49 protein-coding genes and 2 pseudogenes (1 of these 51 only partly in view) are annotated in these 55992 nt (G+C 62.0%); 28 read left to right on the forward strand and 23 right to left on the reverse strand.

Annotation, left to right across the window (positions count from 1 at the left end; genetic code table 11):
- Nucleotides 1–97: 97 nt before the first annotated feature.
- The 3 genes from yghX to ACM6IP_RS12045 all read right to left on the reverse strand — a co-directional run bounded on the left by yghX (nt 98) and on the right by ACM6IP_RS12045 (nt 2059).
- On the reverse strand, nt 98–985 hold the full coding sequence (gene yghX, locus ACM6IP_RS12035; RefSeq protein ID WP_095169065.1) for a YghX family hydrolase: 888 nt from the start codon (nt 983–985) through the stop codon (nt 98–100).
- Nucleotides 986–1047: 62 nt separating this feature from the next.
- Nucleotides 1048–1557 carry a MaoC family dehydratase gene (locus ACM6IP_RS12040; protein ID WP_414861558.1) on the reverse strand — a complete coding sequence of 170 codons (510 nt, stop codon included), beginning with the start codon at nt 1555–1557 and terminating at the stop codon, nt 1048–1050.
- A gap of 166 nt (nt 1558–1723) precedes the next feature.
- Nucleotides 1724–2059 (reverse strand): Imm51 family immunity protein, encoded by a 336-nt coding sequence (locus ACM6IP_RS12045; protein WP_414861559.1) that lies wholly within the window; start codon nt 2057–2059, stop codon nt 1724–1726.
- Nucleotides 2060–2232: 173 nt separating this feature from the next.
- Between ACM6IP_RS12045 and ACM6IP_RS12050 the strand changes: the two genes are divergently transcribed.
- The 4 genes from ACM6IP_RS12050 (at nt 2233) to ACM6IP_RS12065 (ending at nt 10394) form a co-directional block, all read left to right on the forward strand.
- Nucleotides 2233–3456: an EAL domain-containing protein gene (locus tag ACM6IP_RS12050; RefSeq protein ID WP_401127496.1), complete on the forward strand. Its 1224-nt coding sequence runs from the start codon at nt 2233–2235 to the stop codon at nt 3454–3456.
- 88 nt (nt 3457–3544) lie between these two features.
- On the forward strand, nt 3545–6463 hold the full coding sequence (locus tag ACM6IP_RS12055) for an ATP-binding protein (protein WP_414861560.1): 2919 nt from the start codon (nt 3545–3547) through the stop codon (nt 6461–6463).
- Nucleotides 6464–6477: 14 nt separating this feature from the next.
- Nucleotides 6478–9747, forward strand: a complete 3270-nt coding sequence (locus ACM6IP_RS12060; protein ID WP_414861561.1) for an ATP-binding protein — start codon at nt 6478–6480, stop codon at nt 9745–9747.
- Nucleotides 9744–10394 carry a response regulator gene (locus tag ACM6IP_RS12065; RefSeq protein ID WP_414861562.1) on the forward strand — a complete coding sequence of 217 codons (651 nt, stop codon included), beginning with the start codon at nt 9744–9746 and terminating at the stop codon, nt 10392–10394. The genes ACM6IP_RS12060 and ACM6IP_RS12065 overlap by 4 nt, the downstream gene beginning before the upstream one ends.
- Before the next feature lie 116 nt (nt 10395–10510).
- On the opposite strand, the gene ACM6IP_RS12070 is transcribed toward ACM6IP_RS12065, so the two are convergent.
- From ACM6IP_RS12070 to ACM6IP_RS12095, 6 genes are all read right to left on the reverse strand, one after another.
- A complete protein-coding gene (locus ACM6IP_RS12070) occupies nt 10511–12952 on the reverse strand; it encodes a TonB-dependent siderophore receptor (RefSeq protein ID WP_414861563.1) in 2442 nt (813 codons plus the stop codon).
- Between the two features lie 102 nt (nt 12953–13054).
- The gene (locus tag ACM6IP_RS12075) at nt 13055–14023 is read right to left on the reverse strand and encodes a FecR family protein (protein WP_414861564.1); all 969 of its coding nucleotides are present in this window, start codon (nt 14021–14023) and stop codon (nt 13055–13057) included.
- Nucleotides 14020–14526 carry a sigma-70 family RNA polymerase sigma factor gene (locus ACM6IP_RS12080; protein WP_095169074.1) on the reverse strand — a complete coding sequence of 169 codons (507 nt, stop codon included), beginning with the start codon at nt 14524–14526 and terminating at the stop codon, nt 14020–14022. The genes ACM6IP_RS12075 and ACM6IP_RS12080 overlap by 4 nt, the downstream gene beginning before the upstream one ends.
- Before the next feature lie 95 nt (nt 14527–14621).
- Nucleotides 14622–15092, reverse strand: a complete 471-nt coding sequence (locus ACM6IP_RS12085; RefSeq protein ID WP_414861565.1) for a copper chaperone PCu(A)C — start codon at nt 15090–15092, stop codon at nt 14622–14624.
- Nucleotides 15092–15697: an SCO family protein gene (locus tag ACM6IP_RS12090; RefSeq protein ID WP_159996503.1), complete on the reverse strand. Its 606-nt coding sequence runs from the start codon at nt 15695–15697 to the stop codon at nt 15092–15094. Before ACM6IP_RS12090 ends, ACM6IP_RS12085 begins: the two co-directional genes overlap by 1 nt.
- A gap of 136 nt (nt 15698–15833) precedes the next feature.
- On the reverse strand, nt 15834–16622 hold the full coding sequence (locus ACM6IP_RS12095; RefSeq protein WP_414861566.1) for an AraC family transcriptional regulator: 789 nt from the start codon (nt 16620–16622) through the stop codon (nt 15834–15836).
- An 83-nt stretch (nt 16623–16705) separates the two neighbouring features.
- On the opposite strand from ACM6IP_RS12095, the gene ACM6IP_RS12100 reads away from it, so the two are divergent.
- Entirely contained in the window at nt 16706–17704 is a 999-nt protein-coding gene (locus ACM6IP_RS12100) for a bile acid:sodium symporter family protein (protein ID WP_159996501.1), read from the forward strand.
- Nucleotides 17705–17719: 15 nt separating this feature from the next.
- Here the strand turns inward: ACM6IP_RS12100 and ACM6IP_RS12105 are convergent, their stop codons facing one another.
- Nucleotides 17720–18766: an ornithine cyclodeaminase gene (locus ACM6IP_RS12105; protein ID WP_095169079.1), complete on the reverse strand. Its 1047-nt coding sequence runs from the start codon at nt 18764–18766 to the stop codon at nt 17720–17722.
- Between the two features lie 400 nt (nt 18767–19166).
- Between ACM6IP_RS12105 and ACM6IP_RS12110 the strand changes: the two genes are divergently transcribed.
- From ACM6IP_RS12110 to ACM6IP_RS12135, 6 genes are all read left to right on the forward strand, one after another.
- On the forward strand, nt 19167–19928 hold the full coding sequence (locus ACM6IP_RS12110; protein ID WP_143501217.1) for an ATP-binding cassette domain-containing protein: 762 nt from the start codon (nt 19167–19169) through the stop codon (nt 19926–19928).
- A 27-nt stretch (nt 19929–19955) separates the two neighbouring features.
- On the forward strand, nt 19956–20738 hold the full coding sequence (locus ACM6IP_RS12115) for a transporter substrate-binding domain-containing protein (protein WP_095169080.1): 783 nt from the start codon (nt 19956–19958) through the stop codon (nt 20736–20738).
- A gap of 287 nt (nt 20739–21025) precedes the next feature.
- Nucleotides 21026–21739 carry an ABC transporter permease gene (locus tag ACM6IP_RS12120; protein WP_095169082.1) on the forward strand — a complete coding sequence of 238 codons (714 nt, stop codon included), beginning with the start codon at nt 21026–21028 and terminating at the stop codon, nt 21737–21739.
- Between the two features lie 5 nt (nt 21740–21744).
- Nucleotides 21745–22443 carry an ABC transporter permease gene (locus tag ACM6IP_RS12125; RefSeq protein WP_159998848.1) on the forward strand — a complete coding sequence of 233 codons (699 nt, stop codon included), beginning with the start codon at nt 21745–21747 and terminating at the stop codon, nt 22441–22443.
- Complete coding sequence (locus ACM6IP_RS12130) at nt 22443–23414, forward strand: DMT family transporter (protein WP_414861567.1); 972 nt, start codon at nt 22443–22445, stop codon at nt 23412–23414. The genes ACM6IP_RS12125 and ACM6IP_RS12130 overlap by 1 nt, the downstream gene beginning before the upstream one ends.
- 18 nt (nt 23415–23432) lie before the next feature.
- Nucleotides 23433–24449 carry a succinylglutamate desuccinylase/aspartoacylase family protein gene (locus ACM6IP_RS12135; RefSeq protein ID WP_414861568.1) on the forward strand — a complete coding sequence of 339 codons (1017 nt, stop codon included), beginning with the start codon at nt 23433–23435 and terminating at the stop codon, nt 24447–24449.
- A 207-nt stretch (nt 24450–24656) separates the two neighbouring features.
- Here ACM6IP_RS12135 and ACM6IP_RS12140 read toward each other — a convergent pair whose 3' ends face one another.
- The 3 genes from ACM6IP_RS12140 to ACM6IP_RS12150 are packed head-to-tail and all read right to left on the reverse strand — an operon-like array spanning nt 24657 to nt 29741.
- Nucleotides 24657–25790 carry a branched-chain amino acid ABC transporter substrate-binding protein gene (locus tag ACM6IP_RS12140; protein ID WP_095169085.1) on the reverse strand — a complete coding sequence of 378 codons (1134 nt, stop codon included), beginning with the start codon at nt 25788–25790 and terminating at the stop codon, nt 24657–24659.
- A gap of 48 nt (nt 25791–25838) precedes the next feature.
- Nucleotides 25839–28529, reverse strand: coding sequence for an alpha-ketoglutarate dehydrogenase (gene mdeB, locus ACM6IP_RS12145; RefSeq protein ID WP_414861569.1), 2691 nt, complete (start codon nt 28527–28529; stop codon nt 25839–25841).
- 12 nt (nt 28530–28541) lie between these two features.
- On the reverse strand, nt 28542–29741 hold the full coding sequence (locus ACM6IP_RS12150) for a methionine gamma-lyase (protein ID WP_095169087.1): 1200 nt from the start codon (nt 29739–29741) through the stop codon (nt 28542–28544).
- A gap of 124 nt (nt 29742–29865) precedes the next feature.
- Here ACM6IP_RS12150 and ACM6IP_RS12155 point away from each other — a divergent pair, with 124 nt between their 5' ends.
- Both ACM6IP_RS12155 and ACM6IP_RS12160 read left to right on the forward strand, forming a co-directional pair.
- Complete coding sequence (locus ACM6IP_RS12155; protein WP_320332436.1) at nt 29866–30336, forward strand: Lrp/AsnC family transcriptional regulator; 471 nt, start codon at nt 29866–29868, stop codon at nt 30334–30336.
- Between the two features lie 103 nt (nt 30337–30439).
- Complete coding sequence (locus ACM6IP_RS12160; RefSeq protein WP_095169089.1) at nt 30440–30832, forward strand: GFA family protein; 393 nt, start codon at nt 30440–30442, stop codon at nt 30830–30832.
- Between the two features lie 91 nt (nt 30833–30923).
- On the opposite strand, the gene ACM6IP_RS12165 is transcribed toward ACM6IP_RS12160, so the two are convergent.
- The gene (locus tag ACM6IP_RS12165; RefSeq protein ID WP_414861570.1) at nt 30924–31787 is read right to left on the reverse strand and encodes a LysR substrate-binding domain-containing protein; all 864 of its coding nucleotides are present in this window, start codon (nt 31785–31787) and stop codon (nt 30924–30926) included.
- Nucleotides 31788–31921: 134 nt separating this feature from the next.
- On the opposite strand from ACM6IP_RS12165, the gene ACM6IP_RS12170 reads away from it, so the two are divergent.
- From ACM6IP_RS12170 to ACM6IP_RS12195, 6 genes and pseudogenes are all read left to right on the forward strand, one after another.
- Nucleotides 31922–32986 (forward strand): agmatine deiminase family protein, encoded by a 1065-nt coding sequence (locus ACM6IP_RS12170; RefSeq protein ID WP_414861571.1) that lies wholly within the window; start codon nt 31922–31924, stop codon nt 32984–32986.
- Nucleotides 32973–33128: pseudogene (locus ACM6IP_RS12175) on the forward strand (N-carbamoylputrescine amidase); the annotation flags it as partial. The gene ACM6IP_RS12170 and the pseudogene ACM6IP_RS12175, both read left to right, overlap by 14 nt.
- A complete protein-coding gene (locus ACM6IP_RS12180; protein WP_414861572.1) occupies nt 33125–34228 on the forward strand; it encodes an extracellular solute-binding protein in 1104 nt (367 codons plus the stop codon). The pseudogene ACM6IP_RS12175 and the gene ACM6IP_RS12180, both read left to right, overlap by 4 nt.
- A 29-nt stretch (nt 34229–34257) precedes the next feature.
- Complete coding sequence (locus ACM6IP_RS12185; protein ID WP_414861573.1) at nt 34258–35382, forward strand: agmatine deiminase family protein; 1125 nt, start codon at nt 34258–34260, stop codon at nt 35380–35382.
- Between the two features lie 236 nt (nt 35383–35618).
- Nucleotides 35619–36719, forward strand: a complete 1101-nt coding sequence (locus tag ACM6IP_RS12190; protein WP_095169097.1) for a polyamine ABC transporter substrate-binding protein — start codon at nt 35619–35621, stop codon at nt 36717–36719.
- Nucleotides 36720–36964: 245 nt separating this feature from the next.
- Entirely contained in the window at nt 36965–39124 is a 2160-nt protein-coding gene (locus ACM6IP_RS12195; RefSeq protein ID WP_414861574.1) for a TonB-dependent siderophore receptor, read from the forward strand.
- 960 nt (nt 39125–40084) lie between these two features.
- On the opposite strand, the gene ACM6IP_RS12200 is transcribed toward ACM6IP_RS12195, so the two are convergent.
- The 5 genes from ACM6IP_RS12200 to ACM6IP_RS12220 form a co-directional block, all read right to left on the reverse strand.
- Entirely contained in the window at nt 40085–40489 is a 405-nt protein-coding gene (locus ACM6IP_RS12200) for a DUF6463 family protein (RefSeq protein ID WP_414861575.1), read from the reverse strand.
- A complete protein-coding gene (locus tag ACM6IP_RS12205) occupies nt 40482–41834 on the reverse strand; it encodes an ABC1 kinase family protein (protein ID WP_414861576.1) in 1353 nt (450 codons plus the stop codon). The genes ACM6IP_RS12200 and ACM6IP_RS12205 overlap by 8 nt, the downstream gene beginning before the upstream one ends.
- A 45-nt stretch (nt 41835–41879) precedes the next feature.
- Nucleotides 41880–42326: a hypothetical protein gene (locus tag ACM6IP_RS12210; RefSeq protein ID WP_414861577.1), complete on the reverse strand. Its 447-nt coding sequence runs from the start codon at nt 42324–42326 to the stop codon at nt 41880–41882.
- Nucleotides 42327–42331: 5 nt separating this feature from the next.
- A complete protein-coding gene (locus tag ACM6IP_RS12215) occupies nt 42332–43048 on the reverse strand; it encodes a TetR family transcriptional regulator (RefSeq protein WP_414861578.1) in 717 nt (238 codons plus the stop codon).
- Between the two features lie 416 nt (nt 43049–43464).
- On the reverse strand, nt 43465–44286 hold the full coding sequence (locus ACM6IP_RS12220) for a helix-turn-helix domain-containing protein (RefSeq protein WP_414861579.1): 822 nt from the start codon (nt 44284–44286) through the stop codon (nt 43465–43467).
- Between the two features lie 115 nt (nt 44287–44401).
- On the opposite strand from ACM6IP_RS12220, the gene ACM6IP_RS12225 reads away from it, so the two are divergent.
- The 4 genes from ACM6IP_RS12225 (at nt 44402) to ACM6IP_RS12240 (ending at nt 46731) form a co-directional block, all read left to right on the forward strand.
- Nucleotides 44402–44728, forward strand: a complete 327-nt coding sequence (locus ACM6IP_RS12225; protein ID WP_414861580.1) for a DUF2834 domain-containing protein — start codon at nt 44402–44404, stop codon at nt 44726–44728.
- Nucleotides 44725–45177: an MAPEG family protein gene (locus ACM6IP_RS12230; RefSeq protein ID WP_414861581.1), complete on the forward strand. Its 453-nt coding sequence runs from the start codon at nt 44725–44727 to the stop codon at nt 45175–45177. The genes ACM6IP_RS12225 and ACM6IP_RS12230 overlap by 4 nt, the downstream gene beginning before the upstream one ends.
- A gap of 69 nt (nt 45178–45246) precedes the next feature.
- The gene (locus tag ACM6IP_RS12235) at nt 45247–46083 is read left to right on the forward strand and encodes an AraC family transcriptional regulator (RefSeq protein ID WP_401127529.1); all 837 of its coding nucleotides are present in this window, start codon (nt 45247–45249) and stop codon (nt 46081–46083) included.
- 51 nt (nt 46084–46134) lie between these two features.
- Entirely contained in the window at nt 46135–46731 is a 597-nt protein-coding gene (locus ACM6IP_RS12240; RefSeq protein WP_414861582.1) for a LysE family translocator, read from the forward strand.
- A 122-nt stretch (nt 46732–46853) separates the two neighbouring features.
- Here the strand turns inward: ACM6IP_RS12240 and ACM6IP_RS12245 are convergent, their stop codons facing one another.
- Nucleotides 46854–47495, reverse strand: coding sequence for an alanyl-tRNA editing protein (locus ACM6IP_RS12245; protein WP_095169103.1), 642 nt, complete (start codon nt 47493–47495; stop codon nt 46854–46856).
- Nucleotides 47496–47551: 56 nt separating this feature from the next.
- Nucleotides 47552–48484, reverse strand: coding sequence for a LysR family transcriptional regulator (locus tag ACM6IP_RS12250; RefSeq protein WP_414861583.1), 933 nt, complete (start codon nt 48482–48484; stop codon nt 47552–47554).
- A 129-nt stretch (nt 48485–48613) separates the two neighbouring features.
- Between ACM6IP_RS12250 and ACM6IP_RS12255 the strand changes: the two genes are divergently transcribed.
- The 3 genes from ACM6IP_RS12255 (at nt 48614) to ACM6IP_RS12265 (ending at nt 52148) form a co-directional block, all read left to right on the forward strand.
- Nucleotides 48614–50017: an MFS transporter gene (locus ACM6IP_RS12255; protein ID WP_414861584.1), complete on the forward strand. Its 1404-nt coding sequence runs from the start codon at nt 48614–48616 to the stop codon at nt 50015–50017.
- A 2-nt stretch (nt 50018–50019) separates the two neighbouring features.
- Nucleotides 50020–50256: a hypothetical protein gene (locus tag ACM6IP_RS12260; protein ID WP_414861585.1), complete on the forward strand. Its 237-nt coding sequence runs from the start codon at nt 50020–50022 to the stop codon at nt 50254–50256.
- A 335-nt stretch (nt 50257–50591) separates the two neighbouring features.
- Nucleotides 50592–52148 carry a TerC family protein gene (locus ACM6IP_RS12265; RefSeq protein WP_414861586.1) on the forward strand — a complete coding sequence of 519 codons (1557 nt, stop codon included), beginning with the start codon at nt 50592–50594 and terminating at the stop codon, nt 52146–52148.
- A gap of 30 nt (nt 52149–52178) precedes the next feature.
- Here the strand turns inward: ACM6IP_RS12265 and ACM6IP_RS12270 are convergent, their stop codons facing one another.
- Complete coding sequence (locus tag ACM6IP_RS12270) at nt 52179–52943, reverse strand: alpha/beta hydrolase (protein ID WP_414861587.1); 765 nt, start codon at nt 52941–52943, stop codon at nt 52179–52181.
- Between the two features lie 30 nt (nt 52944–52973).
- Between ACM6IP_RS12270 and ACM6IP_RS12275 the strand changes: the two are divergent.
- Nucleotides 52974–53804 (forward strand): annotated as a pseudogene (locus ACM6IP_RS12275) (aldo/keto reductase); the annotation flags it as partial.
- 106 nt (nt 53805–53910) lie between these two features.
- On the forward strand, nt 53911–54918 hold the full coding sequence (locus tag ACM6IP_RS12280) for an Ldh family oxidoreductase (RefSeq protein WP_414861588.1): 1008 nt from the start codon (nt 53911–53913) through the stop codon (nt 54916–54918).
- Nucleotides 54919–55131: 213 nt separating this feature from the next.
- On the opposite strand, the gene ACM6IP_RS12285 is transcribed toward ACM6IP_RS12280, so the two are convergent.
- A protein-coding gene (locus tag ACM6IP_RS12285; protein ID WP_414861589.1) for an aldehyde dehydrogenase (NADP(+)) crosses the window boundary here: on the reverse strand, nt 55132–55992 show its 3' portion. The gene runs 726 nt beyond the window's last position; 861 of the gene's 1587 nt are visible here — the last part of the coding sequence; the start codon falls outside the window, past its right edge; it ends in the stop codon at nt 55132–55134.

The raw sequence follows: 55992 nt of genomic DNA on the forward strand, positions 1-55992 counted from the left end.
AGCGCCCTCAGGCTTTTCGCGAGCAGGGCTCGCTCCCACAGGTTGAGTGGGTACATGCAAAATCTGCGAACAACTTGGTCCTTTGTCAGGGCAGCTTCTAGACCAGGTATCGATTGAACCAGGCCAGGGTTCTGCTCCAGGCCAGTTCAGCGGCTTGCTGGTCGTAGCGCGGGGTCGAGTCGTTGTGGAAGCCGTGGTTGGCGCCGGGGTAGATGTAGGCTTCATAGGTCTTGCCATTGGCCTTCAGGGCCTGCTCATAGGCTGGCCAGCCTTCGTTGATTGCCTTGTCCAGCTCGCCGTAGTGCAACAGCAGCGGCGCCTTGATCCGTGGTACATCCTTGGCGTCCGGCTGGCGGCCATAAAAGGGCACGGCCGCGGCCAGTTCCGGGTAGGCCACCGCGGCGGCATTGGACACCCCACCGCCATAACAGAAGCCGGTCATCCCGACTTTGCCGTTGCTGGCGTCGTGTTTCATCAGCCACTCGATAGCGGCGAAAAAATCGTTCATCAGCTTGGCCGGGTCGACCTTCGCCTGCAACTCGCGACCCTTGTCATCGTTGCCCGGATAACCGCCCACCGAACTCAGGCCGTCGGGTGCCAGGGCGAGGAAGCCGGCCTTGCCCAGGCGCCGTGCGACATCCTCGATATAGGGGTTGAGCCCGCGATTCTCATGCACCACCACCACGCTTGGCAGCTTGCCGCTGGCCTTGGCCGGGCGCACCAGGTAGCCGCGAACTTCGCCATGGCCCTTGGGCGAGGGGTAAGTGACGTACTCGGCGAGAATCTGCGGGTCGGTAAAGGCCACCTGTTCGGCCAGCGCATAGTTGGGGCTCAGGGCGGCGAGCAGGGCACTGGCGTTCATGCCGGCGAAGGTGAACAACGCCGCTCGATCGAGGAACTGGCGGCGGTTGATTCGCCCATGGGCGTAGTAGTCGTAGAGTTCCAGCAGTTCAGGGGCAAAGTCTTTCGCAGTGAGACGGTTCATCTGTGCGCTCCCGTGAAAATCGTTGACGGACCCCAGCAGCAGGGGATCTCGGCGTCGCGGTGTCAGAGCAGCATAGCAGGCGTCGCCAGGGCGCAGGCTTCACGGGCGCCGTTGCTGGGGTCGCCTTCGGCCAGCATTCGGCTGAGGATTTGCCGTTCTTCTGCCCTCGGTACGATGCCGCTGGTATGGGCCTGCAACACCACAACGGCGTCTTCGTTGGTCATGGTTACTACCGCCTTGGCCCGGGCGTTGTCGGTGATTTCAGTGATGACCCAGTGGCAGGTGATGCGGTCGCCGGCATACACCGGCTTCTTGAATTCGAATGTCATGCCAGCCGCCAACCAGCCAATCTGTCCACCGATTTCGGTGAGCAGGCTGGCCGTCAGCAGGCCGTGGGACACCGGCGCCCGAAAGCCCCGCGCCTCGGCGAAGCGGGCATCACAATGCACCGGGTTGTAGTCACGGGAAATTTTCGCGAAGTCCTGGATGTCGGCCTCGCTGAAGTGGCGGCTGAGGGTGAAGCTGTCGCCCACCTTCAGGCCCTGGGCGGCACGCTGTCTGAGGCTGGTCAATGAGTCGTCCTTTTATTGTAGTGATCGGCGGGGCCTATCAATAAGCGGCGGGTGGTCCTGCGTCAATGAGCAATTTCATCACCCGCACAGGTACAAGCCAGGTCGGCAGCTGCCTGCGTAGACTGCGCCAACACAAGCACCGGATCCTTGTCTGAATGCCTGGCGCTTACTTGAAAATGCGAGCAATTGCCTGGCGCACGCAGGTCCCCCAGAAACACAGTCGTGCGACCACTCCGGGCATCAGGCAGTCGGCGCGTGACAGCAGGTCTTCAAGCGCAGCGTCGTCATGAAAGACTGCGCTCATCGCCTCGCCCAGGCGTTCAAGCGCCCAATGCGGGCCGTATGCGGCAAACATACGGTTGTCGGGGGTAAACGACAGCAGGCCCTGCACGCCTGGCAGGCGCTTCTTTATCAGCATCTGGGCGATGGCGCTCCAATCGTAGCCATTGCCGCTCCAGTCCCCGCATTGAAGGCTCTTGAACACGTGGGTCTTGGCTTCCATCGAACTTTCTCAAAGGTGTCGATGCTGCCTGGTTTTGTAAGTGCGGAATCGATTGATCAATATTGCGAATCGTCTCATTTTCACTGAGAAACCCCAGGTATAGGCTCGCCGTTTTTAGACGAATAAAACCGCCTATGGACGATCTATATCGGTGTAATGCAAGGGGGAGCTAGATGAGCCATCACATAATAATGAGCCTTGGCCGTGCGGCTGATTCATTTACCGTGCTATTGGTCGAAGACCATGATTTTCAACGCGAGTATGTCGCCCAGCAACTGCGTTCCGATCTGGGGGTGAACGTCGACAGTACGTCGGATGGGGCCCTGGCCCTGGAGATGCTTCAGTCGAAAGCCTATGACCTGGTCATTTGTGATCTGGCGATGCCTGCCATGGATGGCATTGTATTTATCAAGCGCCTGGGGGATCTGGCCTGCAAACCCAACCTGATCGTGCTGTCTTCCCAGCCTGTTTCTCTGATGCAACTGGTTGAGCGCCTGGCGTTGTCACTGGGCTTTGATAATTTCCGGACATTATCCAAGCCCTTTGTCCTGGCTGAGTTTGTTTCGGTGATCCAGGGCTTTGGCCTGGGGTGCGCCGGTGCACAGGTCGAGGCGTTATCCAGTGTGCAACTCAACGACAATTCGGCCTCGATCCTGGAGGGGTTGATCCGCAAGCAATTCATACCCTGGTACCAACCCCAATATGACACCCAGACCGGGCGGGTGGTGGGGCTGGAAGTGCTTGCGCGCTGGGATCATCCGGTGCGGGGCATGCTTGCGCCCGCGGTGTTCATCGATACCATCGTTAAATCAAGCTGGGTCAATCACCTTAATTCGATGCTCCTGGAAAGTGCGCTGAAAGCGCTAAAAGTCTGGCGCAAAACTGATCCGGATCTGACCATCTCTTTTAATATCCCGGTCTCTCTGCTGGTAGAGGAATCGCTGCCCGAGCGCTTGCTGGAGTTGGTTAGAGGCTGCGGCGGCGACCCGGCGGCACTCATGCTGGAGCTGACCGAGACCACGATTACCGATCGCTTCAGTGATTACCTTGCCGGTGCTGCCCGGCTGAAGCTCAAAGGCTTCAAATTATCCATTGACGACTATGGCACTGGGTACTCGTCGTTGCTGAACTTGATGTCAGTGCCCTTCGATGAAATAAAACTCGACCGTGTCTTTGTGCAAGGCGCCCATAAAAACCTGTCGGCCCAGGCGGCACTCGAAAGTAGTATTTCCCTGGCCCAGCGCCTGGGCATAAAAATCATCGCCGAAGGCGTGGAAGACCCACTGGACCTGGCCCTGTTGCAGCGTCTTGGCTGCCATACGGTGCAGGGTTTCCTGTTGGGCAAGCCGGTGGCCGAGGCGCAAGTTGAAGGGCTCTTGTGCAGGTCGAAAAGTTGACGAGTAACTAATGACATTGGTCGTCGGTGAGGGGCTGATTAAGAATCTTCCTATGTTTTAGCGGGCGGGTGATAGATACCATTTTTGAATGATCAAGAATCGTATTTTAAACCTGCTGCAAATAGACTCGATCCTCCACCCTGGGTTTGCGTTGCGGTTGATCAACTGTTTGGCCGGTGCCTTTGTCATGGGTGTTATGGGCTGCATCGCCATGTATGGCTATGCTTCGGTAACGGCTGAAATATCCGACTATCGGAAAGTTTTCAATAACGGCTATACCCAAGGTCGGGACTTTTTCGAGTCCTCTGAGCTGTTGTTGTCAGGCTTGATAAAGTCCATTGATATTTTTCCAGAGGCCAATAGCCAGAATAATACCCTGGATAAAAAAACCTTCTATCTTGGTACGGGAACCCTTGCTGGGAGAGGCGAGGGGGTGCTTTATCTTTCCGGACAACGCCAGGAGGAGCTTCGGCAGTCCGGTATTAACTTGATCTATGTCAATCGGCTTAGCGCCCAAGTTCGCTATATCTTTAAAGCGCAGGCAGACACGCCCGATCATTTGAGTTTGATTGCTGCGAAGCTGCACAGCTTCGAGCCAGAGAGTAATGTCGGCGCAATTAGAATATTCAGGTTGGGCAGTGGCAGTAATAGAAAGTCTTATATATTCGAGCCAATTTCGTCCCGGGCAATTCCGGGGGCGTGGCTTGGTGTGGAAGTGCCATACAGTCAGGTTCGTGAGTCCATCAAACAGGAATTGGACGCTGCTGCGCATCTGTCGATCAAGTTCCTGGTGCTCGACGAAAATGGCCTGCCGGTGGAGGAGAGCGGGTCAAAGCTCGAGGGCAAGGGGCAACTGGACGCGAACTTCCTCAATGTGCTTAAAAACGCTAGCGACGGCTTTTCCACTGCTGGCGCCCCGGTGTTCAAGATCTTCCTGAAAAAAGAGTTAGGTAGGGGGCAGCGCTGGATCGTCTACTACGCGGACTACCTGGATGTCGTTGCTCAAGTGAAGTACAGCTTTGTCTGGGGGGCATTATTATTTGTCGTCGCCCTCGTTTCTGCTGTTCTGTTGCTCAAATATGTCAAAAAAGCCGTGTTTCTACCGGCGCAGGAGCAGGCGACCCAGTTGCTGGAGCGCGAGGCATTCAACCGGACGATGTTGGCTTTGGCCCCCGTCGGTATCTGCGTGCTGAACCGGGAGAGCGGTGAGCTTCTGCTGCAAAGCGAAAAGGCCAAAAGATTGCTGGAACTGCAAGTCGAGGTGGACGGCCAGCGACAAAGCCTGCAAGCGTACTTCTTGAGCGTCCCGGTCAATGACCCCCTGGAGCCTTTCAGGTCGGGAGTGACTGCGTTTTCAGTGACCGATCAAAGCCCTCGGCACATCCAGTTTTCCTTGGCTGCCTTGCACTATCACGAGCAACCGGTGCTGTTCTGTTCGTTCGTTGACGACAGTGCTCGACGCAATACCGAGTTGATGTTGGCGGCGGCCAAGCAAGCGTCTGATGTCGCCAATGCAGCCAAATCAACCTTCCTGGCGATGATGAGTCACGAGATTCGCACCCCGCTGTATGGCGTGCTTGGCACCCTGGAATTGCTCGGGCGTACCGAACTGCAATCGCAGCAGCGCGATTACCTGGACGTTATCGGTTTTTCTTCCGGCAACCTGCTGCAAATCATCAACGACATCCTGGATTTCTCGAAGGTCGAAGCCAATCAGATGGTGCTGGAGTGCGGGCCCTTCAACGTGGTTGAGTTTGTCGAGGCGGTAGTTCGAGGTTTTGTCCCCTTGGCCTTGAAGAAACGCGTACAGCTGCAGTGCTACTTGCCACCCGACCTGCCACTGCTGGTTGGGGATCGCAATAGGTTGCAGCAGGTTCTCAGCAACCTGCTCAGCAATGCCGTGAAGTTCACGGACTGCGGGAAGATTGTCGTTCGCCTCTATGGGCATGAAAGCCGTCCCGGTCATTACGCGATCAAGCTGCAGGTCGCGGACTCGGGTATCGGAATCGCCAAGGCCCAACAAGACATGTTGTTCGAGCCTTTTATACAGGCAGACACCTCTATTTCCCGCCGGTTTGGCGGCACCGGCCTGGGCCTGTCGGTCTGCAGTAAGCTGGCGCAGTTGATGGGCGGGCAAATCGATCTGGTCAGTGAGTTGGGCCTGGGGAGCAGCTTCACCTTGTCCCTGGAGTTGCCCATTGCCCAGCCAGCGTTGTCGATCTGTCTCAACGGCCGGCCCAAGGTTCAGATCCTGGTGGATACCTGTGATCAGTACGATGCGTTAAGCGCGTTGATCAGCCACGCGGGAGCGCAGGTTGAAGCCTGGTCGCCGTCGTTGCATCCCGCGCCAGGCACGCTCCTGGTGGTGGGGACCTACGGTCTTGCCGACACTGAGGTTGATGGATTTGCCGGGGTTGTCTGGCTGGATCTTGAAGGGTTGCCGACACCCCAGTGGCGAGAAAATGGCTGGCACGTCAGCTATGTGAGCCAGCAAGGACTTCTGCAGGCCCTGCACATGTTGGGTGGTGCCCCTCCGATGGTCTCGAATCAGGTGCATGTGCCCATACCGGGGTTCAATAATTTGCGGGTTCTCGCCGTTGAAGATCACCCAGTCAATCAACTGCTGTTGGCCGAGCAACTTGAGCAGTTGGGTTGCATTGTGACCATGGCCAGTGATGGCGCTGAAGCTCTGCAACGTTGGCTTCGTGGTGAGACTTACGACGTGATGTTGACTGACGTGAACATGCCGCGGCTGGATGGCTATCAGTTGGTCCGGCAGCTACGGCAACAGGGGATCACCGTGCCGATTATCGGGATAACCGCCAATGCGCTGGCTGAAGATGAGGAGCGATGCCGGCTCGCAGGCATGGACGCGCATCTGGGAAAACCTGTTTCGTTGCAGGGGTTGAGGCAGGTTCTTGAAGGAGTATTGCTGAACAAGGACCGCCTTGAAGGTCCGAAAGTTGCTATACATAGTCAACAGCCGGGGTGTTCTCAGGCGTACTAAGGATAGGTAGCCCAGTGGAAAAAAGGCAATTTCAGTTGTCGAAGCGATTGCTTGATTGTGCGACCGCCCTAGGCGTTTTGTTGTTATGTGTATTTTTCTGCTTTCATCTTTACAGTGTTTTTGTCACCGCCATCAGTCGTTATGACAGTTGGAGTCGTGAACATACTCGGGCGCTGTTCTTGCGTACGGAGTTGGAGTCCTTGTTCGTCCGAGGCACCTCGAAAATAATCCATTCGGCAATCAGTGCCGGCACGGTGAACCACGGCGGTGTAGCCGCTGACATGATTCGCCTGCTCCCTCAGTCGGTGACCGAGATTGATGGTGTGGCCGGGTTCGGGCATGGCCTGTTTCTTCGGGGTAGACCGGCCGCTACGGAGGAGGGTGAAGCAAACTTCATTACCCAGGCCAAATACGTGTCCTATATCGAGGGTACGGCCTGGCATGACGCTTACAAGCGTCGGCATCGTTTTCTGGTGGCTGCAGATGAAGATCTGCTGTTTAGCGTGCCGAGTGCAATGAGAGACTGGAAGGATGAAGTCAGTCGTGATCCTGACGCCTTGGCTAACTATATTTCCAGGGTTCGAGCCCCGATTTTGAGCAACTACAACCGTGCAACCGACAAAGCGCGGGAGGCGGTATGGACAGCGCCGTACTCGAGCGCCTTGTCTGAAACATCGGTGATTGGCTGCTACACGCCGAACTATAGCCAGGACGGCAAGCTGCAGTCTTTTCTGGTGGGCGAGGTACCCGTCGCGGAACTGGTTGATCGGCAATGGTTGCAGAAATACAGCATGAGCCTGGCCCTATTTAATCCCGACAGACAGTTAGTGGTGGCTGACCCGGAGCTGGGGAACCTGGACAGGATAAAGGCCAAGGCCCTGTCGATGAGCGGGATAACCAATCTGGACTACGTAATTGACGGCAAGTGGCTGCAGATTTATGTCGTGGCCCCCATGTCGAGTTGGCGGGTGGTCTACAGCATCCCCTTGAGCGTAGTTTTTTTTGACAACATCGCTCCGGTTGTCATGTCTGTTCTAGGACTTTTCATCGGCTGGTTTTTTATCTTTTTGGGCGCGTTGGGGTTTAAGAAATATTTGCTGTTCCCTGCGCAGAAAAATGTGATGAAGATGTCCGAAAGCCGTGAGTTGATTCAGGTGTTGATGGATTTTTCACCCGTTGGCTTGTGTTTGATCCGGCGCGCGGACGGGCAGGTGTTAATCCAGAATGAACAGTCCCGTGCATTGTTGACCTTGGCGATTAATAGCGTCGAGCCAGAGCGCAAACTGCAAGACTACTTTTTGCAGGTGTCGAGTGTGGAAAGCTCCGGCACCTGCAAAGTCGAAGTGGATGCGCATGAGCAGGCTAGTGGCAAGTTAGTGCATGTTCTTGCGGCGCTGGTGGAGGTCAATTATCACGACCAGCCGGCAGTGTTCTGCTCTTTTGTCGACGACAGTGAGCGTAAGAACGCCGAGCTGATGCTGTCAGGGGCCAAAGCCGCTGCCGACGAGGCAAACCAGGCCAAATCGATTTTCCTGGCAATGATGAGTCATGAGATTCGTACACCCTTGTATGGGGTGTTGGGGTCGCTGGAGTTGCTGGGCAAGACCGCGCTTGCGCCTCAACAGCGCGATCATCTGAAAAATATTGAGCTGTCCTCCAGTAACCTGTTGCAGATCATCAATGACATCCTCGATTACTCGAAGATCGAAGCCAACCAACTGGCGCTGGTCCCCGCTGCGTTTAATCTGGTGGAGTTGATCGAAGGGATTGTCAGGAGCTTCAGCAGCCTGGCGGAGAAAAAGCACGTGCAGCTCTACTGCTGCTTGCCACCTGATGTGCCCTTGGTAATAGGTGATAGCAATCGCTTGCAACAGGTGCTGAGCAATCTGCTGAGCAACGCGGTGAAGTTCACCGACAGTGGAAAAATTGTCGTGCGGTTGACCCCGGCTCCTGCACAAGAGGGGCAATTGGCAATGCGCTTGCAGGTGACCGACTCAGGCATTGGCATTGCCAGGGACTCCCAGGAGCACCTGTTCGAACCCTTTATCCAGGCTGAAAACACCACGGCGCGACGGTTCGGTGGAACCGGGCTGGGGCTGTCGATCTGCCGGCAACTGGTCCGGTTGATGGGGGGCGAAATCGAGCTGGTCAGCGAGGTCGGCCTGGGCAGTAGTTTTTCCGTGTTGCTGACACTGCCTATCGCCGGTCCCGCACCCTCGATACGCTTGAGTGAGTTGGCGAGCTATCACGTCCTGGCGGAGGCGAATGATCAGCGCGAAAGCATTCTCGCGTTGATTGAGCATGCCGGAGGGCATGTGCAGTTGATCGCGGCAAACCCGACACCGGTCCGAGACGATGAATACCTGGTGGTGGGCTGGCCTCAATCCTGCGAGGTCAAGCCAGACGAACGTTACGCAGGTGTTATCTGGCTTGATCGCGATGGCTTGCCAACCCCGCAATGGCAGGACGACGGTTGGCATGTCAGCAGCATCTGCCAGCAAGGGTTGTTAAAGGCCCTGCTGCTTGCCAGCGGTGAATCCCCCAGCGAGAGTGCGGCCAGCGTCCAGCCCATCGATCATCTGCCTGGCGGGCAAAAACAGTTGCATGTCTTTGCGGTAGAAGACCACCCAATCAATCAAATAGTACTGACCGAGCAACTGGAGCAACTAGGCTGTCGGGTCACCCTGGCATCCGACGGCAGGGAGGCGCTGCAACTCTGGCAGCGCGGACTGACCTTCGATGTGCTGCTGACCGACGTCAACATGCCTAACCTGGACGGTTATCAGTTGGTCCGGCAACTGCGCGAAGCAGGGCTCACTACCCCTATCGTGGGGGTGACCGCCAATGCTCATGCGCAAGAGGGTGAGCGTTGTCGAGACGCCGGTATGGATGCCCATCTTGCCAAACCGGTTTCCCTGGCCAGCTTGCGGGCTGCACTGGTTGCCGTGGGAGTGCTGGTCGAAGCGGCCGCGGACACTCCACCTGAATCGAATATCGTATTGACGTTGAATGGAATTAAGCCCGCTATGCGCGACCTGTTTATTTCAACCACGCAGAAAGATTGGTCAGCCATGTTGGCAGCGCTGGCAGAAGGAGACACAACCGTTGTCACTCAACATGCCCATCGCTTGAAGGGTGCGTTGGTGACTATTGGCGAGTTGGACGCCGCGCACCTGTGCTCGGAAATTGAGAACCAGGCCCAACTGGGTCGACTCAATCGCCTGGATGAATATGTGCAGCAGCTGGCGCAGTATTTGAGTCCAATTCTTGAGGCATCTTCATGAACCTGAAAGTGATTCTGGCTGACGACCATCCGATTGTCTTGCTGGGTGTACGGATGTCCCTTGAGCACGAACCGGGCATCGAGGTGTGTGGCGAGGCTGGCGACTCGACCGAATTGGTCGCGCTGATGGATAAAGTGCAGCCGGACATTCTGATCAGCGACTTTTACATGCCCGGCGGGGCCCATGGTGATGGACTGACGTTGGTCTCCTTCGTCAAGCGGCGTTATCCAGACGTCAAGTTGATCATCCTGACCATGATGACCAACCCCTCGATCCTGGAGAATATTCTCGCGGCAGGCACCGACGGCATTCTATTGAAGAGTGGGCGCCAGGACGATGTGGTGGATGCCATACGACGAGTCGCGTCCGGGGAGCGGTACATCGGCACGGAAGTCAAAAAGTTGCTCCACGAGTTTCGCTTGGATCATATGAATTCCAGGGGTGAATATGATCAAAAGGCGTTGTCGAAAAAAGAATCCGAAGTGCTCAGGCTGTTTGTCGGCGGGCATACCGTTTCGGAGATCGCAGTGATATTGAGTCGCAGTGTCAAGACGATCAGTCATCAGAAAATTTCGGCACAACAAAAGTTGGGAATCAGTAACGATAAAGAGTTGTATGAGTATGCAATGAGAAATGGCCTGCTGTGACCGTCAAAGGTCACGTCGGGAGCATTCGATGATGCTCGATTGAAGACTCTGTCCTACCACCATTTACGCAGGCCGGGCATCCTCTGATGTCCGGCGCTGAGGCGCAGGTTGTGGGTTCAGAACGTCGGCGTGTATTTGACGCTGAACATCAGGTTGCGCGGGTCGCCGAAGTTGTTGTTGCCATCGAGCTGGTTGTAGCCCGCCGCGTAGTAGTGTTTGTCGAACAGGTTGTTGGCATTGAGCGCCAGTCCGATTTCCGGGCTCAGTTGATAGCCCAGGCGCGCGTTCCAGAGGGTGTAGCCCGGGACGTCATAGGTGCGCTCGTAACCCAGGGTGTGGCTTTGGCTGGTGAAGCCCAGGCCGGTGCTGACCTGGCGCCAGTCGCCGCTGAACTGGTAGTCGCTCCACACCCGCAACATATGCTTGGGCGTCCACTGGCTGAAGACTCGTCCTTCGTTGACCGGGTCGTCGAGGTACTTGGTGGTGTTGTAGGTGTAGCCGGCAAACAGTTGCAGGCCGTCCAGCACTTCGCCGCTGATCTCGGCGTCCAACCCCTGGCTGCGGACCTTGCCCGAGGCCGTCGAGCAGTACCAGCCATCGCAGGCATAGCCCGCCGCGACGTCATTTACCGCGCGATTTTCCTGGTCATAACGGAACAGCGCCAGCGAGGTGTTGACCCGTCCGTCCAGCAACTCCCCCTTGAGGCCGATTTCGTAGTTGCTGCCGATCACCGGCTTGAGCACCGAGCCGCTGGCGTCGCGCTCGCTTTGCGGCTGGAACACGTCGGTGTAGCTGGTATAGACCGACCATTGTGGGTTGAGCGCGTAGATGGCGCCGAGGAAGGGCGTGACTTCGCCGGTTTCACTCATGCTACTGGGCTCATTGACAGTAACGACGTGGCTGATGGCCGCCTCGTTGGAGGCACTGTAGCGGTAGTCATACCAACTGACCCGGCTGCCAAGGATCAGGGTCAGGGGCTCGATCGGCTTGACCCGCCAAGTGCCGTACAGGCCTTTTTGTCGAATGTCGTAGCTGCTGCTGGTGCCACGCCCTCCCGGGGTGTTGAGCAGGCTTTCGTAGCTGATGGCGGGGCGCTGGTGGTTGATCGCAAAAATACTGTCGCTGCTGTCGTTGAAGGTCCGGGCGATGCGGTCATCGGAGGTGAACTTGGAGTAGTTGCCGCCGACGATGATTTCCTGGGCCATCGACAGGGCTTCGAAGCGGCCGACCAGGTTAGCGTCCAGGCCGACCTTGGTGGAGTCGAAGTCGGTGACCCAGTCGGCATATTGCACACCGCTGCCATCAAGGTTGAGGCCATCCCCGCTGCTTTGCACCCGCTGTTGGGTCGAGTCGTTGTTTTCGCTCATGCGTACCGCGCCGACCTTGGCGCTCCAGTCGTCGTTGAAACGGTGCTCGAGGTCGGCATAGACCGTGGTGACATCGATGTGCGAGCGGTTCCATCCGGAGCCGGTGTAGGTCGAGCGCGGAACGTCCACCGGATCGCCGTTGGCGTAGCGCGGCAGGCCCCGCAGCATGGGCCGGGCGGATGCGTCGGAATTGCTCACGGCCAGGCCCAGGGTGGTGTCGTCCTGCAGGTCGAAGTCCAGTGCCGCGTACAACGAATGGGTCTTGCTCCATTCATAGTCGATGAACGACTGGCTCTGGTCCTCGTCCGCCACCACCCGGCCGCGCACGGTGGCGCTGCTGTTCAGCGGACCACCGGCGTCCAGTTGCAGGCCGTAGTGATCCCAGGTCCCGGCCTTGGCCGTGAGGGCCACGGTCGGAGCGTTCTGGCCACGCTTGCGTACCAGATTGATCGCACCGCCGGGGCTGCCCGCGCCCTGGAGCAGGCCGGACGCACCGCGCAGCACTTCCATGCGGTCGAAGAAGATCAGGTCCTGGGTCGCCCAGTTGCCGAGCGCGTAGGTATTGCGCGGGATTGGCACACCGTCGTATTGCCAGTCATCGATCTGGAACCCGCGGGAGGTCAGGATCATACCTTTGCCGACGCCCTGGACGCCCACCAGGCCGGTGGTCTGGTTGGCCGCATCCTTGAGGTCGGTGAGGCCCTGGTCATCCATTTGCTTGCGGGTCAGCACGCTGACCGACTGGGGGATTTCCTTGAGGCTGTGGCTGCCCTTGCCGATGGTTACCGCGCGGGCGGCGTAGGAGCCCGAGTCCTCGGTGGTGGCGTCGGTGCTTTGTTCAACAATGCTGGTGAGCCCCAGTTGCAGGGCGTCCTGGCTGTCCGTGGTCGGCTCGACGCTGTAGTTGCCTTGCCCGGTCACGCGCAGTTGCAGGCCGCTGCCGGCCAGGGCCGTGTGCAGGGCCTGCTCGGTGGGCATCTGGCCGATCACGGCGGGTGCCAGCTTGTCCCGTACCAGGCCAGGGTCCAGGGAAATGATCTGCCCGCTCTGGCTGGCAATGGCATTCAGCGTGCGGGCCAGCGGACCGGCCGGGAGGTTGAAGGACAGGCTCTGCGCCTGCACTAGGACAGGGCTGGCCAGGGTTGCCAGGGCAACGGCGAAGGAAAGGGCATTGGGCCACGGGTTAAACACAGCGTTCTCCTGATCGTGTGGAAGTGTCAGGATGTAGGTGGGATGAGAAATGAAAACCAGACACAAATAAGATCGATTTTCAAAAAATAATCCTGGCGACTGTCATTTCGCTTGAATCAGGGTCAGCCAGGGGCTGTAGCGCTGGACCCGGATCGGTAGGGTTTCCGCCAGGGCGGCCAGGGTTTTGTCCGGGTCGTTGAGGGGGAATACCCCTTGCACCCGCAGATCGCGAATCGCGGGGGCCACCCGGACAAAACCACGGCTGTAGGGGCGCAGGGCATTCACCACCTGTTCCAGAGGTTCGTCGAGCACGTTCAGGCGCCCGTCCAACCAGTCGGCGCGATGGCGTTGATCACCGGCGAGACGGACTATTCGTTGCCGGTAGAGCAGAGCCGACTGGCCTTCCTGCAGGACCGCCTGGCTGCCGTCGAACAGGCTCGCCTGGACTGTATGCTCAAGCACCAGGACCCGGCTGGCATCACGCTCCTGGGCCACCAGGAAACGCGTGCCCAGCGCGCACACTTCGCCTTGGGCGGTGCGTACGCGCAACGGACGCCGGGGATCGGCGGCCACCTGGATCAGCAGTTCGCCGTGGCGCAGGATCACCAGTCGTTGCTGCCCATCGAACTGCAGGTCGACCGCGCTCTCGGCGTTCAGGCTCAGGCGGCTGCCATCGGCCAGGTTGAAGTCCCGGCGCTGCCCACGCCCGGTGTGCAGGTCGGCGAACAGGTTGTCGCCCAGTGGACTGCGCGCCCCCAGCCACAGACCGCCACCGAGCAGGCCGAGGCCAGCGATCAGCCGTAGCGCATCGCGGCGCGAGCCCTGGGGTTGCAGGAGCAGCTGTCGAGCTTGCGCGGCCTGGCCGGGAACCCGTCGATCAAGGGCGCGCAGGGTATTGAACGAGCCGCCGAGGCGTTCCTGCAACGTGGCCCAGGCCTGTGCGTGGGCAGGGTCCATGGCTAGCCAGGCATTGAAGCGTTCTTGCAGTCCGGCGTCGGGCTGGCCGGCGCGCAGCTTGACCATCCAGTCGATGGCCTGCTCGCTGAGAGGGTCCAGGCGCGGCGCACTCATGAGCTCATCTCGCTCAGGCAGCACTGGCGCAGGGCCTGTTTCATGTAGCGGCTGACGGTGCGCTCGGACAAGTCCAGCCGACGGGCGATCTCGACGTACGTCAGGCCGTCCAGTTGGCTGTAGAGGAAGGTGGCCTTGACGACCAGGGGCAAGCCGTCGAGGGCCCGGTCAATCGCCACCAGGGCTTCAATCAGCTGCAATTGTTCTTCGGGGGAGGGCGCGAGCAATTCGGGAAGTGCCGACAAGCGTTCCAGGTACGCCAGCTCCAGCTTGCGCCGACGATGGCGGTCAAAGATCAGGCGGCGGGCGATGGTCGCCAGGAAGGCGCGCGGTTGTTCGATGCTGTCGGGGTCGACCCGGGCCACCAGCATCTGGCAGAAGGTATCGGCGGCAGTGTCCTCGGCGTCCGCGTGATTGCGCAGGCGACGCTGGATATGCTGCAACAGCCAGCGGTGATGGTCGCTGAAGAAGAAGCCCAGCTTGCGGGTCGAAGGGGGTTGCACCGGTCGGCTTTCCAGATGTTAGTGTGAATCGTTCTCAATACTACCTTCGAGAGGATCAACACTGCAATCGCCAACCGGTACGCCGCGACCCTGGTTTACATCTTGTGGTCGGCCATGTTCAGCGCCCGTACCGGGGCGTTGACCTCGATCGACTCTTTTTCGCCCTTGGCGTTTTCGACGATCAAGGTCAGCGGCACGCTGTCGCCTTCCTTCACCTGGGCCACCAGGTCGATCAGCATCACGTGGTAGCCGTGGGGGTCGAACGACACCGCCTTGCCGGCAGGCAGGGCGACGGACTCCACCGGTTGCATGCTCATCACGTCGTTCTTCATGGTCGACTGATGCACCTGGACGATTTTCGCCGCTGGCGATTGCACGCCCAGCAGCTTGCTGTCGGTGCTGGCGGTCAGGGTCATGAACGCCCCGGTGGCTTGCTGCCCGGCGACGGTGGCGCGAACCCAGGCGTCATCGACCTGGGTCTGGGCCGAGGCCTGCAAGGCCAGGCCCAGCAGGGAAATACCCAGGAGCAACTGTTTGATACGGCTTTTGCTGAACGATGCGGTCATTAGCAGACCTCCATGACGGTGAGCAGGTCTTCCGTACACTCTTGTGCCGAAAGTGACTGGGACAATCCAAGGCGCAAGGTGCCCCTGGAGTCATAAACATAACTGGTCGCGGTGTGGGACAGGGTGTAGGTCGAGCCGCTGGGGACCTTCTCGAAGAACACGTCGAACTCCTTGGCCGTGGCCGCGGTTTCTTCGAGGCTGCCGTACAACGCGACAAACGATGGGTCGAAAGCCTTGACGTAGGCGTCGAGTACTTGCGGGGTGTCGCGTTCCGGGTCCAGGGTGATGAAGATCACCTGCAGGCGGTCGCCATCCTTGCCCATCAGCTTCTTGATTTTCGCCGCACGCGCAAGCGTGGTGGGGCAGATCGCCGGGCATTGGGTAAACCCGAAAAACACCATCGGCATCATCCCGCGAAAGCTCGACAGGGTTTGCACATCGCCATTGGTGTCTTTCAACTTGAAGGTGCGCCCGAGGATCTTGTCACTCAGGTCCTTGCCGTATTTGTACGACAGCTCGCCGCGAGTGTCGCAGCCGGTCAGCAGCCCCAGGCCCAACAGCCCCATACCTGCAATCACCTTGCGGCGATTCATCAAAACACTCATGCGTCAACGCCCTTTGGCCACCTGGCAGTCGAGTTGACCTGGCAGGGGGGTCACCGTGAAAGGGCAGCATCCTATCAAAATCGCGGCGATGGGTGCCGGCTTCGGGACAATTGGTCGCAGCAAGGGAGTCGTGCGCTCAGGGAAAGAACTCCCCGGGCGTGGCGCCGAATTGCTGGCGGAAGGCGGCGATGAAGGCCGAGGTCGAGTCGTAGCCGCAGGCCAGCGCCACGTCGGTGACACGCTCGCCCTGCTCCAGCGGGGTCAGCGCACCGAGCAGACGCAAGCGCTGGCGCCAGGCGCGGAAGGTCAGGCCGGTATCGCGCAGGAACAGGCGGCTGAGGGTCTTTTCGGTGACCGCGAATTTTTCGCTCCAGTGGCCCAGGGTGGTGGCCTGCTCCGGGTGCAGTTGCAGGCTCTGGTAGATTTTCTGCAGGCGGCTGTCCTGTGGCAGGGGCAGCATCAAGTCGATCTGCGGCGCCTCGGCCAATTGGTCGAGCAGGACCTGCACCAGCCGACCCTGGGCGCCGTCTTCCTGGTATTCCACCGGCATCTGGCTGAAGCGGCGGATCAGTTCGCGCAACAGGTCGCTGACCCCGAGCACGTGGCATCGCGGCTGCGCCCAGGCGGTGACGCTGCAATCGAGGTACAGGCTGCGCATTTCCGTGCGCGGCGAGCTGAACACCCGGTGCGGCACGCCGGCGGGGATCCACACGGCCCGTTGCGGCGGCGCGACGAAGCGCCCGGCGCTGGTCTGCACCTCGAGCACCCCTTGAATGGCGTAGGACAATTGCACCCAGGGATGGCTGTGGCGGCGGGTCAGGGCGCGATTGGGCAGTGACTCGGTGCGCCCGTAGACCGGTCGTGGCAGGCTGGGCAGCCCGGGCACACTGCGCCGGTAGCTCTGGTCATGTCCTTTACGCGGCATCTGCTGGCTCTTTGGCGTTAGTCGGTAATCTGCAGTCACGTTAGAGTCGCCGCTACGTACTTGGCAACCCCCGGATGATACCGATGACCCGTCCTCGTTTCCTGCCCGACAACTTCACCCTGACCCTGATCGGCGTGGTGCTCCTGGCCAGCCTGCTGCCCGTCAGCGGCCAGGCCGCGGTCGGCTTTGGCTGGCTGACCAACGGCGCGATTGCCCTGCTGTTTTTCCTGCATGGGGCCAAACTGTCTCGTGAGTCGATCATCGCCGGTGCCGGCCACTGGCGCCTGCACCTACTGGTGTTCGGCCTGACCTTTGTGCTGTTCCCGCTGGTGGGCCTGGCGCTCAAGCCGCTGCTCTCACCGATGGTCGGTAATGAGTTGTACATGGGCATGCTCTACCTCTGTGCGTTGCCGGCCACGGTGCAGTCGGCGATTGCCTTTACCTCCCTGGCGCGCGGCAACATTCCGGCGGCCATCTGCAGTGCGGCGGCGTCCAGCCTGTTCGGGATCTTCCTCACGCCCTTGCTGGTGGCCTTGCTCCTGAATGTGCACGGCGACGGCGGCTCGACCCTCGATGCCATCCTCAAGATCAGCCTGCAGTTGCTGCTGCCGTTTGTGGCCGGGCAGATCGCACGCCGCTGGGTCGGCGCCTGGGTAGGGCGCAACAAGCATTGGCTGAAATTCGTCGATCAGGGCTCGATTCTGCTGGTGGTCTACGGCGCCTTCAGCGAGGCGGTGAACGAAGGGCTGTGGCAGCAGATTCCGCTGTGGGAACTGGCGGGCCTGGTGCTGGCCTGCTGCATCGTCCTGGCGCTGGTGCTGATCGCGGCGACGCTGCTGGGCAAGGCCTTTGGTTTCAACCAGGAAGACCGCATCACTATTTTGTTCTGCGGTTCGAAGAAAAGCCTGGCCACCGGCGTGCCGATGGCCCAGGTGCTGTTCGCCGGCAGCACTATCGGCCTGTTGATCCTGCCGCTGATGCTGTTCCACCAGATTCAACTGATGGTCTGTGCGGTGCTGGCCCAGCGCTACGCCAAACGCCCGGAGACGGTGGCCGAACTGATGGGCCAGGTCGATCCCTGAGCCGAGGGCGGTTGCTCAGGCGCGGCGCAAGTGGGCGGTGGCCGCGGGCGGCTGCAGCAAGGCGAACAGGTTTTTCGGGTCCTGTAGCGTCGGCACCAGTTCAATTTCGCTGCCGATGTCCAGGGCCTTGGCCACGTCCAGCACGTAGCGCAGGGCCGAGTAGTCCTCGAGGGCGAAGCCCACGGAGTCGAACAGGGTGACTTCGTCGGCGCTTCGTCGAGCCTGTTCCTGGCCGTTGACCACTTTCCAGAATTCGATCACCGGCGAATCCGCGGGCATCTGCTGGATCTCGCCCTCGATGCGGCTTTGCGGTTCGTACTCGACGATCACCCGGGCCCGCTCGACGATGTCGCGGTGCAACTCGGTCTTGCCAGGGCAGTCACCACCCACGGCATTGAGGTGCATGCCGGGTTCGATCATTTGTGGGGTGAGGATGGTCGCGTAGGCCTTGTCGGCGGTCACGGTGGTGACGATATCGGCTCCGCGCACGGCATCGGCAACGCTGGCGGCAATCGTGATCTTCAGGGCCGGGTAGGCACTCAGGTTGGCCTGCAGTTTGGCGCTGGCGGCCGGGTCGATGTCGTACAGGCTAAGTTCTTCGATGCCCAGCAGGGTGTGGAATGCCAGGGCCTGGAATTCACTTTGCGAGCCGTTGCCGATCAGCGCCATGCGCCGACTGTCTGGCCGGGCCAGGTAGCGTGCGGCCAGGGCGGAGGTGGCGGCGGTGCGAATGGCGGTGGTCAGGGTCATCTCGCTGAGCAGGACCGGCTTGCCTGTATCGACATCCCCCAACGCGCCAAAGGCCATGACCGTCAGCATGCCGTTATGGGTGTTTTTCGGGTGACCGTTGACGTACTTGAAGGCGTACAGCGCGGCATCCGACACCGGCATCAACTCGATCACGCCCTCCGGCGAGTGGTTGGCCAGGCGGGCACATTTCTCGAAGTCTTCCCAGCGCAGGTAGTCCTGGCGAATGTACTCGGCCATTTCAGTCAGGCAGCAGGTCAGGCCTTTGGCCTGGACGAGGCGGCTCAGGTCATTGACGTCAACGTAACGGGTCATGGGCGTACCTTTTTTATTAGCGTTTGAGGGGGAGATGCAGGGGGTTGGCCATAGCGCCATTGTCGGGGTAAGCGCCGGTCTATCTCGGCCAATCCGTGGCCATGGCGCAGCGGTTGCGGTCGAATACCCCGGGCCCACAGCCGAATCGGCTGTGGGCATCGGGAAAGCGCCCGGACTGTCGTGAAAACGACCTGTTGGCATCGAACGCGAACCGCGCTGAGTTTTCTGTTGAACGACTGTTCAGCTTGAACTATGTTGAGCGCACCTTCTGTTCCCGGCTGGTTGCGGGCTTGGCTTTCTTCACTTCGAATGAGGCACTGGCATGCGGTTTTCACCCTTGGTAGAGCGAATCCCAGGCCCGGATGCTGACGTCGGGGAGATTCCTCAGGCCGCCCGGACAATGATCGAAGTCGATCGCCTGCATAAACGCTTCGGCAACATCGAGGTGCTCAAGGGCGTCTCGCTGACGGCCCGCGAAGGCGAAGTGGTTTCGCTGATCGGCGCCAGTGGTTCAGGCAAAAGCACCTTGCTGCGCTGCATCAATATGCTCGAAGTGCCGGACCAGGGGCGCGTCCTGGTGGACGGTGAAAGCATCCGCCTCAACCATTCCCGTCCTGGTGCGCCGCTGGTGTCCGACGCCAGGCAACTGGTGCGGATTCGCTCGAGCCTGGGCATGGTGTTCCAGAACTTCAATCTCTGGCCCCATCGCACGGTGCTGGAGAACCTGATCGAGGCGCCGACCCAGGTCCTGCGCGAGAGCCGGGCCGAGGCCACCGAACGCGCTGAAGCCCTGCTCGAACGGGTGGGGCTGGCGGCCAAGCGCAACGAGTACCCGGCGTTTCTTTCCGGCGGCCAACAGCAGCGGGTGGCCATCGCCCGGGCCCTGGCCATGCGGCCCAAAGTCATGCTGTTCGATGAACCGACCTCGGCACTCGACCCGGAACTGGTGGGCGAAGTGTTGCGGGTGATCCGCTCGCTCGCCGAAGAAGGCCGGACCATGATCCTGGTGACCCATGAGATGGCCTTCGCCCGCGATGTCTCATCCAATGTCGCCTTCCTGCATCAGGGGCTGATCGAGGAAACCGGTACGCCGGACCAAGTGTTTGTACACCCACGCAGCGAGCGTTGCCGACAGTTCGTCAACGCTCATCAGACTCGCTAAAACACAATAACAAGACGGGGAAACATCATGGCAAATCGACGTTTGGCAAACTGGTTGACGGGCGTGGCCTGCGTGATGCTGGCCGGCATGAGCGCCGCGCAGGCACAGCCGATCAGGTTCGCGGTGGCGGCCGAACCCTATCCGCCGTACACCGAGAAGCAGCCCAACGGTGAGTGGAAGGGTTTTGAAGTCGACCTGATCCACAAGCTGTGCAGCGCGATGAAGGCCGAGTGCGAGATCAAGGAGGTGGCGTGGGACGGCATCATTCCTTCGCTGCTGGCGAAGAAGATCGACGTGATTTTTTCCTCGATGTCAGTCACCGCCGAACGCGAGAAACAGATCGCCTTCAGCAAGGCCTACTACGATTCGGCGATCGCCGTGGTCGGGCCCAAGGGCAGCTCGGTGAGCAAATACCCGGATGACCTCAAGGGCAAGATCATCGGCGTGCAGAACTCCACCGTCAGCGCCAGCTACCTGAAGGCCAAATACGAAAAAATCGCCGACGTGAAGTACTACGACACCCAGGACTCGGCCAACGCCGACCTGATCGCCGGGCGTCTTGACCTGATGATGGCCGACGGCACCGCCATGACCGAGTTCGTCAAGACCGCCGATGCCAAGGACCTCGCGTACCTGAGCACCGTGCCGTACGACCCGATCTTCGGCAAAGGCGTCGGCGCCGGCCTGCGCAAGGACGACGCCGCCCTCAAGGCGCGCCTCGACCAGGCGATCCAGACCCTGCTGGCAAGCAAGGACTATGACGACCTGTCGCAGCACTATTTCGGAACCAGCGTGAAACCTGCCTTCTGACGACAAACCGGGTCGCCGTGGCTGAGGCCGCCATCGCTGGCAAGCCGCAAGCGGGCGCCAGCTCCCACAAGGGGTGCGGCGGTGCACATGCTGATGTTGTGAACCCAGTCTTTGTAGGAGCGAGCTTGCTCGCGATGGTCGTCAACGATAACGCGCCGAGCCTGACTCAACGCGGCGTTCTTGAGTCTTTCGCGAGCAAGCCGCAAGCGGGCGCTCGCTCCTACAGGTTTGATCGTTGTGGTGCGGCTTGCCCGCGATGGGGGAACAGCCGCTAACCGGAGAGTGAAATGCCTGCAATGTTCGAATTGATCGGCTTCAGCGAACGAGGATGGGGTGGGGCCTTGTTGCGTGGGTTGTGGATGACCCTGCAGATATCCGCCGGCGCGTTCGTGGTCGGGTTGTTGATTGGCCTGGTGGTGGCCTGCCTCAAGTTGGGCGCGCCGAAACCGATCGCGGCCCTGATGCGCGGCTACACCACCTTGTTCCGCGCGATTCCGGAGCTACTGCTGATCCTGCTGCTGTACTACGTCGGCTCCATGCTGCTCAACGCACTCATGGCCCACATGGGCTACGACGCGATAGACGTCAGCGGGCCGCTCGCGGCGATCCTCGTCCTGGGGCTGGTGCAGGGGGCGTACGCCTCGGAAATTTTCCGCGCGGCGATCCAGGCAATCCCCTTTGGCCTGATCGAGGCGGGAAGAGCCTTCGGCCTCAGCGGCTTTGGCCTGTTCCGTCGCGTCACCCTGCCGATCATGGCGCCCTATGCGATGGCCGGGATGGCCAACCTGTGGATCAACCTGATCAAGGACAGCGCCCTGATCAGCGTGGTCGGCACCAACGAGTTGCTGTACACCGCCAAGCAGGGCGCGGGTTCGACCCGCCACTACCTGCTGTTCTACCTCACCGCCGCCGCGCTGTATTACGCGGTGACGCTACTGTCCAACTACCTGTCGGGACGGCTGGAGCGACGCATTCGTCGCTGGATGCCTTTGGCTGAGTGAATGAGATGATTGCAGCGTGGATAATCGAGTACGCCGCCCTGTTGGGCCGAGGGTTGCAGACCACCATCAGCATCCTGCTGATCGCCAGCGTGCTGGGCTTCGTCCTGGCGGTGCTGGTGGCCCTGGCGCGGATCTCGAAAAACCGTCTGCTGGCCAAGGCCAGCCTGCTCTACACCAGCCTGTGGCGCGGAACGCCGCTGCTGATCCAGATCTACATTTTCTACTACGGCCTGGGCAGCCTGTTTGCCCAGTTCCCGCTGCTGCGCGCCAGCTTCCTGTGGCCCTACCTGCGCGATGGCTACTGGTACATCGTGTTCGCCCTGGTGCTGTCGGTGGGGGCCTATGTCGGTGAAGTGATTCGCGGCGGCCTGCTGGCGGTGCCCAAGGGCGAGATGGAAGCGGCCTCGGCCTTTGGCATGACGGCGCGCCAGGCGCTGCTGCGGGTGCGCCTGCCCCGGGCCATGCGCCTGCTGTTGCCGACCCTGGCCGGGGAGTGCGTGATGCTGCTCAAGTCCACGGCGCTGGCCTCGACCATCGCGGTGATCGACCTGCTGGGCGCCGCCAACGTCGTGCGCGCCCAGACCCTGCAGGTCTATGAACCGTTGCTGCTGGTGGCACTGGTGTACGTCTGCCTGACGTTCCTGATCGAGGCGCTGTTTGCCTTCGCCGAACGCCGTGGTACTCCCGTGCGCAGGTCGGTGTGATGAGTAGCTCGCGGGTCGACCGCTCATTGCAAGGCATTGGCCTGTGCACCCTGGGCTACGCCTTCCTGGCCCTGCAGGACGCCGGCATCAAGTGGTTGGTGGCCGATTATTCGGTGGTCAGCATCCTGTTCTGGCGCAGCCTGGTGGTGGTCGTTGCCTGCCTGCTGGTGGGCCGCCTGCAACTGGTACAACGGGCCTGGCGCTCGCCAAGCCGGCGCTTGCTGGTGGTGCGCGGCTTGCTGTCGATTGTCGCCTGGCTGCTGTATTACACCGCCGCCCGCGATCTGACCCTGGCGGAGATGACCACCCTGTATTTCTCGGCGCCGATCATGGTTACGGTGCTGGCGGCAGTGATGCTCAAGGAGCGGGCCAACGCCTGGCAGTGGCTGAGCCTGATCATCGGTTTTGTCGGGGTGGTGATCGCCTGCCGCCCGACCCAGATCCAGGACCCCTGGCCGGTGGTACTGACCCTGCTGGCCGCCATGTGCTGGGCCTTCACCTACATCCAGTTGCGCCAGGTCGATGAACAGACCTCGGTGCTGGAACAGATGCTGATCACCAATGTGGTGTTTGTGGTGTGCATGCTGGTGGCGTTGCCCTGGACCCACACCCCGGCGCCGACCCCGGCCTGGCTGGGCATGCTTGCGGCGGGGCTGGTAGGCGGGATCGGCCAGTTCCTGCTGTTCGCCAGCTTCCAGCGGGCCACCGCGACCTTGCTCGCACCTTTCGAATACACCGGGCTGATCTGGGCCTTCGCTCTGTCGAGCCTGGTCTGGGGCACGCTGCTGGATGGCTCGCTGATCATCGGCGCCGGGTTGATCGCGGTCAGCGGCACCCTGGCGATGATCTTTGGGCGGCATGGCAGCCAGGAGGTGGTCGGGGCCGAGTGTTCGGTCTCGCAGCCGCTGTATCCGCCGGTGACGCCGGAGCAGGCCGAACGCGACCGGCAATCCATTGAGCAGCAGCCATGAACAGGGGAGGAGGGGCGGATGGTCGAGGATATTTCATTCAGTGTGCCGAACAATAATGGCGACCCGGTGCGGGTCGGCGCCTGGCGTTTCGCCGGAGCCGGCCAGGGCCCGGCCGTGCACCTGCAGGCCGGGGTGCACGCCGATGAAATCGCCGGCATGCTGGTGCTGCACCTGCTGATGCCCAAGTTGGCCCGGGCCCAAGCCGCAGGTCGGCTCAAGGGCTCGGTGACGGTGGTGCCCCAGGCCAATCCATTGGGCATCGGGCAGTTTCGCCAGGGGCGGATTCTCGGGCGTTTTCACGATGCCACGGGGCACAATTTCAACCGCGGTTTCGACCAGTCGGCGGCGATGGCCCAGCCGTCGACCGTAGTCCAGCACTGGCAAAAAAACCTGGTGCAACTGGCCTCCAGCGCCGACGTGGTGCTGGACTTGCACACCGACGACGAAGCCCTGCCATACCTCTACCTGCACCGCAGTTTCTGGCCTCGCGGCCGTGCGCTGGCGGCGGCGCTGCGCATGGATGTGGCGATCATCTGGGATGACGGCGGTGACGGTTCTTTCGAAGAAACCCTGATCAGCCCCTGGCTGCGTGCAGGCGTGAACCAGCGGCAAATGGCCGCGACCCTGGAGCTGCGCGGGCAGGGCGATGTCAGCGATGCCGATGCCGCGCAGGACGCCGAGGGCCTGTATGCCTGGTTGTGTGGCCATGGCGTCATCGATGAGGCGCGTGAGCCTGTGGACTGGCCTGTCGAGGCCATGGACATGGGCCAGATGGAAACCATCCTGGCACCGCAGCCGGGGGTGCTGGTGTTTGAGAAGGCGCTGGGGGATGTCGTCGAGCAGGGGCAGCGATTTGCACGAATTATCGGGCGTCCGGGTGATCCGTCTTCCGAGGTGGTGCTGTTGGCCGAACAGGCCGGGCGGATGGTCACCCGCCATCGGGACCGCCTGGTGGCCCAGGGCACGGTGGTCGCGAAGTTCACCGGCAGCCAGGTATCGCGTAACTGGCACGGTGGGTTGCTGGACCCTAATTAAGCGACAGATGCTACAGGTACTGCGCAAATTGCTTAACCGATCGGCATCAAGCGAAGATCCGGTGTTTTTTGTGAGACATAGGTGGGAGCGAGCTTGCTCGCGATGATCTCAAGAGCGACGCGTTGTTTCAGGCAGCGCGCGTTATCGTTGACGACCATCGCGAGCAGGCCGCAAGCGGGCACCCGCTCCTACAGTTTCGGCATAGCTTCAGAGACCGGCGCTTTGCCCAGCTTCGGTCTTCGGCTTGCCGTAGTGCCATTCGTAGACCACGAACTTGAAGTCCTTGAGGTCGCCTTTTTCGTCGAAGCTCAGGTCGCCGGTTGGGGTCTTGAAGGTGCCGCTGTGGATCGCCGCGGCGACTTTTTCCGGGTCTTCGCTCTTGGCCGCGACGATTGCGCCGGCAATCACGTCCACCGCCGAGTAGGTCGGCAGGACAAACGGGCCGCTGGGGTTTTCCTGTTTCGCGGTGAAGGCCGCCACCAGCGCCTGGTTGGCCGGGTCCTGGTCGAAGGATTTAGGCAGGGTTACCAGCATGCCTTCGGCAGCGTCCTTGGCGATCTGCGAGATCGAGTCGTTACCCACGCCTTCCGGGCCCATGAAGCGGGCGCTGAGGCCTTTTTCCTTGGCCTGGCGCAACAGCAGGCCCATTTCCGGGTGGTAGCCGCCGAAGTACACGAAGTCGACATTGGCCTGCTTGAGCTTGGTCAGGATCGAGGAGTAGTCGCGTTCGCCGACGTTGATGCCTTCGAACATCGCCACCTTGATGCCTTCCTTGCCGAGGATCTCGCGCACCGAGGTGGCGATGCCTTCACCGTACTGCTGCTTGTCGTGCAGCACCGCGACATTGGCCGGTTTCAGGCCGACGATGTAGCGCGCCGCTGCCGGGCCCTGGGCGTTGTCCAGGCCGATGGTGCGGAAGATCATCTTGTAGCCGCGAGCGGTCAGTTCCGGGCTGGTCGCGGCCGGAGTGATCATCACGATGCCTTCGTCTTCATAGATATCCGACGCCGGCTGGGTGGAGCTGGAGCACAGGTGCCCGACCACGTACTTGATGCCGTCGTTGACTACTTTGTTGGCTACAGCCACCGCCTGCTTGGGATCGCAGGCATCGTCGTATTCCACGGCCACCAGCTGTTTGCCGTCGACGCCGCCACGGGCGTTGATCTGCTCGATGGCCATGCGGGCACCGCTGAACTGCATGTCACCGTATTGCGCTACCGGGCCGGTTTTCGGTCCGGCGATGCCGATGCGGATGGTGTCCTCAGCCAGGGCATGGCAGGACAGGCCGGCAAGGATCATGGCGCTGAGCAGTTGGGTGGTTTTTTTATTGATACGACTCATGGTGTTCCACTCCTGTGGGTAATGACTCATAAAGGTCTTGCAGTTGATTCAGCGATCCCAGGGCGCGCTGCGCGCTGGATCGAGGCGGTAGCGGCCGATCGCTGCGCTGAGTATGCCAGCGTCGAGGCCATCGTGGTCCACCAGACTTTTTAATCCGGCCAGGACAATGCTGTGCTGATCCACCTCAAAGAACTGCCGCAGGTTGGCGCGGTTGTCGCTGCGGCCAAACCCGTCGGTGCCCAGGGTGGTGTAGGGCGCCTCCAGGTACTGGCCGATCAGTTGCGGCCAGGCACGCACGTAATCGCTGGCGGCGATGATCGGTTGGCGACCGCCGAGCTGTTGCTGCAGATGGCTGCTGCGCGGCTCGCCGGCCTGCAGGCGGTTGTCGCGCTCGACCTCGCGGGCCTCGCGCGCCAGTTCGCTGAAGCTGGTGGCGCTGAACACCTCGGTGTGAATGCCCCAGTCCTTGGCGAGCAACTCGCTGGCCGCGAGTACTTCGCGCAATATCGCCCCGGAGCCCACCAGGCGCAGGCGAATTTGCGACGGCTCGGTGCAACTGCGCGAATAGCGATACAGGCCGCGCAGGACATCGGCATGCTGGCTGTCGTCGAGACTCGGCTGCGGGTAGTTTTCGTTCATCACCGCGACGTAGTGGAACTCGTCGCACTGCTGTTCCAGCAGGCGTCGGGCCGCGTGGTCGAGGATCACCGCCAGTTCCCCGGCAAAACACGGGTCCCAGGCACGGCAGTTGGGCACCATCGCCGCCATCACCAGGCTGGAGCCGTCCTGGTGTTGCAGGCCCTCGCCACCGAGGGTGGTCCGGCCCGCCGTGGCGCCGAGCAAAATGCCCCGGGAGCGCTGGTCGGCGGCGGCCCAGATCAAATCGCCGACCCGCTGGAAGCCGAACGTCGAATAGTAGATGTACACCGGCAGCATCGGCACGCCGTGCACTGAATAGGAGGTCGCGGCCGCGACCCAGGAGGACAGGGCGCCGGCCTCGGTGATGCCTTCTTCCAGCAACTGGCCATTGCGCGACTCCCGGTAGGAGAGGATCGAGCCGCTGTCTTCCGGCTCGTACAACTGGCCGTGGGGCGAGTAGATGCCGATCTGGCGGAACAGGCTGGCCATGCCAAAGGTGCGTGCTTCATCGGCGACGATCGGCACCACTCGCGGCCCCAGCTCTGGCGCCTTGAGCCAGGCCGTCAGCAGGCGCACGGCGGCCATGGTGGTGGACATTTCCTTGCCTTGCGCCTTGAGCGCAAAGCCGCCCGACAACGCCAGCGCCGGCACCGGAATCTGCGGCGCAGCGCTCTTGCGCGCCGGCAGCGGACCGCCGAGGGCCTGGCGCCGGGCGCGCAGGTAGCGCATTTCGGCGCTGTCCTCGGGCGGACGATAGAAGCGTAATTGTTCGACATCCTGGTCCGACAGCGGCAGGTGGAAGCGGTCGCGGAACGCCAGCAGGGCGGCGACATCGAGTTTTTTCGCCTGGTGCGCGGTCATCCGCGACTCGCCGGCCGCGCCGATGCCATAGCCCTTTTTGGTCTTGGCCAGGATTACCGTCGGCCGGCCCTTGCAGGCCTTGGCGGCGGCGAAGGCGGCGTGCAGTTTGCGCAAGTCGTGGCCGCCGCGTTTCAGGCCATTGATCTCCTCGACGCTCATGTGTTCCACCAGGCGCCGCACTTGCGGGTCTTTCTGGAAAAAGTGCTCCAGGTTATAGGCACCGTCATGGGCGCCAAGGGTCTGGTATTCGCCGTCCGGGGTGGCTGCCAGGCGCTTGAGCAGCACGTTGTCGGTGTCGCGGGCAAACAGTGCATCCCACTCCGAGCCCCACAGCACCTTGATCACATTCCAGCCGGCACCGGCGAACAGCGCTTCGAGTTCCTGGATGATCTGGCCGTTGCCGCGCACCGGGCCGTCCAGGCGTTGCAGGTTGCAGTTGACGATAAAGGTCAGGTTGTCCAGTTGTTCGCGGGCTGCCAGGGACAGGCCGGCGATGGACTCGGGCTCGTCCATCTCGCCGTCGCCAAACACCCCCCAGACATGCCGGCCCTCGGTCTGCAGCAACTCGCGGTGCTGCAGGTAGCGCATGAACCGCGCCTGGTACACCGCGCTGATCGGGCCGATGCCCATGGAGCCGGTGGGGAACTGCCAGAAGTCCGGCATCAGCCACGGGTGAGGGTAGGAGCACAGTCCGGGACCGTTGATTTCCTGGCGGTAGTTGGCCAGTTGCTCCTCGCTCAAGCGCCCTTCGAGAAAGGCCCGGGCATAGACCCCGGGTGCCGAGTGCGGCTGGAAAAACACCAGGTCGGCGTTGCGCTGGCCATTGTCGCCATCGCCACGGAAAAAGTGCTGGAAACCCACCTCGAAGATCTCTGCCGCCGAGGCGTAACTGGCGATGTGGCCGCCCAGTTCACCGTAGGCATGGTTGGCCCGGACCACCATGGCCAGGGCGTTCCAGCGCAGCAGGCCGGTGATGCGTTCTTCCAGCAACAGGTCACCGGGGTAGGTGCCCTGTTGCTCCAGCGACAGGGTGTTGCGGTAGGCGGAAAAGGCCTGGGCGTCGCGGTTGATGCCGTGTTCGCCGGCGTACTCCTGCAGGCGCTTGAGCAGGTAGCGGGCGCGCTCAGGGCCACAGGCGGCGAGGGTCGAGGCCAGGGCGTCGAGCCACTCGCGGGTTTCTTGCGGGTCTTCATCCTGGGCGCAGGGCGGGCCCTGATGGAGCAGGTCTGGGGTAGTCATCGTTGGCCTCCCTCAGGCGCAAGCGTCGAGGGCCTGGGTGACGTCGGCCAGCAGGTCGGCGATGTCCTCCAGGCCCACCGACAAGCGTACCAGCCCTTCGGAAATGCCGTGTTCGGCGCGTTGTTCCGGGGAGTAGGTGGAGTGGGTCATGCTGGCCGGGTGCTGGGCCAGGGACTCGGCGTCGCCCAGGCTGACCGCGCGGCTGAACAACTGCAGGGCGTTCATGAAGCGCCGGCCGTCGACCAGGCCACCCTTGAGTTCGAAGGCGATCATGCCGCCGGGCAATTTCATTTGCCGTGAGGCCAGTTGGTGCTGGGGAAAGGACGCCAGGCCAGGGTAGGTCACCCACTCGACTGCCGGGTGCGCCTGCAGATACTCGGCGATCACCTGGGCGTTGCTGCAATGGCGCTCCATGCGCAGGGCCAGGGTCTTGAGCCCGCGCATCAGCAGGAAAGCATCCTGGGGCGACATCACCGCGCCGGTCAGGTCCTTGAGGCCCTGCAAGCGGATACGGTCAGCCAGCGCCTGGCTGCTGACCACGATCCCGGCGGTGATATCGCCATGACCGCTGAGGTACTTGGTGGCCGAGTGCACCACCACATCCGCGCCCAGCTCCAGTGGGCGTTGCAGGTAAGGGGTGCAATAGGTGTTGTCCACCACCAGGGTGACCTGCGGGTGCTGCCGGGAGATCTCGGCCACGGCGGCGATGTCCACCAGTTGCATGGTCGGGTTGGCCGGTGTTTCGCAGTAGATCATCCGCGTGGCTGGGCTGATCGCTGCGCGCAACTCGCTGAGGTTGGACAGGTCGACATGCCGCACCTTGACCCCGAACTCGCCGATGCCGTGGTGCAGCAGGGCGAAGGTGCAGCCATACAGGGTGCGGTCGACGATGATCTCGTCCGCCGGGCGCAGCAAGGTCCAGAGGGTCGCGGCAATCGCGCCCATGCCGGAACTGAAGGCCACGGCCGCCTCGCCGTTTTCCAGGGTCGCCATGCGCGACTCCAGCAGCGCCAGGGTCGGGTTGGAAATCCGCGTGTAGAAATGCCCGGGTTGTTCGCCGGCAAAACAGCCGGCGCCGTATTCGGCGGTGGGGAAGGTGAAGGTGGACGTCAGGTAGATCGGCGGGATCAACGCCCCCTGGTTATCCAGCGGGTTATAGCCGTGGTGAATCGCACGGGTAGAAAAGCCAAGTTCGTTGTTTTTATTGTTCATGGTTAACGCTCCCTGATTTCCTACAATGCTATGCTCAAATTCAACGCGATAAATTCCAAACTTGCCCGTTTATAAACGGCTAATTGGAATACAAACCCATAAAAACAAGATTAAGAGGCAAGATATGCCCTCCGGCCTGGATCGTACTGACAAAGCCCTGCTGAACGCCCTGCAAGGCAACGCCCGCCTGACTACCGCCGAACTGGCGGACCAGGTAGCGCTGACCACTTCGCCGTGCTGGCGTCGGGTGAAAATCCTCGAGGAAAGCGGGGTGATCACTGGCTACCAGGCGATCCTCTCGCCCAAGGCCCTGGGGTACGGCGTGACGGCTTTTGTCAGCGTGATGATGGAGTCCCACAACCAGGAAATGGCCCGCACATTCGAACAGCGTCTGCTGCAGATCCCGGAAATCGTCGCTTGCCACAACGTCTCCGGACGCTACGATTTCCTCTTGGAAGTGGTGGCCAAGGACCTGGAGTCCTTCGGCGAATTCGCCCGCGAAGTGCTGCAGACCTTGCCGGCGGTGAAGGAGATTTATTCGAGTTTTTCGTTCAAGTCGGTGAAGCCGTCGCGGGTGATTCCGGTATTGGGCTGATGCGATCCGGCACGGTGGTCCAGCTGCTATTTTTACCCTCGACAGGATCGCACCGGGGAGTCACTCGGCTGCGCTGATCGATGACTTGCAGAGGAGCAGCACCATGCACCGATTCACCGGCGGTTGCCTATGTGGCGATGTACGCATCGAAGCGGCGGGCCAGCCTTATCGGGTTGGGCTGTGTCACTGCCTGGAGTGTCGCAAGCATCACGGCGCGCTGTTTCACGCCTCTGCGATATTTCCCGAAGCGGCGGTGACCATCACTGGCGAAACGCGGGATTACGCCGGGCGGTTTTTCTGCCCGCGCTGCGGCTCGTCGGTGTTCGCCCGCAGCGCCGACGAAGTGGAAGTCAACCTGGGTTCCCTGGATGCCCCTGACCAGTTGATGCCCACCTATGAAAGCTGGGTGATCCGTCGCGAGTCCTGGTTGCCGGCATTTCCATTGGCCCGGCACTACCGGCAGGATCGCGAGGGGAGCGGGCGTCTGGAAGAGTAATCAAAAAGCAAAATCAAAAAGGGGACAGATTTATTTGACGGCTGGGGAGCCAAATAAATCTGTCCCCTTTTGAGTCCCTTTTGAAGAAGGCTCATTGTGGCGTTTGCAGATTGTTCACCAACCACTCGCTGAAACTGCGCGCCAGCGGGTTGTTCTCGCTGTCGCGATGGGTCAGCAGGGCCCAGTTCGGGCCGCGAATCGTCTGTTCGACCAAGGGTTTCAATGAGCCATTGGCCAGGGCCTGGCGGCTCAACAACTGGCTGACCAACGCCATGCCCAGCCCCGCGCAGGCAGCGTCCAGCAGCAGGCCGGGATCGGAGAAATTCAACCCCTGCGCCTGCTGGCCGACATCGATCCCGGCCTCCACTGCCCAATGACTCCAGTCCATTTCCCGCTCGCCGTGCAGGGTGCTGCGCTGCGCGTCGGGCACCGCCAGCAGGCTTGGATGGCATGCCGGGAACAGGCGGTCGGCGTGCAGTACCTTGAAGCTGCACTCGGCCTGGGCGCTGAGGTCATCGCGCACTGCCAGGTCGATGGTCTGGCTGCTCATGTCAGGCACTTCATCGGTGCTGAACAGCCACAGGTCGACGCCCGGGTGCTGGCGGCGAAAATCCCCCAGGCGCGGCAACAGCCAGTGGCGGGCGAACGCCGGCGTGGTGTTGAGCACCAGTTGGTTGGGCTTCTGGTACTGATCCAGGCGGCGGATCCCCACGGCCAGTTGTTGCAGCAACGCCTGGGTGGTACTGAGCAGATCGTGTCCGGCATCGGTCAGCGCAACGCTGCGCCCACTGCGAAAAAACAATGGTTGTTCAAGGTACGCTTCCAGGCTGCGGATCTGCTGGCTGATGGCTGACTGGGTGAGGTGCAGTTCGGTGGCGGCCTTGTGGAAACTGCCCAGCCGGGCGGCGGCTTCAAAGCCGCGCAGGGTGCTGAGCGGCGGCCAATGCTTGAGCATATTGATAAGCTCCTCTAATCACTTATATACAAAATCCATCGTTTGTTTGCCCGTTTTACCAGCCGTAGCATGCATGCCAAGACCTCGTAGGCAGTTTTCATTGAACACAATGACTTAACTCAAAGGTATTTGTCATGCAGCACAACGAACGATTGAACGACGGTTGGTGGATGCCGGCCGAGTGGGCCAAGCACGCCGCCACCTGGATGGTATGGCCGCACAACCAGGCACTTTGGGAATCCGCTTGGGGCGTCACGTTGCCCCAGGTGCAAGAAGACTTCGCTCGCGTGGCCAATGCCATTGCGCACTTTGAGCCGGTGAAGATGGTGGTCGATCCCTCGGCGCTCGCCAGTGCCAAGGCCTGGTGTGGGCCGAACATCGAACTGATCGAGCTGGCGGTCAACGACAGCTGGTGCCGTGATTCCGGCCCGAGCTTCGTCTGCCACCCGCAGCACGGTGTGGCTGGGGTGAGCTGGCGCTTCAATGCCTGGGGCGGCAAGTCGGCCCATGAGCTGGACGCCAGCCTGGCGCGGCGGGCCCTCGATCATCTGCGGCTAGGGTGTTTTGGCACCCCGCTGTGCAACGAAGGCGGGGCCATTCATGTTGACGGCGAGGGCACGCTGATCACCACCGAATCGGTGCTGCTCAATGCCAATCGCAACCCGGGAATGACCAAGGCTGAGATCGAGCAGATCTTCGCCCGCCTGCTGGGCATCAAGAAGACCATCTGGCTGCCCGGCGATCCGGACGCGGTGACCGGCGACATGACCGATGGCCACGTCGATGGCGTGTGTGCGTTTGCCCGTCCCGGGGTGTTGCTGGTGGACGCGACCCACGACCGCGGCTCGGTGTACGCCGAGGTGGTGCGGGAGAACCGCCGGGCCCTGGAACTGGCCAGTGATGCCCATGGGCGCAGCTTCGAACTGATCGAACTGTATGAGGCCAGCGAGGCGGTGGATGCCAGTGCTGAAGTGTTCTGCGCCTCCTATACCAACTTCTACATCGCCAATGGCGCGATCATCATGCCGGCATATGGCATTGGCGCAGACCAGGCGGCGGCCGAGGTGTTGGCCCGGGCGTTCCCGGGGCGCACCGTGGTGCCCGTGCGGATCAACCACCTGGCCCATGGCGGCGGCGGTGTGCATTGCATCACCCAGCAACAACCGGCCTGGCCGGTGGAGGGTTGTCCTCCTGCATGAACTGGACCTTACGGCCATGGCACAGGAACGCCTGAGCTGGGGGATCTACCGCGACCGCCGGCCGGAGATGTACGGACCGCTGTTGAGCCAGGACGGGCGCCACCTCAATGCCCGCTGGCATACTTCAGGAGACTTGGCATGAGCACCTCCAATCCGCTGTTGCTCGGCGCGCTGGGACTGGCGCTGAGCATGACCCTGCCGGCGCTGCACGCCGAAGAAAAAACCCTGCGGCTGTACAACTGGGCCGACTATTTTGCCGAGGACACCCTCGCGCGGTTCACCGCCGAGACCGGGATCAAGGTGATCTACGACGTCATGGAGGGCAGCGAGACCCTGGAGGCGAAAATGTTGGCCGGTGGCAGCGGCTATGACTTGATCTTCCCTGGCGACACCGTGGCCGAGCGCTTGATGCGCGCCGGCAGCCTGTTGCCGCTGGATCGCGCCAGGCTCACCGCCCTGGACGACATCGAACCGGGTTTGCAGCAGTTACGCAGCCATTATGTGCATTCCAGCCAGGCCACCGTGCCCTATACCTGGGGCACCATCGGCCTGACCTACAATGCCGAGCAGATCAGCCAGCGCATGGCCGATGCGCCGGTCGACAGCCTGGACATGCTGTTCAAGCCGGAACTGGCTCGGCGCTTTGCCGACTGTGGCATCTCGATCATCGATTCGCCCGACGAAGTGCTGGCGGTGGTCCTGCATTACCTGGGACGCGAACCGCGCAGTGCCAAGCCGGCGGACCTGGCGGCGGCGAGTGAGCTGCTGGGTCAGTTGCGGCCGTACATCCGCAAGTTCCAGTCGCAGCCGGTGAGTGACCTGGTCAACGGCAACCTGTGCCTGTCCCTGGGCTACAGCGGTGACATGACCCAGGCGCAACGCACGACTGAGAGTGCCGGCAAGCACAATAGCTTCCAGTACCGCGTGCCCCGCGAAGGCACCACGGTGTGGATGGACACCATGGCGATTCCGGTCGATGCCAAACACCCGGAATACGCCTATACCTTTATCAACTTTGTCATGCGCCCGGAAAACATGGCCGCCATCAGTAACACCACCGGTTATCCCACCTCCAACGCCAAGGCGCGTGCAGGTGTCGATGCGAGCATGCGCAATAATCCGGACATCTACCTCGACGCCGCCACTTATCAGCGGCTGATTCCGGGCCGGGATATTCCCCAGGCCGACATGCGTGCGCGCATGCGCATCTGGACCAAATTCAAGACAGCCACTGCCCAATGACTACCGCTAGCCCTTTCAGGAAATACCTCATGTCGACCCGTCGCCAATTCATCAAGCAAGTTTCGCTGATTGCCGGATGGGGCGCCGTGGCGTCCGTCGGCCTGGGCCTTGGCCCGTCGCCCGTGCGGGCGGCTACTTCGGGTTCCTGGCGCATGCCGGACGAAGGCGACCGGCACCAGCGCGCCTTCATCGCCTTTGGCGCACAGGACGCGATCTGGGAAGACTTCACCACCGACGTGCAGGCGGCCCTCGGCCGCATCGCCCGGACCATCGCCCGTCATGAACCCCTGACAGTGTTGTGTCGCGAAGAAGAACGGCAATTGGCCGAGCAGCACTGCGGCACGGCCAACATCACCTTTGTCGAAACCGCACTGGACGACATCTGGATGCGCGATATCGGCGCCAACTTTGTGGTTGACGGGCAGGGCGGGCTGGGCGCCGTGGATTTCAATTTCAACGGCTGGGGCAACAAACAGCAGTACGCCGAAGATGCGCAGGTGGCCGCGCAGGTGGCTGAGTTGGCCGAGGCCGAGTACCAGCGCAGTGAGCTGGTGGGCGAGGGTGGCGGGATCGAAGTCGATGGTCAGGGCACGGCGATCATGACCCAAAGCTGCTGGCTCAATCGCAACCGCAACCGCGACTGGAGCCTGCTCGAGATCGAACAAGAGCTCAAGCAGCGCCTGGGATTGCGCAAGATCATCTGGCTGCCGGGCATCAAGGGCAAGGACATCACCGATGCCCACGTCGATTTTTATGCGCGCTTCGTCAAACCCGGCGTGGTGATTGCCAACCTCGACCAGGACCCCGAGTCCTACGACCACAAAGTGACGCTGGCCCATCTGGAGATTTTGCGCCAGGCCACCGATGCCCAGGGGCGCAAGCTGCAGGTGCACACCCTGTCGCCGCCGCTCAAGCCGCGCAACAACAAGTTCAGTAAAAACAACCCGGATTTTGCTGCCGGCTACATCAACTACTTCGTGATCAATGGCGCGGTGCTGGCGCCGCAGTTTGGTGACCGGGCGGCTGATCGACGGGCCCTTGAGTTGCTGACCCAGCTCTACCCGGACCGCAAAGTGGTGCAACTGGACATTGACGCGATCAGCGCCGGCGGTGGCGGCATCCATTGCGTGACCAGTCACCAGCCGCAGGTATAGCCGCGCATTGAGCCAAATGGCCATTTATTTTGGCCATTACGATCCCCTTTTGGCCAAGGCCGCACTGTGTCCTGCCGCGGCCCTGGGCAACAATCGAGGCAGTTGGCCGATCCCGGAACGTGCACTCAAACCCTAACTAGAATCCGGATTCGCCTGCCCTTGGCTATCGTTTAACCCGCTGCCGTTTACAGAACATAAAAACCGTCGAACTAACGCCGCATTTGGGGAAACCATTCATGGTCACGATGAACCGTATTCTGGGCGCCACCTTGTGTGGGCTGACGCTGCTGGCCAGCGCCGTGCACGCCGAACAGCGCGAATTGAGGGTGTACAACTGGGCGGACTACATCCTGCCGTCCGTGCCCAAGGACTTTGCCAAGCAAAGTGGCATCAAGGTCACCTGGGACACCTTCGATACCAACGAATCCCTGGAGGCCAAGTTGTTGACCGGCAACTCGGGTTACGACCTGGTGGTGCCCTCCAACCAGTTTCTCGAGACCCAGATCAAGGCCGGGGTGTTCCAGAAACTCGACAAGTCGAAGTTACCCAACTGGCAGCACCAGGACCCGGTCTTGCTCAAGCTGCTGAACCAGAACGACCCGGGCAACCAGTACGGCGTGCCGTACATGTATGGCACGGTGCTGATTGGTTTCAACCCGGCCAAGGTCAAGGCCGCCCTCGGTGAAAATGCCCCCGTGGACAGTTGGGACCTGGTGTTCAAGCCAGAGAACATGGAGAAGTTGAAAGCCTGCGGCGTGGCCATGCTCGATTCGCCGACGGAAATCCTGCCATTGGCCCTGCATTACCTGGGGCTGGACCCCAACAGCCAGAACCCGGATGACTACGAGAAGGCCAAGGCCCTGCTGCTCAAGGTTCGCCCTTACGTGGCCTACTTCAACTCGGCCAAGTACATGACCGACATCGCCAATGGCGATATTTGCGTGGCCATCGGTTACTCCGGCAGCTTTTATCAGTTCGGCAACCGCGCCAAGGAATCCGGCAATGGCGTGGTGGTCGATTGGCGCCTGCCCAAGGAAGGCGCGCCGATCTGGTTCGATACCTTTGCCATCCCCAAGAGCGCAAAAAACGTCTCCGAGGCCCACGAGTTTCTCAACAACCTGCTGGACCCGAAAGTCATCGCCCCCATCAGTGACTTCCTCGGTTACCCCAATGCCAACAAAGACTCTCTGGCGCTGATCAACCCGGAAATTACCGGCAACCCCAACCTGACGCCCACCAGCGAGGCGTTGAAAACCCTGTACGTGGTGCAACCGTTGCCACAAAAGCTGGAGCGGGTGCGTACCCGGGTCTGGACCAGCATCAAGACCGACAAGTAAGGCCATGGCCCTGGACCGCCACGCAAGGTGGCGGTTTGCCAGGATATAAACGGCCCACAGCGCGGTAGATGACGGCAAAGCAAATACCAATCGTGCGCATTTGACATCAATTGCTATTTACAAATGTAAATAACTCTCTAGTATCGGCGCGCTAGCGTAGTCTTTGCCCCGGCTCAAGCGCGTCCCATTCCTGCGAGTTGCCTGCAAAGTCGCTACGTATTCCTTCCCTTTGCAGGATCTTCGCGATGCTCCGTACCTTTTTGCCGACAATGACCGGCGCCATGGCCCTGGGTCTTTCCACTGCGGCGATGGCGGCTGCAGTCCCGCCCGCATCCGACCCGTTGAACCTTGGCGCGATCAACGTCAATGCCGAAGGCGGCATCGCCGGTACGGCCACCACTGAAGACACTGGTTCCTACACCACCGGTTCCATGAGCACGGCCACCGGCCTGCCATTGTCGATCCGCGAGACTCCGCAATCGGTCAGCGTCATCACGCGCCAGCGCATGGACGACCAGGGCATGAACGACCTCAACGATGTGGTCAAGTACGCACCGGGCATCACCCTGCGCAAGTTCGGTGGCGACCGTCAACAGTTCCTCGCGCGTGGCTTCAGCATCGACAACCTGATGTACGACGGCCTGCCGACCAGCCTCAGCACCTTTACCCTGGACACTATTTCCGGGGCCGACCTGGCGATGTACGACCGGGTGGAAGTGGTGCGCGGCGCCACCGGCCTGATGACCGGTGCCGGAAGCCCCTCGGCGACCTTGAACCTGGTGCGCAAGCGTCCCACCGTGACGCCTCAGGTGAGCATTACCACCAGCGCCGGCAGTTGGGACCGCTACCGCACTGAGGTGGATGCCTCCAACAAACTCAACGAAGCGGGCACCCTGCGCGGGCGCGTGGTCGCGGCGTATGAAGACGACAAGAGCTACATTGATGTTCGCGATAAACAGCGCCAGACCTTCTACGGGGTACTGGAAGCCGATATCAGCGACGCCACCACCTGGACTATCGGCGCGTCGAAGCAGCGCGATGACGCTACCTCCGACTGGGGCAGCCTGCCCGCCGGGCCCAATGGCGAAGACCTGCACCTGTCGCGCTCGACCTTCCTGAGCAATGACTGGGCTTACTGGGATCGCGATAACGTGACCCTGTTCAGCGATCTCACCACCCGGTTCGACAATGGCTGGACCTCGAAACTGGCCATGGCCAGGATCTGGGCCGAGTCCAATACCTTCTCCAGCTACTTGAACGCTGCCCGTGGCGGCGGATTCACCCAGTCTTCGGGCCAGTACGACACCAAGGACGTGCAGACCAACCTCGACGGCTCTCTCTCGGGCCCGTTCCAGTTGTTCGGGCGTGAGCATGAGCTGACGGTGGGGGCCAGCCGGCGCCAGGAGAAGTTCGACCAGAAGGGTGGCTACTGGAACACGGCGACTCCGGTGGACATCTACAATTTCGATCCGGGTGTCATCCCCAAGCCGGCTGCGGGTGATCGTATTCCCTACCAGAGCCTGAACACGGCGACCGAGGAGGGCGTGTACGCCGCCGCGCGGTTCAACCCGATCGATCCGCTGCACTTGATCGTCGGCAGCCGCTTGAGCTGGTACGACTACGACAACCGCTCGGGCACTGGCGACTACAAGGTCACCCAGGAAGTCACTCCGTATGCTGGTATCGTCTACGACCTCAACGACACCTACTCGGTCTATGCCAGCTACACCGAAATCTTCAAGCCGCAGACCCAGCAGGATGTCAGTGGCGCGGTGCTGGACCCGATGACGGGTGAAAGCTACGAAATCGGTATCAAGGGCGAGTACTTCGACGGTGGCTTGAACGCGTCGATGGCACTGTTTGACATGACCCAGGAAAACCGCGCGTATGCGCTCCCGGACCAGCCGGCCAGTTGCCGCGCCACCAACCGCACCTGCTATGAAGCGGCGGGCGAAGTGCGCAGCCGCGGCCTGGACACCGAGATCAGCGGGGCGCTTACGCCGAACTGGCAGTTCTCCGCGGCCTACACCCTGGTGCTGAGCCAGTACGTCAAGGACCGCACCTATGACAAAGGCGATCTATTTGCGCCCAACCAACCCAAGCACCTGTTCAAGGCCGCGACTAGCTACCAGTTGACCGGCGCCCTGGAAAAGGCCCGAATCGGCGCGGACGTCCTGGCCCAAAGCGCCACCTACGGCCGTGTCGGCACTGGCCATGCCGAACAGGACGCCTATGGCGTGGTCGGCCTGATGGCGGGTTACCGCCTCGACGAACATTGGGATGCGCGGGTCAACCTGAACAACGTCTTCGATGAGAAATACTGGCAGGGCATCCCCACCGCCAGCGGCTCCGGCACCTACGGCGACCCGCGCAACCTGATGTTCTCGCTGAAGTGGTCGTTGTAGGTCCCAGAGCTGTAAACGCTTGCGGCGCTGCCAGCGCTCCGCTTGCCCCGGATGGCGGTACGTCAGGCACTATCGATGTTGAATGGACCGGCCTCATCGCGGGCAAGCCCGCTCACACAGTGAATCGGGCTGCCCGCAAACTTTGCGTGCGGCCCGCCTCACCGGCCCTTACCGCTCTGGGGTGTTCGCGGATCGAACGAGTCTATTGATACCTGTCTCGCCGTGATACTGGAGTCGATCAATGTTGATGATCGTAAGCTGATGAGAATCTGGGCCGCAGACGTCGACGGATAGAGTGGGGTGTCTGGATTAATCGAGCAGGAGACCGTGCAATGCGGCAATCGGTCCGAAAGGATCGCTTCTATTTCCTGCTTGCTCAAGGTGTCCATTCATAGTCCACAATCATGTGAAATGGATCTGAATACAGGGTCCCTGACTGGACAGAAAGCCCATCGAAGCGAGCTAATACCGAGTACCTGGGAACGGAAGTAACGCTCGATTGGTTCAGTGTAGCTTCGTACACGCGCCTGAGTTGCTTGCTGAACTGACCCGCTCTATTTCAAGCACGGCAGCTTCGACAGCCTCCAGTGCTTGGGAAATTCGTAGCAAGGCTTGATCAGGATATGCCGGAGTCGTAGGGGCAATTCCTCTCATGCCTGTGGCTAAAGCCAATTGGATATCTGCCAAGCGAGAAAGCAGCGATAGGGTGAGCTTATCCGAAACCATGGATCGATCCTCCGAGCAATCGAAACAGCTTAGCTGGAGGTTATCTGCCTGACGCATCTAACGGTCTCCGGTGGCTGCCCACCCCCGGAGCCCCTCGCATTGTTGGTTTCAGCTGTAGGTGTGCACGGTGACTTCGAACGCCTCCCGGATTGGATCTAAATACTCATGACTCTGGCGAACATGTTGGATTTCCTGTGAAGTTGAAAAATGAATGACTGAGATAAAAAAACTTACTCATGTACCCGTCGGCGACACGCCGGCTGCCTCGACGCGACGCCTCGTCAGCAAGGCGATGCCCGGCGGGATGGCCAGCCAGACGCCGGACATGGGCATCAGCACGATGCCCAGGGCCGCAAGCAGCAGCAGGCCGACACCCACCGCATGCAGCGTGGCCGTGTCACCGCGCCGTTCGAGCGACGTCACGGTCAGCGCCAGCAGAGCAAGCAGCGCACCGAACATCACGAACCACACTGCCACTCCCTTGCGCGGATCGCGGTTGATGCTGTCGAAAACCCCAAGGTGGAGGATGTCGAGCAGTGGGTCGGCAAACATGAATCCGGCGGCGAGGGTGTGCAGGACGGCAACCCCCATCAAACAATGGCCGATCCAGGCCCTGGGGATGTGAGAGCGTTCAGACATAATGTGACTCCTTGAGGGATGAATGGATCCAGGGGGTTAGGGTCGCCACCTCGGCGCCCAGGGTTTTCAATAGGTGGTTGATGCCCAGGAATGCTCGGTCGAAATACGGCAGCTCCGGTGGCACGGCGATCAGCGACCGTGTGAGGACCTGGCGATGTGCGGCCGTCAAGACCGGAAAGGCAGAGCGGTTCGCGAAGTCGAAGCGGGCCTGCCGGAACGGCTCGATCTGCCAGGTCCGTATCGCGGCGAGGGCCGGCATCAGTTGCTGTTCGAAATCGGCATCCGACAGGTTGGGCGAGATCAGGCCGAGATCGACATAGGCCTGGCGCAGCGGTGTGCTGTCGCCAACCGCAACCTCACTCAGGCCTATACACCAGACCCGGGCGATCCTGTTGGTAAAGGCCGACGACAATCGCTTGGTGCAGCCGAAATCGATCACCCCTAACTGGCCATCCGGCATAAACAGGAAATTGCCGGGATGAGGATCGGCATTCAACCGGTGGCATCCGAACACGCTGTGCATGAACCAGTCGAATAGGCACTGGCCCGCACGGTTGCGCGCCGCCTGGCCGGGTTGGGTGGCCAGCCAGGCATCGAGGTGCAGGCCGCCCACCGCCTGCATGGTCAGCACGCGCCGGGTGGTGTGGCTGAGCACCGGCTGCGGCACCACCACATCCGCCAGCCGCGCATGCTCGCCGAACCATTGCAACTGCCCGGCCTCATGGGTGTAGTCGACTTCCTCGGCGAGCCTGTGTTCGATGTCGGTCATGATCCGGTCGACGATGTCGTGGTCGGGCAGCAGGTCGGACGTCAGCCGCAGGCCCTGCAGCAGGTGGCGGATCAGGCCCATGTCGCTGCCGATGGAGGCCGCGATGCCGGGGTATTGCACCTTGACCACCACCCGTTCGCCACCGTGCAGCTCGGCATGGTGGACCTGGCCGAGACTGGCCGCGGCGAAGGCCTGCGGGTCGAAGCGCTGGAACAGGTCGTCGGCATCCCGCGAGAACTCCTGGCGGAAGACTTTATGCACCAGGGCTCGGTTGAGTGGCGTGGCCTGGTGGAAGCCGCGCGCCAACTCGCGGCGCACCCCCTCCGGCAGCAGGCTGGCTTCCATGCTCAGCAGCTGCGAGGCCTTGAGCGCCGTGCCCTTGAGCTGGTTGAGGGCACCAAAGAGGATGCGGCCCAGTTCGGCTTCATGTTCGGCTTGGCGCGCATCGACTTCACCCGGTGCCGGTTTTCGGCGCACCAGGTGACCCAGGTGGGCCACGCCGGCCTGGGCGACGGCCAGGCCGGTGATTGCGCCCCGGGCAATTCGCCCGGTGCGGAGTTTGGGATCAGTGGCCATGGGACTTCCTTCGGTGTGGCATGTCAGTGACGGTGCGACGGCAGCTCATACAGAAGCCCCCATCATCCGGGGCCAGGCCTGGTACAACCCGACCAGATGCACCATCCCGACCAACATGCACACCCCCGAGCTCCACAGCAGGAACGGCGTGACAGCGACCCGGGTGAACAGTATCAGCGGAACTATGGCCAGGCCGCGCACAAGGTAGACGGCCGTCAGCGCGCACATCACCTGGGGCACCCAGGGCAGCGCCAGACGGAGTCCACCTGCCGCCAGGGCATAGACCGCCCACAGCCCCAGCACCGCCGCGATGCCGGCCGTCACCAGGGACGGATACACCCGACCGGCGTCGGCCGCACGGGCAAAACGTTCGCCTGCGCCGAAAAACCGGTACCAGGGCCCGCCACCGAAGATGATCATCAGGTGCAGCAACGAGGCCACTGCACTGAGGCCGGCGGCCAGCACCAGCATCGGGTTGAGGGGAGTTCCCATGTCCATCAGCGCTTGACCAGCGGACGGGCGAGCTTGACCAACTCGATCAGCGACGAGCCGTTCTGCATCAGGCGCGAGAACTGGCTGCGCAGCAGAAACCCGCCCAGCTCCGACAGTTTGTTAAGCAGGCCGCTTTCCAGGGTCTGCGCCAGCACCGCCAGGGTAAGGTCGACCAGCCGGGTGGTGTCGGAGAACTCGTCCGAGCTGTCGTTGAGCCAATAGATCACCACCGTGAACAGGTAGTCGGCGAAAAGGCCGCCAATAAGCGGCTTGAAGTCGCAGGCGGCAATGCTGCCGTCGGCCTCGGCGGCCTCGAGAAACCCGGCCACGGCCTCCTTGATGGCGCGCTTGCCCGGCAGGGTATCGCCCATCAGCAACATCGGCGACTTGCCCACCAGGGCTCGGGCGAGGGCCACGAACTCGCGATCGGGCAGCAGCCGTTCCAACAGCGCATCGACGAGACGCTGCAGGCGTTCTTGCAGGCTGAAACTGTCGAACCCAGCCGTGGCCAGGGTCTCGGCGAGGGCGTCGGCCAGGGCCTGCTCGAAATAGCCCAGTACCAGCTTTTCCTTCGTGGAGAAGTACTTGTAGATGGTGGCATCGCCTAGGCCGGCAGCACGGGCGATCTGCTTCATGCTGGTGCCGTCGAAGCCGTGCACCGACATCAACTCGACGGCGGCCTGCAGGAGAAGCCGCTGGTTTTGCTGCTGCTTGGGTTTCATGGATTTGTGTACTCGCTATCATTTGATGGCGAATATACACACTATTATGGATAGTACGTATCGGTTTATCTGAAAGGCCAACCGCAGACCACACCCTGCAGACGATGTTTCTCACGACTGCGCAAGCCCCACTGACGCGCGTGAACGTCGCTTCTTTGCTGTCGGTGGCGTCGCCAGTCCTGCTGATAATCGGGCTGCCCGCAAACTTTGCGTACGACCCGCCTCGCCTGCAGCTCTTGATCCACCCGCCCCATCGGCAGCCTTAGCGAGGGGCCGTACGTGAGGGGCAAAGCGCTTTGGTGGGCCTGTCTCCTGGCTGCGGAACCATTAGCCGCCATCACCGCAGCAACGGATCCATCCCCAAAACCAAGATCACCCTAGAGGCCTTGAGCGAGGTAATGCTCGAGAGCGCAGACTCAACCCTTGGCGCAATCGTGCAACGACTGCTCATACGCCCGGGTCATGATTTGCCAGGTCTGGGCATCGGCTGGAATCAGGTGTTCGATGCGCAGTGAGCTCAGGGTGATGTCCTGGGGCATGCCGAAGGTGGTGAAGGTCGACAGGAAGTTCAGTTCACCCTGGGCGCAGTCAATGCGCGTCAGTACCAGCGGTGGTAGTTCGGCCGTCATCGGCAGCGGGTTGGCCGGGGCGGGCAGGGTGTCCAGGAGCTGGGCCAGGGTCGGGTTGGCCATGGCCTCGCGGGTTGCGCGCTGCCAGGCCAGGCTGCGGATCTCCTCGGCGTTGCGCAAATGGTCGCCCAGTCCGCCCGGCTGCAGCAGCGTCACCAGCAGGTTGAGCTCCACCGCCGCATCGGCCGGCAGTCCGACCAGGTTGAAGAGCACGGCAGTGCTGGCGTTGGCGGCCAGCACTTGCCAGTGGCTGCCCAGGACAATCGCCGGTGCGGGATTGTTGGCGTGCAGGATATGGCTGATCGCGCCGCGCACCGCCTCCATGGGCGGCGCCGTCAGGGGCGTCGCTTCGTAGCGCGGCGCATAACCGGATGCCAGGAACACGCGGTTGCACTGCTCCAAGGGTGCCTCCAGGGCGGTCAGCAGGTTGTGCAGGGTGCCGGGGCTCGGCTGGGCGCGGCCGGTTTCGATGCAGCTCAGGTGACGCTGGGAAACCCCCGCGATCAAGGCGAGGTCGAGCTGGCTCAGGCGGGCCTGGCGGCGCAGCAGGCGCAACTGCTCGCCGGCGGTGGTCGGGGGTGTCGTGCGGGGAAAGGGTCGGATATCCATACGTTGACTCTGGCCGTGCAAGGGGTAGGCGTCCATGACCTCAGAGGTCATTGAGGGCCGGGCGACGATAGCACTAACGTGCCGCTCATCAACCGCCGATTGCAGGAAGCACCGCATGTCCCGACCCTATCTCGCCCTGGCCGCCTTGAGCGGATTTTCCCTGTACACCGGCTGGACCCTGTTGATCGCCGAGCAATCGCTGCTGGCGTTCGGGATGGGCCTTTTGGCCCGGCCGGATACCGCCCAGGTGGTCATCGATCTCTACCTGCTGGCGGGCATGGCCGGCGTCTGGATGTACCGGGACGCCCGGGCCAAGGGCCGCTCCTTGGTATCGGTGCTGCCGTATTTGCTGCTCACCGCGATCTTCGTCTCGATCGGCCCGCTGCTGTACCTGGTGGTCAATGGCTTTTGCGCCAAGCCCGGCGCCAGGGGGCTGGGATGAACAGCCCGCTGCACGTCTATGCCCTGTGTGTGCTGCTGTTGTTCGGGAAAATGTTGCTCATCTCCTGCTACCAGGGGTTCTTTCGTATCCGCCACCGGGTGTTCACCAACGCTGAGGATGCGCGATTTTTCCAGCGCCCGGCGCTACCTCAGGAACTGCCCCAGGTACATCGGGCCGGCAAAGCCTGGGCCAATGACCTGGAAAACATTCCGCTGTTCTTTGTGCTGGGCGGCTTGTGTCTGGCCCTGGAAGCCGATGGCCAGCTCGCACCCGGGTTGTTTTGCCTGTTCACCAGTGCCCGGGTGCTGCACACCCTGATGTACCTCGGCGGCTGGCAGCCATGGCGCACGATTGCCTATGGGCTAGGGCTGGCTTGCCTGCTGGCAATGGCCGGCCTGGTGGCGGCGAGGATTTTTCCGGCGGCGGGACGAGCTGCACAAATCTTCTAAACAGCGTGATGCAAAGCGCGGTAAGTTGGTCGCCCGAATTTTTTGCCCAGTGCTGGCGCCGGAGGCACCATGGACGATCACCACTGGATCGAACTGTCCCAGGATCCCGACACTGGGATCGAGTCGATCCGCGCGCATTTCCAGGGCCACGCCTATGACCCGCATTGGCACGACAGCTTCCTGGTGGGGATCACCGAGCAGGGGGTGCAGCAGTTCAATTGCCGGCGGGTGCGCCACCTCAGTACGCCTGGCAAGGTGTTCATGCTGGAGCCGGGGGAAATCCACGATGGGCAGGCCCCGACCGAGGAAGGTTTCACCTACTCCATGCTGTACTTCGATCCGGCGTGGCTGGAGCAGCAGCTGCGCTTGCTGTTCGAGCAGGTGCCGGAGCACAGCCAGTTGGGCTTCGCCGACACCCTGAGCCAGGATCCGGGCCTGGCAATGTGCATTGGCCAGGCTTTCCAGGCGCTGCACCGGGGCGAGTTGCGTATCGTGCGCCAGAGCGCCACCGACAACTTGTTGGCCGCGCTCACCCGGCACCTCGACTGGCGTCAGCGCCAGACCTATGATCCGCGCCTGCCACGGGTGGCCCAGGTGGCGCGCGACTACCTGCAGGCCCACGCCTTTGAAGACATCGGCCTGGATCAATTGGCCCAGGTCTGTGGCGTCGACCGTTTTCGCCTGAGCCGCGCCTTCAAGGCGGCGTTCGGGCTGGCGCCCCATGCCTATCTGATCCAGCTGCGCCTGGCCCGGGCGCGCTTGTGGCTGGCGCGGGGCGAAACCCCGGCTCAGGTTGCCAGCGCCCTGGGTTTTGCCGATCAGAGTCATCTGGGGCGCTGGTTCCGCCGTGCCTATCGGCTCACCCCGGCCGATTACCGCAAGCGCTGCTCAAACCTTCCAGACTGACCCCCGCCGGCGCGCGAGCATGGACCCCTGTCTGATCAAGGAGTCCCTGCCATGCTGTCGTTCCTGCCTTTTCTGTTGTTTGCCTTCGTGGCCTCGATCACCCCGGGGCCACTCAATATCCTGGTCCTGAGTCACGGTTCCCGGCGCGGACTGGTTGCCACCCTGCCGATTATTCTCGGCGCCTGTGTCGCGGCGGCGCTGGTGGTGTTGAGTGTCGGGCTCGGGCTGGGTGAGACGCTGCTGCGGTTCCCGCGCGTGCAACAGGCGATGGTTTGGGCCGGGGCGTTGTGGCTGAGCTGGTTGGCCTGGCAGATCTTTCGCAGTCCACCGCCTGCGCTGGATTCGACCGACACGCGTGACGCCGGTATGGGCGTGCTCGGCGCCGCGGCCCTGCAAGTGATCAACCCCAAAGTCTGGATGATGGCGGTGGCCGTGGCGAGCGTGTTTGCCGGCGACGGGGAACAGGCGCCGCGGATGCTGCTGTTGTCACTGTTGTTCCTCCTGACCTGCCTGCCGTGCATGACCCTGTGGGCGCTGTTGGGCGTGGGCAGCGCCCGGGTATTGCGTTCGCCCCGGGCGTTTGTGCTGATGAACCGTGGGTTGGCGGTGTTGCTGCTGCTGTCGGCCTGGTTGGGCGTGTTGGTGTAGGCATCATCGATGTTGAATGGGCCGGCCCCATCGCGGGCAAGCCCGCTCCCTCAGTGGTTCTGGGTGTTCGCAGATTTTGGGTACACCGACTCAACCTGTGGGAGCTGGCTTGCCAGCGACGCCTAGAGCAACGTGATTTCGATGCGCTCCTTGCCTTTGCCGGTGTTCTTGCGCTTGAGCTTGAGGGCGCCGATTTCCCCGGTGGAGCGTGGGTGAGTGCCACCACAGGCCATTCGCGCAAATCCTTCGACGTGCCAGTAGCGGCGCTGCGCGGCTTCATCGCTGAAGGCGGTGATGATGGGCAAGTCGGCGCTCAACAAGGTAGCGACCTGGGACTCGATCTGCGGGAACAGGGTGGCGATGCTGGTCTCGCGGGCAAAGTCGATGCGCGCCTTGTCGGCCGAGATATGGGCACCGATGCGAGTGATGTCCGGTTCAAGCTGGTAGACCAGTTGCAGGACCATTTCCGCGGCAAAGTGCAGGCGCATCAAGCGGTAGCGCCGCGCCCAGTCAATGCGCATCTCGACCTCGCTGCCCACCTGCAGGCCATGCCCGGTGGGCAGGGTGTAGACAATCTCCAGGCCATGTTTTTCCGCCGCCAGCACTGCAAGGCCCGCGAGGGTTCCGCTGTCACTCTCCTGGCCACCGGAAAAGGCAAAGAACACTGTCTGTTCGAGACACACCGCATCCCCCTCGACCGCGGTGACCCGCGTTTGCAGCTCGGTTCGATAAGGGTCTTGCCAGAAGAGCTTGTGCGTCGCCATGGTTTGCCACCGTCCTTGAGCAGGTTGATGGCGAAATCATAGAAGGGTTGTTGGCTTCAGGCTTGAACGATCTTGCTCAACGTGTCGGGTTGAGCAAGCACCTGGGTACACACCTCGCGTATGCAGCCGCGCAGCCAGCGATGGGCAGGGTCGGCGTCCATTCGTGGGTGCCAGATCAGCGACAGGCCGATGGCCGGGGTGGGCAGCGGCAAGGTGAAACTGAACAGCTCACTGCGCAAGTGCCGGGTATGGCGCTCGGGCACCGTGGCGATCAACTGCGAGTCGCGGGTCAGCGCCAACGCCGCAGCGAATCCACTGACCAGGGTCGCGATGTTGCGTTGCAGGCCCTGGCTATTGAAGGTTTGATCCAGCAGCCCCTTGGCCAGGCCCCGACGGGAAACCAGCACGTGTTGCCCGTCCATGTAGCGGGCAACGGTGATTTGGCCCTGGCTCAAGGGGTGCCCGTGGCGTACCACGCCGACAAAGCGATCCTCGAACAGCAGGCGAGTGTGCAGCTCGGGGCTGGTCCCAGGCTCGACCACGCCAGTGTCCAGGTCGACGCTTCCCTCGCGCAGGGGGGCGCTGTCCTTGCTGAGCTTTTGCAGGAAGTACACGCGCACACCGGGCGCCTCTGCGGCCAGGCGCTGGATCAATGCCGGGCCGAAGTTTTCGACAAATCCGTCGCTGGTGCGCAGCGTGAAAGTGCGCACCAGATGCCCGATGTCCAGCTGTTCGACGGGGCGCAACACGGCGCTGGCGTCCTGCACCAGTTGGCGCACCTGTTCGCGCAGCTCGATGGCCCGTGGCGTCGGTACCAGGCTGCGCCCGGCCCGCACCAGCAGCGGGTCGCCGGTGGTGGTGCGCAAACGAGCCAGGGCCCGGCTCATCGCCGAGGGGCTCAAGTGCAAACGCTGGGCCGCGCGCGCCACGCTGCCTTCGGCGAGCAGGGCGTCCAGGGTAATCAGCAGGTTCAGATCAGGCGTCGACATTGGGCAACGGTAGCACGCTGCGCACCTGGGATGGCGTTTGCTGCAGCTATAAAGTGCAAATGCTGCGTCTTCCGCCTTGTCTCACTCAGGCATAGGCTTTCGCCCATCACCGAGCGCAAGGCCTAATCCATGAACACTCTCTCCACAACAACCGCCGCCCAAGCGCCACCGAGCCGCTGGGCACTGGCCAGCCTGTCACTGTCGATGCTGTTGCCGTCACTCGATACCAGTATCGCCAATGCTGGCCTGCCAGCCCTGGCCGGGACGTTCGAGGCCTCTTTTGCCCAGGTGCAATGGATTGTCCTGGCCTACCTGCTGAGCATCACCACCTTGCTGGTCAGTGCCGGTCGCCTCGGTGACCTCATGGGGCGGCGACGCCTGCTGCTGTGTGGCATCAGCCTGTTCACCCTGGCCTCATTGCTCTGCGGCCTGGCGCCCAGTCTTGGCTGGCTGATCGCAGCACGGGCGCTGCAGGGATTTGGCGCGGCGATCATGCTCGCCCTGACCCTGGCGCTGGTGGGCGAGACTGTGCCCAAGGCGCGGATTGGCAGCGCCATGGGCCTGCTGGGCAGCCTGTCGGCGATCGGCACCACGCTGGGTCCGGCGCTGGGCGGGGTGTTGCTGGTCGCCAGCGGCTGGCAGGCAATCTTCCTGGTCAGCGTGCCGCTGGGCCTGCTCAATGGCTGGCTGGCCTGGCGCTACCTGCCGGCGGATGGGCCGTTCGCCAAAGGCAAACCGCGCGGTTTTGATCTGTCGGGGAGCCTGGTGCTGGCGTTGACCCTGGGTGCCTACGCGTTGGCCATGACCCAGGGGCACTGGGTGCTGTTGCTGCTGGCAGCCGCGGGCGCTGGGCTGTTTGTCTGGCGCCAGGGGCGGGTGGCGGTACCCTTGGTCCGCCTGCAACTGCTGGGCGATCGGCAATTGAGCGCGGGTCTGGCCATGAGCCTGCTGGTGTCCACGGTGATCATGTCGACTCTGGTGGTCGGGCCGTTTTACCTGGCTCGCGGCCTGGGGCTCGATGCCCTGGCAGTGGGGTTGGTGCTGGCGGCGGGGCCCGCAGTCGCGGCCGTCAGCGGTGTGCCGGCGGGGCGCCTGGTCGACCGTTGGGGCACGCGCCGCATGACCCAGGCCGGGCTGTTGGGGATGGCGCTTGGCGGCACGTTGCTGGCGCTATTGCCGAGCGCCAGCGCAGTGCCCGGCTACCTCATGCCGATGCTGTTGCTGACCGCCAGTTATGCGTTGTTCCAGGCGGCCAACAATACCTCGATCATGGCCGGCATCGACCCGCAACAACGGGGCGTGGTGGCAGGCCTGCTCAGCCTGTCGCGCAACCTGGGGCTGATCAGCGGGGCGGCGTGCATGGGCGCGCTGTTTGCCTTCGCCACGGCGGCGGATGTGTCGGTTGCGTCTGCGCCCGCATTGGCCCAGGGGCTGCACGCCAGCTTCGCGGTGGCCACCGTGTTGATCATTCTGGCGTTGCTGATAAGCCATTTTGCGCTGGGCAAACGCGGTCAGTCAGGCACTCCCGACTGATTTTGATCAGGGTCGAGCGTCTCGACGAGCTCGCCTTCAACCAAGCCGTACAGCACCATCTGATACGTATTTTTCATCTGTACCTGACGCTGTTTTCGGTACAGCCGGGGCGCCACAATAGGGCCGTAACCCTGGACAAAATTTTTGGAGGCGCGATGTTCAAGATGGCGATGTTTCTCGGTGGATTCTTGCTGCTGACAATCATGATCGGCGCCCTTGCCACCATTTCCCCGGTGTAATCAGTGGTCGATCGTGTCAAATCTTGTAATAACTCTGCGCGGCAGAAAAACCCTGCCGCACTGTAGGATCATGGACCCAATTTTCTACAGGTCCGTATGAACACCCTCCTGGAGCCTCCCAGTCGCTTCGCTCACCTTGCAGCCTCGTTTCCCTCAGTCAGCGCCCGTAGGTCCATCGCACCTATCACGGTTGCGATAAACCGCCCAGGCACCTTCCTCGCCTGTTGCGCAGCACCCTTTACCCCGAACCAAACCGCCCCCATTGTGCGTTGCAGGGCGTCGTACTTGCGTGCGCGTCAATCGTTCAAGCTGATTCGAGAGAGTAAATAATCCCTATGGAATGGATTGCAGATCCCACGGCCTGGCTTGGCCTGTTGACCCTGATTGTGCTGGAGCTGGTGCTCGGCATCGACAACCTGGTGTTCATTGCCATCCTGGCCGACAAACTGCCGCCCGAGCAGCGTGACCGTGCCCGGGTCATCGGCCTGTCGCTGGCATTGCTGATGCGCCTGGGCTTGCTGGCGAGTATTTCGTGGATGGTGACCCTCACGGAGCCCTTGATCGAGGTGTTCGACAAGGTCTTCTCTGGCCGCGACCTGATCATGTTGTTCGGTGGTGTGTTCCTGTTGTTCAAGGCGACCATGGAGTTGCACGAACGCCTCGAAGGCCACGTTGCCACCCGCACCGGGACGGCCGCCTATGCACTGTTCTGGCCGATCGTGGCGCAAATCGTGGTGCTGGATGCGGTGTTCTCGCTGGACGCGGTCATTACGGCGGTGGGCATGGTCGAACACCTGTCGGTGATGATGATTGCCGTGGTGTTCTCCATAGGCCTGATGATCATCGCCAGCAAGCCGCTGACGCGCTTCGTCAACGGCCACCCGACGGTGATCATGCTCTGCCTGGGCTTTTTGATGATGATCGGCTTCAGCCTGACTGCCGAGGGCCTGGGTTTCCACATCCCCAAAGGCTACCTCTACGCGGCCATTGGCTTCTCGATCCTGATCGAGCTGTTCAACCAGTTGGCGCGGGCGCGGCGCAAGAAGAGCCTGCAAGGGCACCGGCCGATGCGCGAGCGCACTGCGCACGCGGTGTTGCGTTTGCTCGGCGGGCGCAGCTTGCACGCCGATGAAGTGGGCGAGGAAATTGCCGACATGCTCGAAGGCACTGACGCCGATCAGGTCTTCGATCGCCGCGAGCGGGTGATGATCAGCGGCGTCCTGCAATTGGCCGAGCGGCCGATCCGCAGCGCGATGACGCCGCGGGCGGAGGTCGATTACATTGACCTGGCCGACTCGGCCGAGGCGATCCGGACCACACTGATGCACTCCTCGTACTCGCGGTTGCCGTTGATCCGCGAGGGTCGCATCGATGAGCCGCTGGGCTTCGTCCACAAGAAAGAGTTGCTCAAGGAATTGCTCGCAGGCCACCAGCCCAACCTGGAAGCCATGGCCCGCACGTCGATCAACCTGCTGGAGAGTTTTTCGATCCTCAATGCGCTGGAACAGATGCGCAAGGAGTCGACGCACATCGCCTTTGTGGTGAACGAGTTCGGTGACTTCATTGGTTTGCTGACCATGACCGACATCCTTGAGTCGATCGCCGGTGAGTTGCCGGACGCCAGCGAAATCGAAGGCCCGAACATTGTCGCCCAGGGTAATGGTTTCCTGGTCAGCGGCGCCTTGAACCTGAGCCAGGTGCGCCAGCAGATCGGCTTCCAGGCCAGGGCCACGGATGACTACCAGACCCTCGCGGGACTGGTCATGAGCCTACTGGATCGCCTGCCGGTGATTGGCGACACACTCACCTGGGAAGGGTGGAACCTGACCGTGGTCGAGGTCGAAGAGCGGCGGGTGACGCGGGTATTACTTAGCCCAGTGTTGCCAAGTTGAATGAACGTCCTGCGGCCGTTGACGCAGTCGTCACATCCCGTTGCGCAGCAGCGGCAGGTAGCTGGGGCTGGCGGCGATGGAGTTGTGTCCCGTGCCGGGTATGACCTCGAGCCTGGCCACGCCGGGGGCGAACTGGCGTAGCAGACGCTCGGTGCTGGCGCGGGGGATGACCTCGTCATGTTCGGCGGCCAGCAGCAGGGTGGGCACCTGGATGCGCGGGGCGTACTTCCAGGAGTCGTAGCGGTCGCGCAGCAGCCAGTGCACCGGGAAGATTGGCAACTGGCGGGCGGCCAGCTCTTCCAGGCTGTTGTAGGGGGTAATCAGGATCAGTCGCGCCACCGGCCGTTGGCTGGCCAGGCGCACCGCGACCCCAGAGCCGAGACTGCGCCCGACCACCACAACCTGTCGGTGCTCGGCGTAGACCTGATCGAACAGTGCCAGCGCATCCGCGGCAATCGCTTCCTCCGAAGGTGAGCCGCCGCTGCCGCCAAAACCCCGGTAGTGCATCAGGTACAGGGCGTGATCGGTAAAGGCCTGGGCAAACTGCGACAGGTTCGCCGAGACATCCTCGGCATTGCCGCCGAAGTAGATCAGGGCCTGGGGAGCGTCGCGCTGGCGGACGCTGACCAGCACCTGGGTCTCATCCACTGCAAGCCTCAGTAGGGTTGTCGCGCTGTCAGCGGAACGCGCTTGCGGGTAGTAGATCAGCGCGCGCTGGAACACCCACAGTCCCGCACAGAGCGCGAGGTACAGCGCTACAGCGATGAGCACGATGGACATCAGGATGCGCGACATTCGTCTAACGTTAGTACATCGATCGGACCAGGAGGCATGAACATGCTGACCCGCGCCATTCCTTCCAGCTCCGAACCCTTGCCCATCGTCGGGTTGGGCACCTATCGCGGCTTTGATGCCGCGCCAGGAGAGGCTCCCTACCAGCAACTGTCGGCAGTGCTCAGTGCGCTGTTCGCCAAGGGCGGCACGCTGCTCGACAGCTCGCCGATGTATGGTCGGGCCGAACAGACCAGTGGTGAGTTGCTGTCGATCCATGAACCGCGTTCGCCGGCCTTCCTGGCGACCAAGGTGTGGACCCGAGGTCGCGATGAAGGCATTCGGCAAATGGAGCAGTCCTTGCGCTTGCTGCAGACTGACCGTGTCGACCTGATGCAGATCCACAACTTGCTGGACTGGCAGAGCCATCTGCCGACGCTGCGAGAGTGGAAGGCGGCCGGGCGGATTCGCTACATCGGCGTCAGCCACTACAGCGCCAGCGCCTATGCCGAGGTCGAGGCCCTGCTCAAGGCCGAGTCGCTGGACTTCCTGCAGATCAACTATGCCCTCGATGACCGGGCCGCCGAGAAGCGCCTGTTGCCGTTGTGTCGCGAGCGAGGGGTGGCGGTGATCTGCAACCGGCCGTTTGGCGGCGGTGACTTGCTGACCAGGCTCAAAGGCAAGCCGCTGCCGGGTTGGGCGGCACAGGTGCAGGTCAGCAGTTGGGCGCAACTGGCGCTGAAGTTTGTGTTGTCCCATAGCGCGGTGACGTGCGTCATTCCCGGTACCCGCCACCCGCGCTTCATGAGCGAAAATGCCGGTGCCGGTTTTGGCTCGATGCTGACGGGGGCGCAGCGTGAGCAGTTGATTGATCTGATCGGCTGACGGATCGCGCCAGGTTGTGCCGAAATCGTCATCGCCCAGGCTTAAAGCGATCAAGCCGGGGGCGGTGGAATGGGCGAGTCTGGACGGTCTGTTCAAGGAGCTGACTATGATCCGACTGTCCCTGGCCGAAGCCCGCGAGCTGGCCGAATCGATCCTGCTGCACAACGGTTTTAACTCCGCCCACGCCCAGGCAGTGAGCAACACGGTGATCGCCGGCGAGCGCGATGGCTGCGCCTCCCACGGTTTGTACCGGGTTCTCGGCTGCGTGAATTCACTGCGGGCCGGCAAGGTCTCGGCCGATGCCGAGCCCCAGGTCATCGACCAGGCGCCCTCGATCGTGCGGGTCGACGCGGCCGGCGGCTTTTCCCAACTGGCGTTCCAGGCCGGGTTGCCGATGCTGGCGGCGAAAACCCGGGCCAACGGGATTGCTGCCCTGGCGATCAATCGCTGTGTGCATTTTTCCGCGTTGTGGGTGGAGATCGAGCAACTCACCGCGGCCGGCCTGGTGGCGGTGGCCTGCAACCCGAGCCATGCCTGGGTCGCACCGGCTGGCGGCAGTCAGCCGGTGTTCGGCACCAACCCGATTGCCTTCGGCTGGCCGCGCGCGGGCCAGGAGCCGTTTGTCTTTGACTTCGCCACCAGTGCAATCGCCCGCGGCGATATTGAATTGCACCGCCGGGCCGGCAAGGCGATTCCCCAAGGCTGGGGCGTGGATGGGCAGGGGCAGCCGAGTACCGATGCCAACGTGGTGCTCGACAGCGGTGCGATGCTGACCTTCGGTGGGCACAAGGGTTCGGCACTGGCCGCCATGGTGGAGTTGATCGCCGGGCCATTGATCGGTGACCTGACCAGCGCCGAATCCCTGGCTTACGATGCGGGCAGCAAATCCTCGCCGTACCACGGCGAACTGATCATCGCCCTCGACCCACGGCGCTTCCTTGGCGACGCCACCGAGCAACACCTGGCCCGTGCCGAAACCCTGTTCCAGAGTATCGAAGGCCAAGGCGCCCGCTTGCCGTCGCAACGCCGCTATGAAGCGCGAGCCCGCAGCCAGGTAGAAGGTGTGCAGATCCCCGAGGCGCTGTACCACGACCTGAAGGCGTTGTTGGCCTGAACCCTTAGAAGTAGCGGGCTCCCGCTTGCGGCGCCCGCTTGCGGCGCCTGCTTGCGGCCTGCTTGCGAAGGACTCAATGACGGCGCGGTGAATCAGGCTTTGCGCGTCATCGTTGGCGACCATCGCGAGCAAGCCGCAAGCGGGCGCCCGCTCCTACAGTGATATTAGGTGCCCACAGGTTCCGCATACACCCGCTCACCTGGAGCAACCCGCTTATTGGCTGATGGCTTCACGTTGCTGTTTGCCGTCAACCAGGCGGTTGATGGCCAGTGGGTTGGCGTTTTTCAGGGGCTCGGGCAGTAGCTGGTCGGGGCAGTTCTGGTAGCACACCGGGCGCAGGAAACGCTCGATGGCCAGGCTGCCGACCGAGGTGCCTCGTGCATCGGAGGTGGCCGGGTAGGGGCCGCCGTGGACCATCGCATCACACACCTCGACCCCGGTCGGGTAGCCGTTGAACAGCACCCGGCCAACCTTCTGCTCCAGCAGCGGCAACAGCTCGCCATGGGTCTGCAAGTCAGCGGCTTCGGCAATTAGCGTCGCCGTCAGTTGACCGTGCAAGCCGTGCAGCGCGCGCTGCAGTTCAGCGGCGTCGGCCACTTCCACCAGCACGGTGGTCGGACCGAAGACTTCCTCCTGCAACAGCGGATCACCCTCGAGCAACAGACGGCTGTGGGCCTTGAACAACTGCGGCTGGGCCTGGCGACCCTGTTGCGCGCGGCCGGCGAGGTGGCTGACCTGCGGATGCGCGTGCAACGCTTCGACCCCCCGGGTATAGCTCGCCAGCGTGCCGGCGTTGAGCATGGTTTGCCCCGGTTGCTCGGCCATCAGGGCACTGAGCTGCTCGATGAAGGCACTGAATTCGCCAGAGCGAATCCCGATCACCAAGCCTGGGTTGGTGCAGAACTGCCCGCACCCTTGGACCACCGAGGCCACTAGTTCACTGGCGATTGTCGTACCCCGTACCCGCAGGGCGTCGGGCAGCACCAGCACCGGGTTGATGCTGCTCATCTCGGCGAACACCGGGATCGGTTGCGGGCGTGCGGCGGCCATGTCGCACAGGGCCCGACCACCTTT

Source organism: Pseudomonas sp. IT-P176, assembly GCF_949767245.1.
Lineage (GTDB): Bacteria > Pseudomonadota > Gammaproteobacteria > Pseudomonadales > Pseudomonadaceae > Aquipseudomonas.

What these genes read in the sequence shown, in the direction of transcription:
- ACM6IP_RS12235 (WP_401127529.1), top strand. Translation starts at nt 45,247, where the DNA reads ATGGACGATCACCACTGGATCGAACTGTCCCAGGATCCCGACACTGGG.
- ACM6IP_RS12130 (WP_414861567.1), top strand. Translation starts at nt 22,443, where the DNA reads ATGAGTAGCTCGCGGGTCGACCGCTCATTGCAAGGCATTGGCCTGTGC.
- ACM6IP_RS12120 (WP_095169082.1), top strand. Translation starts at nt 21,026, where the DNA reads ATGCCTGCAATGTTCGAATTGATCGGCTTCAGCGAACGAGGATGGGGT.
- ACM6IP_RS12090 (WP_159996503.1), bottom strand. Translation starts at nt 15,697, where the DNA reads ATGAGTGTTTTGATGAATCGCCGCAAGGTGATTGCAGGTATGGGGCTG.
- ACM6IP_RS12150 (WP_095169087.1), bottom strand. Translation starts at nt 29,741, where the DNA reads ATGAACAATAAAAACAACGAACTTGGCTTTTCTACCCGTGCGATTCAC.
- ACM6IP_RS12160 (WP_095169089.1), top strand. Translation starts at nt 30,440, where the DNA reads ATGCACCGATTCACCGGCGGTTGCCTATGTGGCGATGTACGCATCGAA.
- ACM6IP_RS12270 (WP_414861587.1), bottom strand. Translation starts at nt 52,943, where the DNA reads ATGTCGCGCATCCTGATGTCCATCGTGCTCATCGCTGTAGCGCTGTAC.
- ACM6IP_RS12155 (WP_320332436.1), top strand. Translation starts at nt 29,866, where the DNA reads ATGCCCTCCGGCCTGGATCGTACTGACAAAGCCCTGCTGAACGCCCTG.
- ACM6IP_RS12075 (WP_414861564.1), bottom strand. Translation starts at nt 14,023, where the DNA reads ATGAGTGCGCCGCGCCTGGACCCTCTCAGCGAGCAGGCCATCGACTGG.
- ACM6IP_RS12050 (WP_401127496.1), top strand. Translation starts at nt 2,233, where the DNA reads ATGAGCCATCACATAATAATGAGCCTTGGCCGTGCGGCTGATTCATTT.
- mdeB (WP_414861569.1), bottom strand. Translation starts at nt 28,529, where the DNA reads ATGACTACCCCAGACCTGCTCCATCAGGGCCCGCCCTGCGCCCAGGAT.
- ACM6IP_RS12095 (WP_414861566.1), bottom strand. Translation starts at nt 16,622, where the DNA reads ATGCCGCGTAAAGGACATGACCAGAGCTACCGGCGCAGTGTGCCCGGG.
- ACM6IP_RS12215 (WP_414861578.1), bottom strand. Translation starts at nt 43,048, where the DNA reads ATGAAACCCAAGCAGCAGCAAAACCAGCGGCTTCTCCTGCAGGCCGCC.
- ACM6IP_RS12280 (WP_414861588.1), top strand. Translation starts at nt 53,911, where the DNA reads ATGATCCGACTGTCCCTGGCCGAAGCCCGCGAGCTGGCCGAATCGATC.
- yghX (WP_095169065.1), bottom strand. Translation starts at nt 985, where the DNA reads ATGAACCGTCTCACTGCGAAAGACTTTGCCCCTGAACTGCTGGAACTC.
- ACM6IP_RS12190 (WP_095169097.1), top strand. Translation starts at nt 35,619, where the DNA reads ATGGTCACGATGAACCGTATTCTGGGCGCCACCTTGTGTGGGCTGACG.
- ACM6IP_RS12055 (WP_414861560.1), top strand. Translation starts at nt 3,545, where the DNA reads ATGATCAAGAATCGTATTTTAAACCTGCTGCAAATAGACTCGATCCTC.
- ACM6IP_RS12225 (WP_414861580.1), top strand. Translation starts at nt 44,402, where the DNA reads ATGTCCCGACCCTATCTCGCCCTGGCCGCCTTGAGCGGATTTTCCCTG.
- ACM6IP_RS12230 (WP_414861581.1), top strand. Translation starts at nt 44,725, where the DNA reads ATGAACAGCCCGCTGCACGTCTATGCCCTGTGTGTGCTGCTGTTGTTC.
- ACM6IP_RS12135 (WP_414861568.1), top strand. Translation starts at nt 23,433, where the DNA reads ATGGTCGAGGATATTTCATTCAGTGTGCCGAACAATAATGGCGACCCG.
- ACM6IP_RS12220 (WP_414861579.1), bottom strand. Translation starts at nt 44,286, where the DNA reads ATGGATATCCGACCCTTTCCCCGCACGACACCCCCGACCACCGCCGGC.
- ACM6IP_RS12170 (WP_414861571.1), top strand. Translation starts at nt 31,922, where the DNA reads ATGCAGCACAACGAACGATTGAACGACGGTTGGTGGATGCCGGCCGAG.
- ACM6IP_RS12045 (WP_414861559.1), bottom strand. Translation starts at nt 2,059, where the DNA reads ATGGAAGCCAAGACCCACGTGTTCAAGAGCCTTCAATGCGGGGACTGG.
- ACM6IP_RS12200 (WP_414861575.1), bottom strand. Translation starts at nt 40,489, where the DNA reads ATGTCTGAACGCTCTCACATCCCCAGGGCCTGGATCGGCCATTGTTTG.
- ACM6IP_RS12250 (WP_414861583.1), bottom strand. Translation starts at nt 48,484, where the DNA reads ATGTCGACGCCTGATCTGAACCTGCTGATTACCCTGGACGCCCTGCTC.
- ACM6IP_RS12125 (WP_159998848.1), top strand. Translation starts at nt 21,745, where the DNA reads ATGATTGCAGCGTGGATAATCGAGTACGCCGCCCTGTTGGGCCGAGGG.
- ACM6IP_RS12110 (WP_143501217.1), top strand. Translation starts at nt 19,167, where the DNA reads ATGATCGAAGTCGATCGCCTGCATAAACGCTTCGGCAACATCGAGGTG.
- ACM6IP_RS12245 (WP_095169103.1), bottom strand. Translation starts at nt 47,495, where the DNA reads ATGGCGACGCACAAGCTCTTCTGGCAAGACCCTTATCGAACCGAGCTG.
- ACM6IP_RS12180 (WP_414861572.1), top strand. Translation starts at nt 33,125, where the DNA reads ATGAGCACCTCCAATCCGCTGTTGCTCGGCGCGCTGGGACTGGCGCTG.
- ACM6IP_RS12265 (WP_414861586.1), top strand. Translation starts at nt 50,592, where the DNA reads ATGGAATGGATTGCAGATCCCACGGCCTGGCTTGGCCTGTTGACCCTG.
- ACM6IP_RS12205 (WP_414861576.1), bottom strand. Translation starts at nt 41,834, where the DNA reads ATGGCCACTGATCCCAAACTCCGCACCGGGCGAATTGCCCGGGGCGCA.
- ACM6IP_RS12165 (WP_414861570.1), bottom strand. Translation starts at nt 31,787, where the DNA reads ATGCTCAAGCATTGGCCGCCGCTCAGCACCCTGCGCGGCTTTGAAGCC.
- ACM6IP_RS12085 (WP_414861565.1), bottom strand. Translation starts at nt 15,092, where the DNA reads ATGACCGCATCGTTCAGCAAAAGCCGTATCAAACAGTTGCTCCTGGGT.
- ACM6IP_RS12115 (WP_095169080.1), top strand. Translation starts at nt 19,956, where the DNA reads ATGGCAAATCGACGTTTGGCAAACTGGTTGACGGGCGTGGCCTGCGTG.
- ACM6IP_RS12210 (WP_414861577.1), bottom strand. Translation starts at nt 42,326, where the DNA reads ATGGGAACTCCCCTCAACCCGATGCTGGTGCTGGCCGCCGGCCTCAGT.
- ACM6IP_RS12065 (WP_414861562.1), top strand. Translation starts at nt 9,744, where the DNA reads ATGAACCTGAAAGTGATTCTGGCTGACGACCATCCGATTGTCTTGCTG.
- ACM6IP_RS12105 (WP_095169079.1), bottom strand. Translation starts at nt 18,766, where the DNA reads ATGACCCGTTACGTTGACGTCAATGACCTGAGCCGCCTCGTCCAGGCC.
- ACM6IP_RS12255 (WP_414861584.1), top strand. Translation starts at nt 48,614, where the DNA reads ATGAACACTCTCTCCACAACAACCGCCGCCCAAGCGCCACCGAGCCGC.
- ACM6IP_RS12185 (WP_414861573.1), top strand. Translation starts at nt 34,258, where the DNA reads ATGTCGACCCGTCGCCAATTCATCAAGCAAGTTTCGCTGATTGCCGGA.
- ACM6IP_RS12140 (WP_095169085.1), bottom strand. Translation starts at nt 25,790, where the DNA reads ATGAGTCGTATCAATAAAAAAACCACCCAACTGCTCAGCGCCATGATC.
- ACM6IP_RS12195 (WP_414861574.1), top strand. Translation starts at nt 36,965, where the DNA reads ATGCTCCGTACCTTTTTGCCGACAATGACCGGCGCCATGGCCCTGGGT.
- ACM6IP_RS12100 (WP_159996501.1), top strand. Translation starts at nt 16,706, where the DNA reads ATGACCCGTCCTCGTTTCCTGCCCGACAACTTCACCCTGACCCTGATC.
- ACM6IP_RS12240 (WP_414861582.1), top strand. Translation starts at nt 46,135, where the DNA reads ATGCTGTCGTTCCTGCCTTTTCTGTTGTTTGCCTTCGTGGCCTCGATC.